Source organism: Colwellia marinimaniae, assembly GCF_002207865.1.
In the GTDB taxonomy this organism is placed as follows: Bacteria; Pseudomonadota; Gammaproteobacteria; order Enterobacterales; family Alteromonadaceae; genus Colwellia; species Colwellia marinimaniae.
In genome coordinates, this window is the sequence record NZ_BDQM01000015.1 from 1 (window position 1) to 57,671 (window position 57,671).

Annotated in this window: 54 protein-coding genes, 1 tRNA gene, 1 rRNA gene, 1 other RNA gene and 1 pseudogene; 21 read left to right on the forward strand and 37 right to left on the reverse strand. The window is 38.9% G+C overall.

Annotated features, from left to right (window positions below):
• Positions 1–34 precede the first annotated feature (34 nt).
• The 4 genes from rrf (at position 35) to adk (ending at position 4,617) form a co-directional block, all read left to right on the forward strand.
• A 5S ribosomal RNA gene (gene rrf / locus MTCD1_RS10335) occupies positions 35–149 on the forward strand.
• 602 nt (positions 150–751) lie between these two features.
• Positions 752–928: a hypothetical protein gene (locus tag MTCD1_RS21215; protein WP_157447812.1), complete on the forward strand. Its 177-nt coding sequence runs from the start codon at positions 752–754 to the stop codon at positions 926–928.
• Positions 929–1,756: 828 nt separating this feature from the next.
• Entirely contained in the window at positions 1,757–3,718 is a 1,962-nt protein-coding gene (gene htpG, locus MTCD1_RS10340) for a molecular chaperone HtpG (RefSeq protein WP_057181828.1), read from the forward strand.
• 254 nt (positions 3,719–3,972) lie between these two features.
• Entirely contained in the window at positions 3,973–4,617 is a 645-nt protein-coding gene (gene adk / locus MTCD1_RS10345) for an adenylate kinase (RefSeq protein WP_057181827.1), read from the forward strand.
• Positions 4,618–4,697: 80 nt separating this feature from the next.
• Here the strand turns inward: adk and MTCD1_RS10350 are convergent, their stop codons facing one another.
• From MTCD1_RS10350 to hisG, 12 genes are all read right to left on the reverse strand, one after another.
• A complete protein-coding gene (locus MTCD1_RS10350) occupies positions 4,698–5,174 on the reverse strand; it encodes a GNAT family N-acetyltransferase (protein WP_057181826.1) in 477 nt (158 codons plus the stop codon).
• 15 nt (positions 5,175–5,189) lie between these two features.
• Positions 5,190–5,486: a DUF6559 family protein gene (locus MTCD1_RS10355; RefSeq protein ID WP_057181825.1), complete on the reverse strand. Its 297-nt coding sequence runs from the start codon at positions 5,484–5,486 to the stop codon at positions 5,190–5,192.
• Between the two features lie 211 nt (positions 5,487–5,697).
• A complete protein-coding gene (locus MTCD1_RS10360; protein WP_088568942.1) occupies positions 5,698–5,931 on the reverse strand; it encodes a hypothetical protein in 234 nt (77 codons plus the stop codon).
• Between the two features lie 73 nt (positions 5,932–6,004).
• Positions 6,005–6,202, reverse strand: a complete 198-nt coding sequence (locus MTCD1_RS10365) for a hypothetical protein (protein ID WP_088568943.1) — start codon at positions 6,200–6,202, stop codon at positions 6,005–6,007.
• Between the two features lie 436 nt (positions 6,203–6,638).
• Positions 6,639–7,259: a bifunctional phosphoribosyl-AMP cyclohydrolase/phosphoribosyl-ATP diphosphatase HisIE gene (gene hisIE, locus MTCD1_RS10370; RefSeq protein ID WP_057181824.1), complete on the reverse strand. Its 621-nt coding sequence runs from the start codon at positions 7,257–7,259 to the stop codon at positions 6,639–6,641.
• A complete protein-coding gene (gene hisF / locus MTCD1_RS10375) occupies positions 7,253–8,041 on the reverse strand; it encodes an imidazole glycerol phosphate synthase subunit HisF (RefSeq protein WP_057181823.1) in 789 nt (262 codons plus the stop codon). Before hisF ends, hisIE begins: the two co-directional genes overlap by 7 nt.
• Positions 8,035–8,799: a 1-(5-phosphoribosyl)-5-[(5-phosphoribosylamino)methylideneamino]imidazole-4-carboxamide isomerase gene (gene hisA / locus MTCD1_RS10380; RefSeq protein WP_057181822.1), complete on the reverse strand. Its 765-nt coding sequence runs from the start codon at positions 8,797–8,799 to the stop codon at positions 8,035–8,037. The genes hisF and hisA overlap by 7 nt, the downstream gene beginning before the upstream one ends.
• Positions 8,796–9,461, reverse strand: coding sequence for an imidazole glycerol phosphate synthase subunit HisH (gene hisH, locus MTCD1_RS10385; protein ID WP_057181821.1), 666 nt, complete (start codon positions 9,459–9,461; stop codon positions 8,796–8,798). Before hisH ends, hisA begins: the two co-directional genes overlap by 4 nt.
• Positions 9,461–10,546: a bifunctional histidinol-phosphatase/imidazoleglycerol-phosphate dehydratase HisB gene (hisB, locus tag MTCD1_RS10390; protein WP_057181820.1), complete on the reverse strand. Its 1,086-nt coding sequence runs from the start codon at positions 10,544–10,546 to the stop codon at positions 9,461–9,463. Before hisB ends, hisH begins: the two co-directional genes overlap by 1 nt.
• Before the next feature lie 54 nt (positions 10,547–10,600).
• Complete coding sequence (hisC, locus tag MTCD1_RS10395; protein WP_057181819.1) at positions 10,601–11,713, reverse strand: histidinol-phosphate transaminase; 1,113 nt, start codon at positions 11,711–11,713, stop codon at positions 10,601–10,603.
• A gap of 2 nt (positions 11,714–11,715) precedes the next feature.
• Positions 11,716–13,020 carry a histidinol dehydrogenase gene (gene hisD, locus MTCD1_RS10400; RefSeq protein ID WP_057181818.1) on the reverse strand — a complete coding sequence of 435 codons (1,305 nt, stop codon included), beginning with the start codon at positions 13,018–13,020 and terminating at the stop codon, positions 11,716–11,718.
• A 172-nt stretch (positions 13,021–13,192) separates the two neighbouring features.
• Positions 13,193–14,095, reverse strand: a complete 903-nt coding sequence (gene hisG, locus MTCD1_RS10405; protein ID WP_057181817.1) for an ATP phosphoribosyltransferase — start codon at positions 14,093–14,095, stop codon at positions 13,193–13,195.
• Between the two features lie 568 nt (positions 14,096–14,663).
• On the opposite strand from hisG, the gene MTCD1_RS10410 reads away from it, so the two are divergent.
• Positions 14,664–14,984, forward strand: coding sequence for a hypothetical protein (locus MTCD1_RS10410; protein ID WP_057181816.1), 321 nt, complete (start codon positions 14,664–14,666; stop codon positions 14,982–14,984).
• 53 nt (positions 14,985–15,037) lie between these two features.
• Positions 15,038–16,972 carry a DNA repair helicase YoaA gene (gene yoaA / locus MTCD1_RS10415; RefSeq protein WP_057181815.1) on the forward strand — a complete coding sequence of 645 codons (1,935 nt, stop codon included), beginning with the start codon at positions 15,038–15,040 and terminating at the stop codon, positions 16,970–16,972.
• Positions 16,973–17,125: 153 nt separating this feature from the next.
• On the opposite strand, the gene MTCD1_RS10420 is transcribed toward yoaA, so the two are convergent.
• From MTCD1_RS10420 to tkt, 8 genes are all read right to left on the reverse strand, one after another.
• Positions 17,126–17,623, reverse strand: coding sequence for a glycine cleavage system transcriptional repressor (locus tag MTCD1_RS10420; protein WP_057181814.1), 498 nt, complete (start codon positions 17,621–17,623; stop codon positions 17,126–17,128).
• Between the two features lie 64 nt (positions 17,624–17,687).
• The gene (locus tag MTCD1_RS10425) at positions 17,688–18,044 is read right to left on the reverse strand and encodes a PilZ domain-containing protein (protein ID WP_057181813.1); all 357 of its coding nucleotides are present in this window, start codon (positions 18,042–18,044) and stop codon (positions 17,688–17,690) included.
• Between the two features lie 182 nt (positions 18,045–18,226).
• Positions 18,227–19,906 carry an energy-dependent translational throttle protein EttA gene (gene ettA / locus MTCD1_RS10430; RefSeq protein WP_057181812.1) on the reverse strand — a complete coding sequence of 560 codons (1,680 nt, stop codon included), beginning with the start codon at positions 19,904–19,906 and terminating at the stop codon, positions 18,227–18,229.
• A 222-nt stretch (positions 19,907–20,128) separates the two neighbouring features.
• A complete protein-coding gene (locus tag MTCD1_RS10435) occupies positions 20,129–21,013 on the reverse strand; it encodes a DUF481 domain-containing protein (protein WP_057181811.1) in 885 nt (294 codons plus the stop codon).
• A gap of 129 nt (positions 21,014–21,142) precedes the next feature.
• Positions 21,143–22,207 (reverse strand): class II fructose-bisphosphate aldolase, encoded by a 1,065-nt coding sequence (gene fba, locus MTCD1_RS10440; protein ID WP_057181810.1) that lies wholly within the window; start codon positions 22,205–22,207, stop codon positions 21,143–21,145.
• A gap of 430 nt (positions 22,208–22,637) precedes the next feature.
• Entirely contained in the window at positions 22,638–23,825 is a 1,188-nt protein-coding gene (locus tag MTCD1_RS10445; RefSeq protein WP_057181809.1) for a phosphoglycerate kinase, read from the reverse strand.
• A gap of 83 nt (positions 23,826–23,908) precedes the next feature.
• On the reverse strand, positions 23,909–24,928 hold the full coding sequence (epd, locus tag MTCD1_RS10450; protein WP_057181808.1) for an erythrose-4-phosphate dehydrogenase: 1,020 nt from the start codon (positions 24,926–24,928) through the stop codon (positions 23,909–23,911).
• Between the two features lie 135 nt (positions 24,929–25,063).
• Entirely contained in the window at positions 25,064–27,052 is a 1,989-nt protein-coding gene (tkt, locus tag MTCD1_RS10455; protein ID WP_057181807.1) for a transketolase, read from the reverse strand.
• 212 nt (positions 27,053–27,264) lie between these two features.
• On the opposite strand from tkt, the gene MTCD1_RS10460 reads away from it, so the two are divergent.
• Together MTCD1_RS10460 and MTCD1_RS21220 are read left to right on the forward strand one after the other, a co-directional pair.
• Complete coding sequence (locus tag MTCD1_RS10460; RefSeq protein WP_057181806.1) at positions 27,265–29,613, forward strand: CHASE domain-containing protein; 2,349 nt, start codon at positions 27,265–27,267, stop codon at positions 29,611–29,613.
• Positions 29,614–29,749: 136 nt separating this feature from the next.
• A complete protein-coding gene (locus MTCD1_RS21220) occupies positions 29,750–29,887 on the forward strand; it encodes a hypothetical protein (RefSeq protein WP_157447811.1) in 138 nt (45 codons plus the stop codon).
• Positions 29,888–30,179: 292 nt separating this feature from the next.
• Here MTCD1_RS21220 and MTCD1_RS10465 read toward each other — a convergent pair whose 3' ends face one another.
• Both MTCD1_RS10465 and MTCD1_RS21225 read right to left on the reverse strand, forming a co-directional pair.
• Positions 30,180–30,779, reverse strand: coding sequence for a hypothetical protein (locus MTCD1_RS10465; protein WP_057181805.1), 600 nt, complete (start codon positions 30,777–30,779; stop codon positions 30,180–30,182).
• Between the two features lie 327 nt (positions 30,780–31,106).
• Positions 31,107–31,274 (reverse strand): hypothetical protein, encoded by a 168-nt coding sequence (locus tag MTCD1_RS21225; protein WP_157447810.1) that lies wholly within the window; start codon positions 31,272–31,274, stop codon positions 31,107–31,109.
• Positions 31,275–31,714: 440 nt separating this feature from the next.
• Between MTCD1_RS21225 and MTCD1_RS21480 the strand changes: the two genes are divergently transcribed.
• Positions 31,715–32,293 (forward strand): DVUA0089 family protein, encoded by a 579-nt coding sequence (locus MTCD1_RS21480; protein ID WP_057181804.1) that lies wholly within the window; start codon positions 31,715–31,717, stop codon positions 32,291–32,293.
• A 125-nt stretch (positions 32,294–32,418) separates the two neighbouring features.
• Here MTCD1_RS21480 and MTCD1_RS10475 read toward each other — a convergent pair whose 3' ends face one another.
• From MTCD1_RS10475 to MTCD1_RS10490, 4 genes are all read right to left on the reverse strand, one after another.
• Positions 32,419–32,766 carry a PH domain-containing protein gene (locus tag MTCD1_RS10475; protein WP_057181803.1) on the reverse strand — a complete coding sequence of 116 codons (348 nt, stop codon included), beginning with the start codon at positions 32,764–32,766 and terminating at the stop codon, positions 32,419–32,421.
• Positions 32,767–32,891: 125 nt separating this feature from the next.
• Complete coding sequence (locus MTCD1_RS10480) at positions 32,892–33,149, reverse strand: hypothetical protein (RefSeq protein ID WP_143760108.1); 258 nt, start codon at positions 33,147–33,149, stop codon at positions 32,892–32,894.
• A gap of 28 nt (positions 33,150–33,177) precedes the next feature.
• On the reverse strand, positions 33,178–33,417 hold the full coding sequence (locus MTCD1_RS22690; RefSeq protein WP_369007707.1) for an integrase arm-type DNA-binding domain-containing protein: 240 nt from the start codon (positions 33,415–33,417) through the stop codon (positions 33,178–33,180).
• A gap of 189 nt (positions 33,418–33,606) precedes the next feature.
• A tRNA-Arg gene (locus MTCD1_RS10490) sits at positions 33,607–33,682 on the reverse strand.
• A gap of 268 nt (positions 33,683–33,950) precedes the next feature.
• Between MTCD1_RS10490 and adhP the strand changes: the two genes are divergently transcribed.
• From adhP to bamJ, 5 genes and pseudogenes are all read left to right on the forward strand, one after another.
• Entirely contained in the window at positions 33,951–34,961 is a 1,011-nt protein-coding gene (gene adhP, locus MTCD1_RS10495; protein WP_057181800.1) for an alcohol dehydrogenase AdhP, read from the forward strand.
• 342 nt (positions 34,962–35,303) lie between these two features.
• Positions 35,304–35,870 (forward strand): annotated as a pseudogene (locus tag MTCD1_RS10500) (RNA polymerase sigma factor).
• A gap of 322 nt (positions 35,871–36,192) precedes the next feature.
• On the forward strand, positions 36,193–36,606 hold the full coding sequence (locus tag MTCD1_RS10505) for a LexA family protein (RefSeq protein WP_057181799.1): 414 nt from the start codon (positions 36,193–36,195) through the stop codon (positions 36,604–36,606).
• Positions 36,594–37,850, forward strand: coding sequence for a Y-family DNA polymerase (locus MTCD1_RS10510; protein ID WP_057181798.1), 1,257 nt, complete (start codon positions 36,594–36,596; stop codon positions 37,848–37,850). Before MTCD1_RS10505 ends, MTCD1_RS10510 begins: the two co-directional genes overlap by 13 nt.
• A gap of 228 nt (positions 37,851–38,078) precedes the next feature.
• On the forward strand, positions 38,079–38,498 hold the full coding sequence (bamJ, locus tag MTCD1_RS10515) for a BamJ family beta-barrel-assembly machinery protein (protein WP_438819283.1): 420 nt from the start codon (positions 38,079–38,081) through the stop codon (positions 38,496–38,498).
• Positions 38,499–38,672: 174 nt separating this feature from the next.
• On the opposite strand, the gene cydB is transcribed toward bamJ, so the two are convergent.
• The 4 genes from cydB to MTCD1_RS10535 all read right to left on the reverse strand — a co-directional run bounded on the left by cydB (position 38,673) and on the right by MTCD1_RS10535 (position 42,663).
• Complete coding sequence (cydB, locus tag MTCD1_RS10520) at positions 38,673–39,671, reverse strand: cytochrome d ubiquinol oxidase subunit II (RefSeq protein ID WP_057181796.1); 999 nt, start codon at positions 39,669–39,671, stop codon at positions 38,673–38,675.
• Positions 39,664–41,064, reverse strand: a complete 1,401-nt coding sequence (locus MTCD1_RS10525; protein WP_057181795.1) for a cytochrome ubiquinol oxidase subunit I — start codon at positions 41,062–41,064, stop codon at positions 39,664–39,666. Before MTCD1_RS10525 ends, cydB begins: the two co-directional genes overlap by 8 nt.
• A gap of 112 nt (positions 41,065–41,176) precedes the next feature.
• Positions 41,177–41,728, reverse strand: coding sequence for a GbsR/MarR family transcriptional regulator (locus tag MTCD1_RS10530; RefSeq protein WP_057181794.1), 552 nt, complete (start codon positions 41,726–41,728; stop codon positions 41,177–41,179).
• A 377-nt stretch (positions 41,729–42,105) separates the two neighbouring features.
• Positions 42,106–42,663: a phosphoribosyltransferase gene (locus tag MTCD1_RS10535; protein WP_057181793.1), complete on the reverse strand. Its 558-nt coding sequence runs from the start codon at positions 42,661–42,663 to the stop codon at positions 42,106–42,108.
• A 432-nt stretch (positions 42,664–43,095) separates the two neighbouring features.
• Between MTCD1_RS10535 and zntR the strand changes: the two genes are divergently transcribed.
• Positions 43,096–43,515: a Zn(2+)-responsive transcriptional regulator gene (gene zntR / locus MTCD1_RS10540; protein WP_057181792.1), complete on the forward strand. Its 420-nt coding sequence runs from the start codon at positions 43,096–43,098 to the stop codon at positions 43,513–43,515.
• Complete coding sequence (locus MTCD1_RS10545; RefSeq protein ID WP_057181791.1) at positions 43,496–44,758, forward strand: SO_0444 family Cu/Zn efflux transporter; 1,263 nt, start codon at positions 43,496–43,498, stop codon at positions 44,756–44,758. The genes zntR and MTCD1_RS10545 overlap by 20 nt, the downstream gene beginning before the upstream one ends.
• A 93-nt stretch (positions 44,759–44,851) precedes the next feature.
• Here the strand turns inward: MTCD1_RS10545 and MTCD1_RS10550 are convergent, their stop codons facing one another.
• Both MTCD1_RS10550 and MTCD1_RS10555 read right to left on the reverse strand, forming a co-directional pair.
• Positions 44,852–46,951, reverse strand: coding sequence for a spermidine synthase (locus tag MTCD1_RS10550; RefSeq protein WP_057181790.1), 2,100 nt, complete (start codon positions 46,949–46,951; stop codon positions 44,852–44,854).
• Between the two features lie 598 nt (positions 46,952–47,549).
• On the reverse strand, positions 47,550–48,242 hold the full coding sequence (locus tag MTCD1_RS10555; RefSeq protein ID WP_057181789.1) for a VC0807 family protein: 693 nt from the start codon (positions 48,240–48,242) through the stop codon (positions 47,550–47,552).
• Positions 48,243–48,687: 445 nt separating this feature from the next.
• On the opposite strand from MTCD1_RS10555, the gene MTCD1_RS10560 reads away from it, so the two are divergent.
• The 3 genes from MTCD1_RS10560 to MTCD1_RS10570 all read left to right on the forward strand — a co-directional run bounded on the left by MTCD1_RS10560 (position 48,688) and on the right by MTCD1_RS10570 (position 51,727).
• Positions 48,688–49,692, forward strand: coding sequence for an SEL1-like repeat protein (locus MTCD1_RS10560; RefSeq protein WP_057181788.1), 1,005 nt, complete (start codon positions 48,688–48,690; stop codon positions 49,690–49,692).
• Positions 49,693–50,039: 347 nt separating this feature from the next.
• Positions 50,040–50,381, forward strand: coding sequence for a hypothetical protein (locus MTCD1_RS10565; protein ID WP_231733070.1), 342 nt, complete (start codon positions 50,040–50,042; stop codon positions 50,379–50,381).
• Between the two features lie 146 nt (positions 50,382–50,527).
• A complete protein-coding gene (locus MTCD1_RS10570) occupies positions 50,528–51,727 on the forward strand; it encodes an IS4 family transposase (protein ID WP_057181786.1) in 1,200 nt (399 codons plus the stop codon).
• 315 nt (positions 51,728–52,042) lie between these two features.
• Here MTCD1_RS10570 and ssrA read toward each other — a convergent pair.
• Positions 52,043–52,392: a transfer-messenger RNA gene (gene ssrA, locus MTCD1_RS10575) on the reverse strand.
• A gap of 118 nt (positions 52,393–52,510) precedes the next feature.
• Entirely contained in the window at positions 52,511–53,002 is a 492-nt protein-coding gene (gene smpB / locus MTCD1_RS10580; protein ID WP_057181831.1) for an SsrA-binding protein SmpB, read from the reverse strand.
• Between the two features lie 184 nt (positions 53,003–53,186).
• Between smpB and MTCD1_RS10585 the strand changes: the two genes are divergently transcribed.
• Positions 53,187–53,627 carry a type II toxin-antitoxin system RatA family toxin gene (locus MTCD1_RS10585; RefSeq protein ID WP_057181785.1) on the forward strand — a complete coding sequence of 147 codons (441 nt, stop codon included), beginning with the start codon at positions 53,187–53,189 and terminating at the stop codon, positions 53,625–53,627.
• A 2-nt stretch (positions 53,628–53,629) separates the two neighbouring features.
• Positions 53,630–54,025 (forward strand): RnfH family protein, encoded by a 396-nt coding sequence (locus tag MTCD1_RS10590; protein ID WP_057181784.1) that lies wholly within the window; start codon positions 53,630–53,632, stop codon positions 54,023–54,025.
• A gap of 161 nt (positions 54,026–54,186) precedes the next feature.
• Here the strand turns inward: MTCD1_RS10590 and MTCD1_RS10595 are convergent, their stop codons facing one another.
• The 3 genes from MTCD1_RS10595 to nadK form a co-directional block, all read right to left on the reverse strand.
• Entirely contained in the window at positions 54,187–54,660 is a 474-nt protein-coding gene (locus MTCD1_RS10595; RefSeq protein WP_057181783.1) for an outer membrane protein assembly factor BamE, read from the reverse strand.
• Positions 54,661–54,855: 195 nt separating this feature from the next.
• Positions 54,856–56,541, reverse strand: coding sequence for a DNA repair protein RecN (gene recN, locus MTCD1_RS10600; RefSeq protein WP_057181782.1), 1,686 nt, complete (start codon positions 56,539–56,541; stop codon positions 54,856–54,858).
• 136 nt (positions 56,542–56,677) lie between these two features.
• The gene (gene nadK, locus MTCD1_RS10605) at positions 56,678–57,559 is read right to left on the reverse strand and encodes an NAD(+) kinase (protein ID WP_057181781.1); all 882 of its coding nucleotides are present in this window, start codon (positions 57,557–57,559) and stop codon (positions 56,678–56,680) included.
• Positions 57,560–57,671: the final 112 nt, after the last annotated feature.

Here is a 57,671-nt window from a genome sequence, read left to right on the forward strand (position 1 = left end):
TTTATATCAAATTTCTAGATTGTACCCTTTTTTGTTTAGCGACCATAGCGCTGTGGCCCCACCTGATCCCATTCCGAACTCAGAAGTGAAACGCAGTTGCGCCGATGGTAGTGTGGGAGTTCCCATGTGAGAGTAGGACATTGCTAAACTTCTATTAAGAAAAGCCCGATTCATAAGAGTCGGGCTTTTTGCTGTCTGTGATTTGAAACAATTACTAATAAGCGCGAATAAATTCCCGCCTACATATTTTGGACCCACCTGATGCCATCCATGTACGTCACGCAGTTGCGCCGAAGGTAGTAAGCGTGTGGGTGTATTTCTCTTTATGTGAGGTCACTCCTTTGCATCAGGATAATTGCTCAGGATAATATGCTCCTGCATTATCCTAATAAGTGGCATCCATGTACGTCAAGTAGTTGTGTCGAAGCTAGTAAGTGTGTGGGTGTTCTTATTTTATGTGAGGTCACTCCTGTGAATCCATTCACGTCAGTAGGACATTCTCGATTTCTATTAAGAAAAGCCCGATTCGAAAGAGTCGGGTTTTTTGCTGTCGGAGATTTGAAACAATTACTAATAAGCGCGAATAAATTCCCGCCTACATATTTTGGACCCACCTGATCCCATTCACTATTCTCTTACGGAAGTGCCGCGGCGCTGCAGAAGTTGAGCCTGCTCCTTGCCATCCATGGCAACGCGGCAACATTATTATATCCATGTATGTCAGCGCAGTTGCGCTGGAGGTAGTAAGCGGGTGGACTGCTCTTTATGTGGTAAAAATGTCTGGAGAATTTTTGTCTGCACTCAGTCTTACCCTAAGGGTGTAAGGCCGGATGCTTGGAATAATGTAGGACATTGCCAAGTTATTTCTGGGGTAAAGTGTCGTTATGTTGATATTAAATTTTCTAGTCAGTACCCGGTCAATATTTAAAACTGAAAGTAAAAAATGTAGCTAAAAATATAATTATTCAGCTTAATATTGCGTAATCCCTATTTTTACTTTAGTCATATTATATTACAAACTAACGGTATATTTTATACAATATACCCAGTAAGATGAAGTTGTTACTATTTTGTAAATTACTCCCTGCATTACAAATTAGTAGCAACATACTTTGTGGTTTGAGCTGATCTGTCAATCGTTCTTCACAGGTATATAAGCCCGGAGTAGGGTTTCTACTCCGGCATCAATCACTTGCAAGTATGTTATAGATATTTACTTTAAAGTTAAAGTGAATATTTATGTAGCATTTGTGAATTATTATATCAATGTATTGAAGTGATTTATCTATGCCCAATGGTAATACTATAGTAGTAATTGGCTGTATGTTTTATACACATCATAAGGTATTGTTATGCTGTTATTAATTGTAACTTACTCCCTTGGTGGTTCCTTAATAACAACATACTTGGTGTTTAGATCTGATCTGTCAATCGTATCGCACGAGTATACTTTTCCGGAGTAGGGAAACCTACTCCGGCACTCTATTTATAGCCGTTGAATTTCTTTCTGATTGTTCAACGTTAAATTCTAATCATCCCCAAGCTACGTAGGCATCTTACTTGCCTTATATACAAAATATGCAGTTATAGTTTGTCAGCGTTCGTTAAGAGAAAAATTTTTAACTTATTTACTTGATTTTAATGTTGTTGCCCTCAGATATGTATCAACTAAACAAACCCGCTCTGTACCTAGTACATGCAATGGTTTGGCGTCCAAGTAGGCGTCCAAATAGGTATTTAACAAAAGGTCGATAAAATGACAGTAGAAAATAAGCCAGTAAAACATGAATTTGCGTCAGATAACGCCAAGATACTTCACTTAATGATCCACTCACTTTATTCTAATAAAGAGATATTCCTACGTGAGTTAGTGTCAAATGCTGCCGATGCTGCGGATAAGCTGCGTTTTAAAGCATTATCTGATAATGCTTTATATGAAAATGATGGTGATTTACGCGTACGTGTTAGCTGTGATAAAGAAAATAACACCATCACTATTTCTGATAATGGTATTGGTATGAACCATGATGAAGTAATCGAACATCTAGGTACGATTGCAAAATCAGGCACTGCTGAATTTTTCTCAACATTATCAGGTGATCAAGCCTCTGACTCACAACTTATTGGTCAATTTGGTGTTGGTTTTTACTCATCTTTTATTGTTGCAGATAAAGTAATTGTTCGTACTCGTAAAGCGGGTGATGATGCCTCTGAAGGTGTCGAATGGATAAGTGCCGGTGAAGGTGAGTTTACTACCGCTAAGATTGAAAAAACTAATCGTGGTACCGATATCATTCTTCACTTAAAAGAAGGTGAGTCAGAATTTGCCGATGATTGGCGCTTAAAGTCAATTGTTACTAAATACTCTGATCATATCTCAGTATCAGTAGAAATGTTAACCACTGAAATACCAGCGGTTGAAGCCGTTGCTGAAGTGAAAGATGATGAAGGCAAGGTAACTACGCTAGCTATTGATGCTATAGATGCCGTACCTGCACTATGGGAAGCTGTTAATAAAGCAACTGCTTTATGGACACGCGAAAAGGCAGATATTACCGACGAAGAATATAAAGAGTTTTATAAACACGTCTCTCATGATTTTAGTGACCCACTTTTATGGGAACATAATAAAGTTGAAGGTAAGACTGAATACACGTCTCTACTCTATATACCTAGCAAAGCACCATTTGATATGTATAACCGTGAAAAACAACATGGTCTTAAACTGTTTGTTCAGCGTGTATATATTATGGATGATGCTGAGCAGTTTATGCCAACGTACTTACGTTTCGTTAAAGGCTCATTAGATTCAAATGATTTACCATTAAACGTTTCTCGTGAAATATTACAAGATAACAAGATTACTCAAGCTATTCGTAAGGGTTGTACTAAGCGCGTATTAAAAATGCTGGAGAAGTTAGCTAAAAAAGATGCGGATAAATATCAAGGCTTTTGGGATGAGTTTGGTCAGGTATTAAAAGAAGGTCCTTCTGAAGACCACAGCAATAAAGAACAAGTCGCTGGATTATTACGCTTTGCTTCCACCAAGGAAGATGTAGCAGCGCAAAATGTATCACTTGCTACTTACATTGAACGTATGAAAGAAGGCCAAGATAAGATTTATTATGTTGTTGCCGATAGCTTCGAAGCGGCTAAAAGTAGCCCGCATTTAGAAGTATTCCGTAAAAAAGGCATTGAAGTATTGTTAATGTCTGATCGCATAGATGAATGGTTAGTAAGCCATTTAACAGCGTTTGATTCTAAGCAATTACAGTCTGTTACTCATGGTGGTTTAGATCTGGGTGACATGGATGACGATGAAACTAAAGAAGCACAAGAGAAGCTTGAGAAAGAGTATGACTCTGTCGTTAAGCGCATTAAAGTTTGCTTAGAAGGAAAAGTTAAAGATGTTAAACTTTCTCAACGTCTTACCGACTCTCCTGCTTGTATCGTCGCTGATGATAATGACATGACTAGCCAAATGGCTAAGTTAATGGCTTCGGTTGGTCAAGACGTGCCAGATACATTACCTATCTTTGAAATCAATGGTGAGCATGATCTTATTAAACATATTGCCGATGAACAAGATGATGATAAATTCGGCCAGTGGGTTGAAGTGTTGTTTGACCAAGCTATGTTAGCTGAACGTGGTAGCTTAAAAGATCCTGCTAGCTTCGTTTCTCGCTTGAATAAATTAATGTTAAGCCTAACTAAGTAATTATTTAATGCTAAGTTAAATTATTAGATAATACTTTAGTCTTAAAAAGGAGGGTTTCATGCATGAAACACCTCCTTTTTTGATCAATCTGAGCTATCACTACTTGTTTGCAAATAGGCTAGCTTGTATAGTGTCTGCCGGCTTTATGGAAAAGCTAAGAAATATTACCTTTGCTCGATCAATGAGAATTTATAGTATTGAATAAAGGTAATATTTACTTTAACACTTCAACCATCAATTTAAGGTTACATAATATGCGCATTGTTTTATTAGGTGCTCCAGGCGCTGGTAAAGGCACACAAGCACAATTTTTAATGGCTAAATTTGGTATTCCACAAATTTCAACGGGCGATATGCTTCGTACTGCAATTAAAGCCGGCACTGAACTAGGCAATAAAGCTAAAGTCGTTATGGATGCAGGACAATTAGTTTCAGATGATTTGATCATCGGCTTAGTCAAAGAGCGAGTAGCTCAAGATGATTGTAAAGCAGGATTTTTACTTGACGGTTTCCCTCGTACTATTCCACAAGCGGATGCTATGAAAGAAAGTGGCATATCTGTGGACCATGTACTTGAATTTGATGTGCCTGATGAAGTGATTGTTGAGCGTATGGCTGGTCGTCGTGTTCATTCCGGCTCAGGACGTGTTTATCACCTTGTTTTCAATCCGCCAAAAGTTGCCGGCAAAGATGATGTTACCGGTGATGATTTATCTATTCGTCCTGATGATGAAGAAGCGACTGTACGTAAGCGCTTATCGATTTATCATGATCAAACTAAGCCATTAGTTGATTTTTATCAAGCGGAAGCTAAAGCGGGTAATTGTACCTACCTAACTATTGATGGCACACAAGCTGTTGAGGAAGTTAACGCATTATTATTAAAGCAACTTTCTTAGTAACCAGTAATTGTCTAGCTATTTAAGTTAAAAAACTCGCCTTGGCGAGTTTTTTTGTTTCTAGGGTATATAATTTATTGCTAACTTTCTCTGAGCATAGCAATGTGTGGTATGCCATCTTCTAAATACATAGCCGATACCTGAGCGAAACCATGTCTTTGGTAGTATGACTTTAAATGTTGTTGAGCAGAGATTTTAATCTCTTCGTTAGGGTGATATTGCTGGCAAAGTGATAATGCTTCTTTCATTAATTCATGGCCCAAGCCTCCACCTCTAGCTTTATTGGCAATGACTACTCTACCTATACTGATATGGCTGGTATAGCTTTGACCTTTAGGTAAAATTCGCAGGTAAGCGACCAGTTGCTCTGCTTGATAACCTAAAAGATGTAGGGTTTGAGGGTGTCGGTCAAGCAGGTTTTTTTCGCTGTCTAGATCTGGGTAATAACACGTTTGTTCAACGACAAAAACATCAATGCGCAATTTCAGTACATCATATAATTGATTAAGTGATAGTTCGGAGAATGCTTTACTTTGCCAGGTGGTTTTTATGGTCATATTGAGTATGAACCGTTAAATAGTTAACTGCTTTAAGTAACCATAATACTTACGATCATTCAGGTAATCTTTAATTTCTTGTTTATATTTTCTTATGCACAATTCTGGGAACTCAGTAGTGACTATTTTATTTAGTGCACAAGGCTCAAGAAAGAGTAAGTAGCCCAGTGGTAGGTAGCTAGGATTGAAGTTGCATTGGTATACGGTTGCTCGAACTTGGCTAGCATTATAAAAAGTCTGCTCACCATAACGTTTTTGTAGTCTTGGTAACAGTTGGTTGCCGTATTTCTTTATTGCTCTACGTTTAAACATAGCTGTTCCTTAGCAGGTATTACTTATGGTCTTTTAGACAAATTAGCAGCTTATTATAATAAATAAGGTCAATAATTAGTCTACTCATTTTATTGCTCAGCATATTACTACATGTAGGGATAAAATGTAGCTAATAAAATCTATAATAACTCAAAGATTAATAGTTTTTATTTTATTGCTATCAACAAAAAATCCAGCTTATTGATAGGCTTTAACAATAGCGCCACGCTGGCGAAGTATTTAAGCCTTTATTCATCGCTTTAAAGGCTTCCTGCCCCTCAGAATGAGCCTTACTGATGACAAAATGGCGGGAGTCTTTAAGTACCAGGCCAATGTTTTTAACGGGTACTAGGTGAATTTTAGCCATAATAAAGCTTTGCTCTGGGCTTGAATTAAAGGGCATCAAAATAAAGTCTATCCATTGAATATCTACCATGCGTGCCATGGATAACCAAGAGTCTTATTGAATAAGCTTTTTAAGGTGAAGCTGCTGCAGTGTCTGCCAGTCAGTGCGCCATTTAGGTGTTGATACCGCCAAGGTCACTTAACACCTTAACCGCTAAGGTCTTAGTATTTTGGGGACTAGTATAGATACCAGCGATGTACTCGCCATTTCTTATGACTTCGTCAGAGATATAAACTTTACTGGCAATAGCTAGCGCATCTTGTTGCCAATAAGAATCAAAACTTATAAGCAGCTGACCATTTTCTAACATTTAAGTATTACGAAAGTTAACTTTACCTGGGGCGTAACTGAAACTGTGATTAAAACCACCAAGTTTGAGTGTCTGCTGGGCAATAATCATGTTAACCACGTCACGGCGGATGTTTTTACCTGAGAAATTATCTATTAAGCTGATATCTCTATCAGCAACAAAGTGCTGGTAATCAAGGTAGACATCATCACGAATATAAATACACTATGCTGCTGGCCGAGAACATTTCAGCTGAGACTTATGAGAGTAGCGATAAGTAGTGCTTTAGTGAATAACCTAGTGCCTATTTCATTAAAGAGTATTACCATAAAAGAACGCCATCTTTTTATAAACTAGTTCGCTGAAGTTAACTACTTGCATCCTTGTCTTATTAACATAACAAGGAGGCAAGCATGTAGCAAAATAGCATGAATACCTTCAATAATGGCAGGTGAAGTTATTTGTTATGACGCTGTTGTAATACCGCCATAACCTCATTGAGGTCGATATCTTGGTCGGCTAGGAGTACTAGGGTGTGGTAAAATAAGTCTGCACATTCACCTAGTAAGTCTTCTTTCGTTTCTGCTACTGCAGCCAGTGCAACTTCAACGCCTTCTTCACCGACTTTCTGCGCAATTTTGATGGTGCCGCGAGAAAATAAGTGTGCGGTATAACTGTCTTCTGGCTTATCATTTTTTCGGCTTGCAATCACTTGTTCAAGTTCACTGAGAAAGTTTTGCTGGGTTAATTTTTGCTCCGGAAAACATGACTCAGTGCCTAAGTGACAACTTGGCCCCATAGGCAAACAAGCAATAAGTAAACTGTCATTATCGCAATCAGTTAAGACTTGCTGAACGTTTAAAAAGTTACCTGAGGTTTCGCCCTTAACCCACAAAGCTTGTTTTGAACGACTATAGAAGGTTGCTTTACCTGTGGCTAATGTGGCAGCTAAGGATGCTTGGTTCATATAACCTTGCATTAGTATGGCTCCCGTTGCCGCATGCTGAATAATGGCAGGAATGAGGTTATTCATTTTCTGCCATGCTAAGTCATTAATATTGTCTTTGTTTACTAACATGGTCTTACCTCAATACGTTGTGTTTTTAAATAATTTTTTAACTCTTTAATGGCAATAACACCCTTATGAAAAACAGAAGCAGCGAGTGCGCCATCAACATCGGCTTGTTGGTAGACATCACTAAAGTGCGCCATGGTACCCGCACCACCTGAGGCGATTAAAGGCACATTACATACCGCTCTTGCTTGTTTTAATTGCACAATATCATAACCTTGACGTACACCATCTTGGTTCATGCAATTGAGGACGATTTCGCCGGCACCTAGGCTAACTACTTTTTCAATCCAGTCAAATGTGGTCCAGCCGGTTTGCTTAGTACGCTTTTCATCACCAGTAAACTGGTAAACCTGATATTCCCCTTTGCCAGCATTAGCCTCTTTGTTATAAAAGCTATCAACGCCAACAACAATACATTGCTGACCAAAAATATCGGCTAAGCGAGTAATTAGCTCAGGGTCTCGCAATGCTGGGGAATTAATGGATATTTTGTCAGCGCCCATCATCAAGATTTCTTTAGCATCGGCAGCGCTTTTTATCCCACCAGCAACACAAAAAGGAATATCAATGACCTCAGCAATACGACTTACCCAGCTCTTATCAACCACGCGACCATCAGAGCTGGCAGTGATATCATAAAAAACGAGTTCATCAGCACCTGCTTCGGCATATTTTTGTGCTAACGGCACTATATCACCGATGATTTCGTGGTTTCTAAACTGTATACCTTTTACTACTTTTCCGTCCTTAACGTCGAGGCAGGGAATAATTCTTCTGGCTAACATGGGGTTTTCTCCGCTACAGCTTCAGCTGGAGGCCAACAGGCAATCGCCTCTTCAAGGGTAAACTTACCCTCAAGCAATGAACGACCTAAAATAACAGCGCTAACACCGGTTGGAATTAACGCTTTAATATCGTCTAAGCTGCCAATACCGCCCGACGCTTGCCAGTGAATATCTGGATACTTAGCACAAACTTCGCTATATAAATCAACATTAGTCCCCGTTAAAGTGCCGTCTTTACTAATGTCAGTACATAATACGTGCTTAATACCGGCATCTTGATATTGGGCAAGTAAATCTTCTAAGTTGACCCCGCTATCTTCAATCCAGCCATGAGTGGGCAGGGTTTTATTGCCTTGGGCATCAATTTTTATATCAAGTGCTAGGACAATTTTTTCACAGCCGTAGGTTTTAAGCCATTGAGTAACTAGTTCTGGTTGTTTGATGGCTAAGCTGCCAATAACAACGCGATCTGCGCCTAGTGCTAATAGCTGTTTTACATCATCTTCACAACGTACGCCACCACCTACTTGTATGATCATTGAGGGGTGATTGACTACGGTCTTTAATGTTGCTAATTGACGTTTTGTGCTGTCTTTTGCGCCATCTAAATCAACAAAGTGCATGACAGTAGCGCCGGATTTTGCATAAGCCTGTTGACGCTCTTGCACCGTATATTCATAGTTGGTTTTTTGGTTATAGTCGCCTTGATATAAACGCACCACTTGGCCATTAATCAAATCAATTGCGGGAATCATCATAAGTTCACAAGCTCCTGTGGCCCTAGTTCTAAAAAGTTTTGAATGATCTTACTGCCCAAAGCACTGGAACGCTCAGGGTGAAATTGACAACCAATAAAGTTGTCTTTGGCAATAGCTGCTGAAAACTTACTACCATATTCACAGCTGGCAATGGTGTACTCACTTATAGGGGCGGCAAAACTGTGGACAAAATAAAAGTAATCACCCTCGGAAATACCTTTGAGCACGGGGTGGTCTGATATTTGGCTGAGGGTATTCCAGCCCATATGTGGTAACCTATTCCCTTGTGCTTTTAATGGCTCTACCTTGGTTGGAATTAAGTTTAAGCAAGGCACTAGGCCATCACTTTTTCCTTCAGTTGAGGACTTATTACCTTCGGTTGATGACTCAGTCATTAACTGCATACCTAAACAAAAACCAAGTACCGGCTGAGTCAGTTTTTGTAAGACACTCACTAAGTTTTTAGCGTTGATATTAGCCATGGCATGCTTAGCACTACCAACCCCTGGGAGTATTACTTTATCTGCTTGTTGGATGAGCTCAATATTATCAGTGATGGTCACTTGATAACCTAAACGCTCAACGGCAAACTTAACTGAGGCTAAATTCGCACAGCCAGTATCAACAATGACATTCATTCCTGCGGATACTTCCTTAGTCATTATAAAATACCTTTGGAGCTAGGCATCTCATCACCGTCTACTTTAATGGCTTGACCTAACGCTCGGCCAAACACCTTAAATAGACTCTCAACCTGGTGGTGGCAATTCCCTTTACTGGTTGATAAATGTAAAGTTATTAACATTGAATCTGCTAATGAGCGGAAAAAATGGCCAACCATCTGTGTTGACATGCTTCCGACATTATCTGCGGTGAAATCGGCATCAAATTCAAGCCATGGACGACCAGAAAGGTCGATGGCACACTCGGCGCGACATTCATCCATAGGTAAGACAAAACCAAAACGACCAATGCCACGTTTGTCGCCCAGAGCTTGTCTTAAGGCCTGACCAAGTGCAAGGGCGGTATCTTCAACACTGTGGTGCTCATCAATGTGATAATCACCACTGACGCTACATTGCAAACTAAAACCGCCATGAGTGGCTATTTGATCTAGCATGTGATCAAAAAAGCCTAAGCCCGTTGCTATATTATTGTCGCCTTTTTTATCTAAATTAACGGTGACCTTGATATCGGTTTCTTTGGTGGTCCGGGTAATACTCGCTATACGAGCTTGTGAGAATTTGGCTAAAACCTGTTCGCTCACTTGTGACCAATTGAAAGTTTTTCGATCATATTTGATGCCGACAATGCCCATATTCGCAGCAAGGCCCATATCGGTTGCTCTATCACCAATAACATAAGAATTAGTAAAATCAACTCTGCCTTGCTGTAAGTAATCGCTCACTAAGCCTAGTTTTGGTTTACGACAACTACAATTGTCTTCCTCAAAGTGTGGGCAAAGTAATACGTCTTGAAAATTCACCCCTTGAGAACTGAATAGCGCCATCATTTTATTATGAGGCAAATCAAAATCAGCTTGTGGAAAACTACTGGTGCCTAAGCCATCTTGGTTGGAAACCATCACTAGCTTAAAGCCTTTGGCTTGCAGTTTTAGTAATTCAGCAATGACATTCGGCTCAAACACTAGTTTTTCTAAGCTATCAAGTTGTTTATCGATGGCAGGCTCTTCAACCAAGGTGCCGTCACGGTCGATAAATAATATTTTTTCTTGGTTCTTACTCATAAAATACTCTTCATTATGTTCGTTTATTAGCCTTGTTACAGTGCTAATTTTTACTTATAAGGCGGTTAATAATTGCTTTAGCTGTGCTAGTTCGTCCTCACTGCCAATGCTAATGCGAAGACAGTTTTCAAGCTGCTGCTGTTTAGACTGATCGCGAATTAATATGTTGTTTTCAAGTAACAAATTAAATACTCGGGCTTTATCCTCTGCGCTAGTACAACGAAATAGGACAAAATTTGCATCGCTGGTAAAGACATGGCAACACCAGTTTTGCTCAGTAAGCCAGTTACTTAACTGTTCACGTAATACTTTGGTTTGCTTTACCCTAGTTTGCATTATGGCTAAATCGTTCGTTAAGACTTGGCTAGCGATTTCAGCTACAGGTGCCGCAATAGGGTAGGGGGCAATAATCTTACTTAGCAAGGTAATGACGTCATTATTTGCTAAGGTAAAACCACAACGAAGACCAGCAAGCGCAAACGCTTTTGATAAAGTTCTAAGCACAATGACATTATCAAAGTCATGCAATAATTTGGTGCATGAATACTCAGGTGAAAACTCAATATAAGCTTCATCAATCACCACCATAGCACTGCCTTTAAACAACTCAATAGCGGCGAGTATTTGTGCTTTTGGTAGTAAATTACCCGTTGGATTACCCGGTGAACATAAAAACACCACTTTCACTTTACCCACTTGCTGCTGCAAACCGTCTAAATCTAGCGTTAAATCAGCAGAGTTTAGCGCTACTTTAATAACCGCAGCACCGTGATTCTTGGCACTAATAGCGTACATGCCGTAAGTGGGTGGACATATTAAAATGGTGTCTTGGTATGCTTTACAAAAACTGCGAATGATAAGCTCTATGCCTTCATCGGCACCTCGTGTTGCTAGGATTTTATCTTTTGCTAAGCCTGAATATTCGCTATAGGCTGAAATTAAACAATCGGGCTGAAAATCCGGGTAGCGATTGATATTTATCGCGGATAACTGATATTGACCTTTGCCTGGTGCTTCATTTGCGTTTAGCCATACTTTATCTTCTTGAGCATCAGCGTTAGAAAATAGACGTCGTGCCGATTGATAAGGCACCATAGCAATTAATTCTTCGCGTGCTAATTGCTCAGCGGTCGTTAAAGCGTGTTTACTCATGCTTAACTTAGCCATGCTTAAACCCCTTCCTCTAAGCGAATGGTCACCGCGCGCTGATGGGCATCTAGCCCTTCGGCATCGGTTAATTCAATAATACACTCAGCTAAACTCGCCAAACCTGATTTAGTTATCTCTTGCACGGTATAGCGACGAGAAAAGTCAGCCAGTGATAAACTTGAGATAACCTTTGAATAACCATACGTTGGCAATACGTGGTTAGTGCCGCTGGCGTAATCACCCGCCGATTCAGGGGTATAAGCGCCGACAAAAATTGAACCGGCATTACGCAAACTGTTAAGCAAGCTTGGTGCATCTTCAGTTTGAATAATTAAGTGCTCTGGCGCGTATTGATTCGACACTTGCACCGCTTGCGCTAAGTCCTTGGTTAAAATTAACCTAGACTGGGTTAACGCTTGCTCAGCAATGTCACGTCGAGACAATACGGTAACTTGTTTTTCTAGTTGTGCAGATACCTGTGCTATTAATGACTCGCTATCACTGAGTAGTATTACTTGGCTATCAACACCGTGCTCTGCTTGCGATAATAAATCTGCGGCAATAAATGCCGGGTTTGCTTGCTCATCGGCAATAACTAATACTTCAGAAGGGCCGGCGGGCATATCAATAGTAAAACCGGGAACTTGCTGTGATAACTGAGTTTTAGCTTCGGTAACATAGCGATTTCCTGGGCCAAAAACTTTATTTACCGCGGCTATTGTTTGTGTGCCGTAAGCTAAGGCGGCAATCGCTTGTGCACCACCTACTGTGTATATTTCACTGATACCACAAAGATCAGCCGCCACTAATATTTCATTAGCCAGTTGGCCATTTTTATCAGGTGGACAAACCAAGACCGTACGTTGACAACCGGTAAGTTGTGCCGGTATGCCTAACATCAATACCGTTGAGGGCAATGGCGCCGAGCCAGCAGGAATATATAAACCAACACTTTCAATGGCTTCAGTTTTTAAGGTGCACTTAACGCCTGGGATCGTTTCAACCGTTATATCTGTTGGCTGTTGTGCGCTATGAAAGGCTCTGATTTGCTGATAAGCGGTGTTAATTGCTTTTAAACGTTTAGCCGATAGGGCTAACTTGGCTTGCGCAATTTGCTCTGCACCCACTGATAAGGTGCTAAGCGCGATACCATCAAATTGTTCTGTTAAGGCAAATAGTGCCTTATCACCTTGATTTTTAACTTGCGCCAAGATGTTAGCAACTTGGGTGGATAATAAGGCACTATCCACTATTGCTGGTCGTGCTAGCGCACCTGTTTTTTGCTGCTCTGACAGCTCTTGCCACTTGATTAGTTGATTAATCATAATTACTTGTTCCTAATACTTCGAGGATGTGTTTCTTTATAAGTAAAAAATATAATTTACTTTAGCTCGAAGCTAGTTGGTGCAAGTGCAAAGAGGGAGCACGCAGCTGACGTTAGTCAGTGAGTACTGCCGATGCTGAGCTTGCATCTACTAGCAATGAGGTAAGGTTAATTTAGCCCATCATCTTTTCAATCGGCATTACCAGGATAGAGTTACAACCTAATGCCTTTAGGCTTTCCATGGTTTCCCAGAAAAAAGTCTCAGTAGCAACAACGTGTACGGCTACTAAATCATCACGACCAGCAAGCGGTAAAATAGTCGGCGTCTCACTACCTGGCATTAAAGCACTCACTTCATTGATCTTATCTTTAGGCGCATGCAGCATGATGTACTTGCTTTCTTTGGCTTTCATTACCCCTTGAATGCGTGGCAATAAGGTATCAAGAATTTTTTGCTTGGCTGGCGCTAAGACTGCAGGGTTTTGGATCAGTGATGCGGTTGATTTGAAAATCACGGCAACTTCTTTTAAACCGTTAGCTTCAAGTGTCGCACCAGTGGAAACTAGATCACAAATACCGTCGGATAAACCAACACGTGGCGCCACTTCTACCGAGCCTTTGAGTAAACAAAAATCTACGTTAATGCCATTATTACGGGCAAAGCGGTTAAGCAGTTGTGGGTAAGTAGTGGCAAAGCGCAAACCATCTAAGCTTTTAATACCTTGATAATCAAACTCTTCCGGCATGGCTAGTGATAAACGGCAGCCGCCAAAATTAAGTGCTGTGGTTTTTATATAAGCAAATTTTTGCTCCATTAATTCACGCTCTAGTGCCGCTTCCTCTAGAGTGTTATCACCGACAATGCCCAAGTCACATACGCCATCCATAACTAGCCCTGGAATATCACTACTACGTACGCGCATAACATCTATCGGCATATTGCTAACGTGGGCGAGTAAACGACGGTCGCTAAGGTTAAGTTTCAATCCGCAGCGCTTTAATAATTTTTGTGTGTCTTCACTCAGGCGTCCTGACTTTTGCATGGCAATGCGTAAACGTGGCTCTGATGTGCTCATATTGGTAATTCCTATGGTGTCTTAATCTTTAAATTCGTCATGTATATACAATTTCTAAAGCGCTAAAATGCGAAAAACCCCCGAGAGAGAAAAGACTCTTTCGGGGGTTTAGTAATGACATTTTATTGTTATAAAAGCTTGTGCTATTACTTGTATAAATGTTTACTTAATTCCACTGAAAGGCCTTTGCCCTGCAGTGTTTTTGTTACTAACGCTGAATGGGCTAATTGCTATGATGATGGTGATGTCGGCTATTCAGGTTAATAATCATGGTTAAATTCTCTGTTAGTAGTCAGTAATTTACTGTGCTGTTGTATAATTAATTGAACAGTATTGAGTAAGTAATTTATTTTGATGAACTTTACATTACTGCTTAATTAAGATAGCTGCAAGTAATAAATAGAAGTTTTTTATTACTTTTTGTTATATGAAAAACGGTTAAATTTATTAGTCGAGTCTTTGTAATAGCATTAGTCCCTAAGTGAAAAGCTAAAGCTAATGTGCTTTTGGTCGATAATAGCATTAATGGTTACCAAATTTGTAACATGAAGCAGTGTAGGAACTAAAGATGGATATTTTCACGACTCAACTAACACGTGTAATCCAGATACCTATTAAGCCGGCAAGCTTAAAGGTAAAAGCACTGTTGAAAGAGGCTGCTAACAGTAAGCTAAGCGATGATGCTAATCATCTTGAAAATCATGAGTATTATTTTACTAGTGAAGAAGACAAATACCATAGTTCACAGCAAGAAACGGATGATAAAGAGGAAAGTGAGAATAGTTCTGAGACAAATAATGACGCAAGCGTAGTGTTGGATGAGAACGATGTAGATGCAAAAAAAACTACCGGTAAGAGTAACGGTAAACACTTAGACCTTTATGCCTAAGCGGTAGTTAAGTATACTCTCAGGCATAAATTTTTCTTCGTGCCTTTTTTCAAATGATAGCATCCCAAGTTAGCCAAGCCTTTGCTAAAGAAGGCGCTTTAGCTAAAGCCATTAAAGGCTTCTCTCCTCGCCAAGCGCAAATAGATATGGCCCTTGATGTTGCTGAAGCCATTGACCAGCAATCATCGCTCATTGTGGAAGCAGGCACTGGCACAGGCAAAACCTTTGCTTATTTGATCCCCGCCTTTTTAGCGTTAAATTCGAAAAACCCTAAAAAAATCGTGGTCTCAACCGGGACTAAAAACCTGCAAGAGCAACTATTCCATAAAGATATTCCTTTAATAAAAAAGGTGCTAGGCAGTAATGCACAAGTCGCTTTATTAAAGGGGCGTGCCAACTATTTATGCATTTATCGTTTAGCACAGTACCAAGATAGTCGCGGTCAACTTGATGCACAAATGTTACAGGATCTGGTGAAAATTAAAACCTGGTCTAATGGTACACAAAGTGGTGATATTGGCGAATTGGTTAATGTTAGTGAAGACTCCAGTATCTTTCCGTTTGTTACCAGTACCTTAGATAATTGTTTGGCCAGAGACTGTCCAGACTATGACGCTTGTTACCTAGTTAAAGCCCGTCAAAAAGCCAGTGATGCCGATATTATCGTGGTCAATCATCATTTATTTTTTGCCGATATGGCTTTAAAAGATACCGGTTTTGGTGAGCTTATTCCTAAGGCACAGGTGATGATTTTTGATGAAGCTCATCAAATTGGCGATATCGCCAGTGAATATTTTGGTGAGGCATTCTCAACTAAACAGCTCGTTGATTTATGCACCGACGTATTACAAGTACACCGTAGTAGTTTAACCGATGTTAAGCAATTAGGGCTAGCAGCGGAAAAATTACAGAAAAGCTGTCAAGAATTCCGACTGTTATTTAATTACGATCCCGAACGGGGAAATTGGCGAGAAAAGCATAAAAAAGTTCAATTTCAGCAAAAATTTGCTAACTTAAAAATAGATTTAGATTTTTTATACCAAGTGATAAAGCTTTGTGTCTCCAGAAATGAAGCCATCGATAATTGTTTTGATCGGGCGGTAAACTTATTGGCCCAATATGAAGTGATGGCCAATGTTGAAGCTTATGGCATGAGTTTTTGGTATGAAACTACGCCGCGCAGTGTGGTCTTACATCAAACACCACTGACGGTGAGTGATAAATTTAGTGCTGTGGTGAAAGAGTCGGGTGCCGGTTGGATTTTTACTTCGGCAACCTTGGCGGTAGATAATAATTTTGATCACTTTGCCCAGCATTTAGGTTTACAAGGGGCAAAAAAGCTCTTACTTGATAGCCCGTTTGATTATCAAGCGCAATCTCAACTGGTTGTGCCACGTTATTTGCCCCAGGCAAATGATAAAAATCGTGCTTTGGCGTTAGCAAAATTAGCGGAGCCGCTGATTGCAGCGAGTGGTGGTGCTTGCTTTATGCTCTTTACTAGTTATCGGGTAATGCATCAGGTCGCTGAAATTCTAGCTGACAGTATTGATAATCCCTTATTAGTGCAAGGGCAGATGGCCAAGCGCAAGTTACTTGAGCAATTTGTTGAACAAGATAAAGCGATATTACTAGCAACCGCCAGTTTTTGGGAAGGCATTGATGTTCGTGGTGATAAGCTTACTTGTGTCATCATTGATAAATTACCTTTTGCTTCACCGGACGATCCGCTGTTACAGGCACGCTGTGAAGATGTCAGGCGACAAGGCGGCGAGCCTTTTAGCCAAATTCAACTTCCACAGGCGGTAATAGCGTTAAAGCAAGGAGTAGGGCGACTTATTCGAGATGTTAGTGACCGTGGTGTTTTAGTGATTTGTGATGATAGGTTAGTCAATAAACCTTATGGTGAAACTTTCTTAAAAAGTTTGCCTGATATGAAACGTAGCCGAGATATTAATAAAGCGGCGCAGTTCTTAGCCTCCTTGTCTTAAGGTAAAAAGCAAGGCCAGAGTTTGTCAATTGCACGACTAAAGCCTAAAAAACGACTGCAGCTAGCAGTCGTTTTTTATTTGTATACTTTAGCGTTAAAATTAAAGTACTGGTTTATAGCGCGCTATTTTACGGGTGATTTTTGCCAATGAACATTAGCGTGAAATATCTACCATCAAGTCATCCGCTATTTGCTCTAAGGCACTGATAAGTTCATCAATAGAGTTTTCATCGATGGCAATTTTCACTTTCGCTTTGAAAATACTTTGGCCACTATAGGCTGCACTCTCTTGCGAACTTACCAATTTGATTAAGTTACCATTTTGATGATGAATGACGGATGAAACTTCTTGCACTATACCCGCTCGGTCATTGGCGGTGATCTCAAGGACTAGGTTACTAGTCACCTTAGGTAAATTAGGCTCAGCTATTTCAATTTGGCAGCTTAAGCCATTAATGGCTTTTAATTCACTGATGAGCTGGTCAGTATTTTCACTTACTACGGCTACTTCAATAACGCCGGCAAAAAAACCGGATAAATGATGCAAGCTACTGACTTGCCAATTACCTTGATGTTGGGCAATAATTTTAGATAAGGTGTCTACTAGGCCGGTTTGATCTGGGCCAATACAAGAAATAACTAGATGATTCATTAAAACTCCTAAAAGGTAGGGGGAATAGCTGAAAATCTTAACTTAACTTAACTTAACTTAACTTTTAACGTGATAACTGACTTAACTCTTTATTGAGTTGTTCACTGTCACCTATATTGAGCTCAACCAAGCGGCGTAAATGGGTGACGCTGTCTATATCAATAGCATTACATTGCAAGCCAGTCTCATTTTTTTCTACGTGAACAACCGCAATGTTCATTGTTACTTCTGACTCATTGTCTGACAGTAAGAAATGTAAGGTGCCAAGTTTACCTTTCAATGATTTTTTACTGTCTATGGCGGTAACTAAGGCGCCATTAAGTGAGATATCATGGATAGATACTGGATAAATACTACCTTCAATGGCTAATTCAGCTTTAATTGAAAATAAAATGCGGGTGAATTGTCGTCTGTTTTCCATTTTTGACCATTACATTTTAGTATTGTGTATCTTTAGCATAGCCCGATTTTATTGAAAAGTAAAAAGTTACTGGGCAGTAAAAAGCCAGTTAAAATCAAAATTTTAACTGACTTTTAATCGGCTATTTCAGCTCATTAGCGCAAAGTTACTCGGGTATGACTAAGGGCTACTTTATTTAGCGACTAACCTATTTTTTTATACTTGATTCTGTGAGGCTCTGTTGCTGCCGGACCTAAAGTTTTCTTCAACCAAGCTTCGTAATCAGTGAAGTTACCTTCGTAGAAGTTGATTTTACCTTCGTCACGGTAATCTAAGATATGCGTGGCAATTCTGTCAAGGAACCAGCGGTCATGGGAAATAACCATGGCACAACCTGGGAATTCTAATAAGGCTTCTTCTAGCGCACGTAATGTTTCAATATCTAAATCATTGGTCGGTTCATCGAGTAACAATACGTTACCACCTGTTTGCACAAGCTTGGCTAAATGAACGCGGTTACGTTCACCACCGGATAATTGACCAATAATTTTTTGTTGATCATTGCCTTTAAAGTTAAAACGGCTGACATAAGCACGACTCGGAATTTCATAATTACCAATTTTTAAAATTTCATGGCCTTGGGATATTTCTTGGTAAACGGTTTTGCTGTTGTCCATATCATCACGGAACTGATCAACACTGGCCAGTTTTACCGTATCACCCAAGATTATTTCACCTGAGTCGGGCTGTTCAGCGCCAGTCATCATTTTGAATAAGGTTGATTTACCCGCGCCGTTTGGCCCGATAATACCAACGATAGCACCTTTAGGTACGCTAAAACTTAAGTTATCAATGAGCACTCTATCGCCAAAAGACTTGGTTAAGTTGATAACATCTAATACTTTGTCACCAAGGCGTGGTCCAGGTGGAATGTAAAGTTCGTTGGTTTCACTACGCTTTTGATGCTCTCGAGAATTAAGTTCTTCAAAGCGAGCCATACGGGCTTTGCTTTTTGATTGACGTGCTTTTGGATTTGAACGCACCCATTCAAGCTCTTGTTTGATGGTTTTTTGTAAAGCACTTTCACTTTTACTTTCTCGTTCAAGGCGATCGTTTTTTTGCTCTAACCAGGCAGTGTAGTTACCTTCATAAGGAATGCCGTGGCCTCTATCAAGCTCTAATATCCAACCGGCTACATTATCTAAGAAGTATCTATCATGGGTGATTGCTACCACAGTGCCTGGGTAGTCATGCAAGAAACGCTCTAACCAAGCTACAGATTCAGCATCTAAATGGTTGGTTGGTTCATCCAGTAATAACATGTCTGGTTTTTCTAGTAATAAACGACACAGGGCGACACGACGGAGTTCACCACCACTTAGCTCGGCAATTTTTTGCTCCCAAGGTGGTAAACGTAAGGCATCCGCGGCACGTTCAAGTACGTTATCAATATTATGGCCATCTTGTGTATTGATGATATCTTCTAATTCGCCTTGCTCTTTTGCTAGCTTATCAAAATCTGCGCCTTCTTCAGCGTACTCGTTATAGACTTGGTCTAAACGTGCTAAAGCATTTTTAACGGTAGCAACGCCTTCTTCAACGATCTCTCTAACCGTCTTTGTTTCGTCAAGGATTGGTTCTTGCGGTAAGTAACCAATTTTAGTGCCAGCTAATGCGGTAGCTTCACCTTCAAATTCTTTATCAACACCCGCCATAATGCGCAGCAAGGTTGATTTACCTGAACCGTTTAAACCTAAAACACCTATTTTAACGCCAGGGAAAAATGAAAGAGAAATGTCTTTTAAAATAGTGCGTTTCGGTGCGACTATCTTTGAAACGCGGTTCATCGACATGATGAATTTATCTGGTAGTGGCTGAGCCATGTGAATACCTTTTTTGAAGGGAATTTATAATTGCGGTTATTTTAGGGCAATCAGGTGAAGATAAGCAAAATAAACTTTTTATTTATTTTATTGAAATGAATTGAGCAAGTAAAAAGGAGCTTATTGCTGATAAAGCTCCTTTGAGCTTTATAGTTGGAGTCAGACTTTTATCGCGTGAGTGCTAATAATAAATGGTTAAACCATTCACGCTATTCACTCACGTTAAAAACTATAAATAAGTACCACTGATGTTTCAGTATTTAAATTAGCTTTATCATCATCTATCTTTGAATTGTAATCGATGACAAAATTGACTTTAAGTTGTAAAGAGTCAATCAACTTACTGGTGATTGAGCTTTCGGCTTTGTAAATGCTGTTTTGTCCCACTTCGATGGCATGTTTAATGGTGAAGGATTGTTTAAACTCAATGTGTTCATTTATTTTTTTTCTATAAAGCGCTTGAACTTGCAAAATGAAGGTGTCTTGTGTGTGACTTCTCATGCCATTAGACACGTCTTCAGTAGTCACATGGGTAACATCCCTCTTAAAACCTGGGCCAATATCGGCATCAAAACTGCTATATTTACTTTCAAACCAGCGGCGACCCCAACCAGTAGACACGGAAGCTTGCGAGTCAAAACCAGAAAAACGGTTTTCTTCATAAAAGACACTGCCGTAGATGTAGTTTTGATTTATTGAATCAATGGTATAGTTAGTTTGTGAAGCAATACTCCATTTTTGATCTGTGGTTTCAAAGTTTTTACGAATATCATTGTTGTCAATTTGTGATTCTTTTTCGGTTTTCTTGACCAATAAATCAAAAACAAAAGAGCTGCGCCAAAGACCCCGTTCAAAACGTAGGTCTAAACCGGTTTTAATATCGGCACTGCGAGTATTACCGGTTAAATAGAGGAAACCAAGTTGCGCTGAGGCGGTAAACAAGGTGCCTGACGAGGGCTGTTGTGAATCATTTGCTTTCTCTAAACTAAAGAGTATGTCAGAGGCATCTGCAGAGCTAGTCTCTGCTGTTTGCTCTTGGGCATAAGCAATAATAGGGAAAATGCAATAAATAACTAATAGGGGGAGAAGGATAAAGCGAGAAAACATCTTAATTAATACTACTTTTTAGGGCGAACCGCTGATAATTACCGGAGATTATACCTAAGTCGCCTATTATTTTCGAGCATAAAAAAAGGACCGAAGCCCTTTTTATCTAATTAGTTTGTATCAGTAGTGTTACTTAATGATAGCCTTTAACTCACCGCTTTGATAACGGTCAAACATGCTATCAAGGCTTATAGGTTTGATTTTACTGGCATGACCAGCAGTGTTAAATGCTTCATAACGTGCTTTACAAATGTCATACATGGCATTGGTTGATACTTGTAAAAATTTACGCGGATCAAATTCACTTGGGTTCTGCGCTAAAAAGCGACGAATAGCACCGGTAGATGCAAGGCGTAAATCCGTATCTATATTGATTTTACGTACACCATGTTTAATGCCTTGTTGAATTTGCTCAACAGGTACACCATAAGTCTCAGGGATTTTTCCGCCAAACTCATTAATAACAGCTAACCACTCTTGTGGTACCGATGAAGAGCCGTGCATAACCAAGTGAGTATCTGGGATACGTTTGTGAATCGCTTTAATAAGATCAATGGCTAAGATATCGTCTGTTGGTGGACGAGAAAACTTATAAGCGCCGTGAGAAGTACCACAGGCAATGGCCAGTGCATCTACTTGGGTTTTATTGACAAAATCAGCAGCTTCTTCAGGGTCTGTTAACATTTGCTCTCTTGTTAAAATACCTTCTGCGCCAACACCGTCTTCTTCACCAGCCATACCTGTTTCAAGAGAACCTAAGCAACCTAATTCACCTTCAACAGAAACACCACAAGCGTGTGCCATTTCAACTGCACGTTGAGTTACTGCAACATTGTATTCATAACTGCTTGGTGTTTTACCGTCTTCCATTAATGAGCCGTCCATCATTACCGATGAAAAACCTAGTTGGATAGAGCGTTGACAAATAGTAGGAGAAGTACCGTGATCTTGATGCATAACGACTGGGATATTTGGGAACTCTTCAATAGCGGCTAGAATTAAATGGCGTAAGAAAGGTGCGCCGGCGTATTTTCTGGCACCTGCAGATGCTTGCATGATGACAGGGCTATCAGTATCACTAGCGGCAAGCATGATGGCGCGTACTTGCTCTAAATTATTGACATTAAATGCTGGAATACCGTATTCAAATTCTGCCGCATGATCGAGCATTTGGCGCATTGAAATTAAAGCCATTTACTTACTCCTAGATAAGTTTTGTTGCTAAGGTTGGATGTTTTTATTTCGACAACATAATTATAGCAAAGAGCCCGCTTATCTTACAGAATAAATTTATTAAAGTTGTCTTTAAAGCGGGAATAGTTATAAAATCTGTATTTTGTGCGAATATTACCAGATTAGTTTGTGCTATAGGTTGTTGTAGACCATTTTTAAGTTTTGGATAGTAAGTTTACTACACTAGTGTAACACTAAGTTTCGTTTTGTTTCGTTCTTATTTCGTTTTAATTTTGATTTGATTTCGTTTTGCTTTCTATTTATGTTTGTTTTACTTTTTATTTAGCGGCTTGCTCGTATCTGCGCATAAAAAACGAGCAGCTTAGAGAATATAAGCTACTCGTTATTTTTACTCTAAACAATCGTTAAATTATGGCTTGAAAATTAAGCACTAGCCATGTTGTGATTTTGCGCGCTGCTCTAAAATTTCAACGGCGGGAAGTTTTTTACCTTCTAAGAACTCTAAGAAAGCACCACCACCGGTAGAAATATAAGATATTTTATCGGCTATACCATATTTATCTACTGCCGCTAAGGTATCACCACCCCCTGCAATGGAGAAGGCTGAACTATCGGCAATGGCTTGTGCAATCATCTTGGTGCCTTGAGAAAACTGATCAAATTCAAATACGCCAACAGGTCCGTTCCAAACAATGGTGCCAGCTTTAGCTATGATATCAGTTAATGCTTTTATCGAATCTGGGCCAATGTCAAAAATCATTTCGTCAGCATTGACATCCTTAACATTTTTTAATGTTGCTGACGCTGATGCTGAAAATTCAGTGGCGACAACCACATCCGTTGGAATTGGAATATCACCCTTATTGGCTTTCGCTTGTTTAGTTAAACGAGTCGCTTCTTCTACTAAATCGGCTTCAAATAATGATTTGCCGACATTGTGCCCTTCTGCTGCAATAAAGGTATTGGCGATGCCACCACCGACGATAAGCTGATCAACAATGCCCGCTAAAGAGTCAAGTACAGTCAATTTAGTGGACACTTTAGAGCCACCAACAATTGCAATAAATGGTCTAGCTGGGTTGTCTAACGCTTTACCTAATGCTTCTAGTTCACCAGAAAGTAATGGACCAGCACAGGCTGTTTCAGCAAATTTTGCTATGCCATGGGTACTTGCTTGTGCTCGATGAGCTGTACCAAAAGCATCCATGACAAAAATGTCACATAAGGCAGCTAATTTTTTTGCTAGAGCATCGTCATTTTTCTTTTCGCCAATATTAAAGCGGACATTTTCAAAAACAACCAATTCACCCGTTGCCACCTCAACACCGTCTAAATAGTCGGTGACTAGTCGAACCGGGTAGTTTAATGCAGCACTTAGGTATTCAGTTATAGGCTTAAGTGAAAATTTCTCTTCAGGCTCGCCTTCTGTAGGGCGACCTAAGTGAGACATAACCATTACTTTTGCGCCAGCTTCTAAAGCAAGTTTTAAGGTAGGTAAGGCCGCACGTAAACGGGCATCCGAAGTGATTTTTCCATCGGCAATAGGTACATTTAAATCTTCACGAATCAACACGCGCTTGTTCGTTAGTGTTAGCTCAGCCATTTTGATAATAGTCATTGTTGTCTCCTATTTTTATTGTCGGTAAATTATGTGCAATGCCTTGATAAAAAGTTATTTTACAAGGTACTTTTCTTTTTTTGTTAATTTCGCGCTAGGTGCATTGCCATGGCAGTATCTAACATGCGATTAGCAAAGCCCCATTCGTTGTCACACCAGATAAGCATTTTAACTAGACGTTTGTGGCTAACCCGCGTTTGGTTACCATCAACGATACAAGAGTGTGGGTCATGGTTAAAATCGATCGACACCAAAGGCTCTTCGGTATAGGTTAAAATGCCAGATAAATCTTGCTCCTGGCTAGCGGACACTATTGCTTGGTTGATGTCGTCAATGCTGACATCGGCATTGACCGTGATACTTAAGTCCATGGCGGTAACATTGAGTGTAGGGACCCGTACGGCGATGGCTTCAAAGCGGCCCTTAAATTTTGGTAATATTCGCTCAATACCCGCAGCCAATTTAGTATCTACGGGAATAATGGATTGACTGGCCGCACGCGAACGACGTAAATCTTTATGGTAAGCATCAATGACTTGCTGATCATGCATTGATGAATGAATGGTGGTGATGGTGCCACTTTCTACGCCAAAAGCTTCATCAATCACCTTAATCACTGGCACTATGCAGTTAGTAGTACAAGAGCCATTGGAGACAATACGATCATCTGAACTTAAGGTTTTATGATTAATACCATAGATAATGGTTGCATCAACGTCTGCGCTACCTGGGTGAGAGAATAATACTTTCTTCGCGCCGCGGTTAATATGACTTAAACCGTCGGCTTGGCTGCCATATTTACCGGTACAATCAAAAACAATATCAATATCTTGTTGTTGCCAAGGTAGACTATTCAAGCTATCGATATGAGTTAAGATTACTTCATCGCCATCGATAATCAATTGATCATCGTTTTGGCTGACCTTGAAAGGAAAGCGACCATGGGTACTATCGTATTTCAACAGGTGGGCTATGCCAGAAGAAGGAGCTAATTCATTAATTGACACTAGGGTAAATAACTCTGTTTTGCCATTTTCATATAGCGCTCTAACTACGCTGCGACCGATACGGCCAAAGCCATTAATGGCAATTCTTATTGTCATAATTTTACTGCATTTCTAAGTGATAATTCTAAGTGATGATGTTAAGCGATAAGCAAATTGATAATCTAAGCGGTAATTGTACCAGAGCTTACCACAAGTGCGATAGAGCGTTTGTGGTAAGCGTTATCTACTGAGTTATAACTGGTTTACTGTCTTAACAACATTGTCGACCGTGAAGCCAAAGTGCTCAAGTAATACCTTACCTGGAGCTGACTCACCAAAGGTGGTCATGCCAACAACTGCGCCATTTAGACCGACATATTTAGCCCAAAAATCAACATGTGCCGCTTCAATGGCAACACGTTTGGTTACGCTAATAGGTAAGATAGCTTCTTTATAGTCAGAGCTTTGCTTATCAAAAACATTCGTGGATGGCATAGAAACGACACGTACAAGTTTACCTTGCTCGGTTAATACTTTTGCGGCATCTACGGCCAGCGAAACTTCAGAGCCGGTAGACATTAATATAACATCAGGTGTACCAGCACAATCAACCAGTATATAAGCACCTTTTTCAATGGCACTTACTTGCTCTTGAGTACGACTCATAGCCGGTAGACCTTGGCGTGAAAATATCAATGCCGTTGGTGCTTTTTGGCTTTGCACCGCAGCTTTCCAAGCAACAGCAGCTTCAGTGGCATCACATGGGCGCCATGTTGTTAAGTTTGGCGTGGTTCTTAAGTTAGTTAATTGTTCAATAGGTTGATGTGTTGGACCATCTTCACCTTGACCAATAGAGTCATGGGTATAAACAAAAATATTTTGAATACCCATCAATGCCGACATACGTATGGCATTACGCGCGTATTCCATAAACATCATGAAAGTAGCACCGTAATTGATAAAACCGCCGTGCAGAGAGATACCATTCATAATACTACTCATGCCAAATTCACGCACGCCGTAGTAAATATAGTTACCAGCAGGGTCAGTCTTGATACCTTTAGAACCAGACCATAAGGTTAAGTTAGAGCCGGCTAAATCAGCTGAGCCACCTAACATTTCAGGTAATATACTCGCAAAGGCTTCAATGGCATTTTGTGACGCTTTACGGGTTGCAATGTTTTCACCGCTTTCATGACATTGTTGAATAAAAGCATTGGCTTTTTCTTCAAAATCGCTCGGTAATTCACCTTTAATGACACGACGCTCATATTCGCTGGCCAGTGCCGGGTGTGCTACTTTATATGCAGCAAATTTTTCATTCCAGCTCACTTGACTGAGTTGACCTTTTTCTTTGCTATCCCACTGAGCGTAAATGTCTGTTGGAATTTCAAAAGCTGGGTGTGGCCAATTTAAGAATTCACGTGTTGCAACAATTTCGTCATCACCTAAAGGCGCACCATGACACTCATGAGTACCTGATTTATTTGGCGAGCCAAAACCAATGATTGTTTTACAACAAATCATACTTGGTTTATCAGTGACTAGTTTCGCTGCTTCAATGGCGTGTGCAATTGCTTGCGGGTCGTGACCATCAACAGAAACAACATGCCAACCGTAAGACTCAAACCGGGCCGGAGTATCGTCGGTAAACCAACCTTCAACTTTACCATCAATTGAAATACCGTTGTCATCCCAAAAAACGATTAACTTACCTAAACCTAAGGTGCCGGCAAGTGAACATGACTCATGTGATAGACCTTCCATTAAACAACCATCGCCCAAGAAGCAATAGGTGAAATGGTCAACAATGGCGTGATCTTCGCGGTTAAATTGCGCGGCTAAGGTTTTTTCAGCAATAGCCATACCGACAGCATTGGCAATACCTGCACCTAATGGACCTGTGGTTGTTTCAACACCAGGGGTATAACCGTATTCTGGGTGACCAGGGGTTTTTGAGTGCAATTGACGGAAGTTTTTTAAATCATCAATAGATAAATCGTAACCCGATAAATGTAATAAAGAATAAATAAGCATAGAGCCATGGCCATTTGATAAAATAAAGCGATCACGGTCAACCCAGTTAGGATCGGCAGGATTGTGCTTTAAAAAGTCACGCCATAATACTTCGGCAATATCTGCCATGCCCATTGGGGCTCCAGGGTGCCCTGATTTTGCTTTTTGTACGGCATCCATACTTAATACACGGATAGCATTTGCTAGCTCTTGACGTGATGACATAATAGCTCCAGATCTTATAGTCTTGAAAGAATAAAAATTCTGCGTATTTTCGCTCACCAAAGCACGTAGCGCAAATTAAATTATGGAATTTTAACTATTATTTTGTCTCGCGATAAATTATTGCGATAATATAATGCTAGTATCGGGTAAAACTTGTGTCATTATTTACAAAATATTAACGGAATTACTCTGCCACTCTTGAATAATACTCTATGATGCAACTTCACTTACCGCGATTTTTTATTTCGGCCCTTTTGTACCTTGCTAGTTGTTTTGGTGCGATATGGCTTATCAATCCACAATCCCTGGTAAACTTTGTTGGTCCTGCCGCGGCAGTTGTCAGTGGCTTACTGATTATCTGGGGTCTCACGCCCATTGTTGCCATCTTATTGGTAACACCAATATTGGCTTTTAGTCTGAAGTATTTTTTTTACTTTGATGCCAATTTAGCGGTGATGAGTATTGCCGTACTTGCTATTGTTTTGCAGGCTTTCTGGACTAAACAGCTTGTTTTTCGCTTTATTCATTATAAAAAATGGTTACTATCCAGAAAGCACTTATTCTTTTTTCTGCTTCGTATTGGCCCTATTGCCAGCATAGTCTCAGCTAGCTCGGTTTTAGTTATTGCCATGCTAGATAACCAAGTTATACAAGGCACCTTTTTCTATACCTTTATTAATACCTGGTCCGCTAGCATGTTGGTGGCGGTATTTTTTATACCTTTATTATTACTGGCTAAAAATGCAGAACAGCTCAAGTTAACTAAACGAATTTTTGTCGGTTTTACTTCTGTTTTAGGTGCTTTGGCTATTTTGATATTGTTTAAAACCTCTCAGTATGAACAACAAAGTTATCGACAAGCGCTATTTAAGCAATCAAAAGTGGCAATCGAGCGCTTGATAGAAGCAGAAGTTGCTGGCGTAGTAAACCAAATCAATAGCCTTTCGGCATTTTTTAAAGCCAGTGATTATGTTTCATTAACTGAGTTTACTGTGTTTAGTGAAAGTATTTTTAAGCAAGGTTCTAGTATTAGGGCGTTAGAGTGGGCACCAATTGTACCTTTTAGCCATCGACAATGGTTTGAGCAACAAAGTTCAGTAACCTTGCAGCAAGACTTTCACATTAGAGAGCGTCTTGCCAATGGCAAAGTTGTACTTGCTAAACCTCGTAGCCAATATGCTCCTTTGTATTATATATACCCACAATACGGTAATCAGGCTGCTTTTGGCCTAGATGTTTATAGCACCCCCCAGCAGGTATTGTCTATGCAGCAGGTTGTTGATAGTAAACAGGTGATTGCCAGCGCACCAATGTCCTTGGTACAAGACGACATGGCTAAGCCAGGCATGTTGTTTAGTAAGGCTGTTTTTTTACCACCAGAGGATAACTACGCGACTAAGCCATCAGGGCAAAATAAGCTGTCGATAATCAAAGCAGATAAGTTAATAGGCTTTGTTGTGGCAGTCGTACAATTTGATCGCTTTTTTCAGCAGCTAGCGAAACAACAAGACCAAGACGTTAGCTTTTTTATTCAAGATGTCTCAAGTCACCAGCCCTTTACTCTCTTTGGTCAGGCGTTACCTAGCGCGAATAGATATATGGAAACCATTAACATGGAGGTCTTTTCTCGACTCTGGCAAATTAATATCGCCGAAAAGCAACCTTGGTTTAGTCAAGTGAAGACTTGGCAAGCATGGGCTGTGCTTATTGGTGGTACGCTTGGCGCTTTACTATTTCAAATGTTGGTATTGATGATGGCTGCCTACTCAAGTGAACTAGGTCAGCAAGTCGATATTAAAACCAGAGCGCTTATTTTAGCGAAAGAAAGTTCCGAGCAAAAAAGCTTAGCTAAAAGTAATTTTTTACAGAATTTAAATAAAGAGTTACGTTTGCCATTGCTAGCCATGAAGGTATTTGTTGAGCAATTAAAGAAAAAAGGCATAAATAACAAACAGGTGACAGGTATAAGCCATGCAGGCAGCAATATTGCTCTCTTGTTAGATACCATGATGGATTTATCTGATATCGAGTCAGGTAAGATCATTGCCAAAGAAGACTGTTTTGATTTTCATGGCTTTTTACAGCGCACTGAAGCGGTATTTAAAGCAAGTAATACTTATGAAGGTAAGCCAATTTCTTTCCTTATTGATGACAGCGTGCCGCATTATATCAATAGCGATGAACTCTACATTCAAAAATTATTACAGGCACTGATTGAAAGTGCTCATAAGCTACTAGGGGCTGACGCCTTACGTTTATCTATTAAGCTGCATAAACACAAACGTGCAGACGCTAGTTTGTTTTTTATTATATCTTCTCAAAATGAGGCAGTGAGCAAGGCAAACGAGCAAGATCTCACTCAACAAAACTATGACGAGCTATCAGTTAACAGTACGGCAATGGCTATGGCCATTAAATATAGCCATTTATTACGAGGTGATACCAAATTAGCGACGTTAAGCTCGGGTGCTGGCGTGTTAAGCGCTTCAATTAGAGTGATTATCTCATCTATTGAGCAACAAGAAGCTCAGCAAGGCTTAACATTTGATATAATTGATTAAGTTGTTTTTTTTTAATTGTTTATTTAACTAAAGAAAACGCTTGAAAATAAAAAAGTAATCGTTTAATGTCTTTGCACCTGCTCATAAATAGTACAAATTAATAATAAATCAAGCAGGCAGTGATATAGGTAAAACAATGAATAATTCATCCTCGCGAGGGTTTAAATTAACAACCGTGATATTTGCAGTATTAATCATGGCTGTTAGTGCAATGCTGAGTGGTAACTCAGTCGCAGATGACATGGATGTAGAAATAACGCAAGCAGATGAGTAGCTAAGTCGCTGGTTATTTACTTGCTATGGAAAATTGAAGCTCCACCACTGGTTTAAGTACAGTGCTGGGGCTTTTTCATTTTCAGAACTCAATGATTTTGAAGGTGCATTTTAGAGAAAAATAAAGTGTTCATGGGGGGATTAATTACTAGTAGTGGCGTCTCCACCGGAAACCGTTGATTGATATTATCTATTTGTTAAATAATAGTTTTCTTGTTGCTTGTTTTGCGTAGTGTTACCTCTGGTGTAACCAAGGTAAAAAGTCACTCACTAGTTTTTCAGCGAGTGACCTTTTAAAGTAAATAACTTAACTTTTCTATTTGAGAATCTACAAACGGCCAGTATATCTTTTCTAACTCGGTTATTTTATCTCGCTTCATGTAAAAGGTTTTCCAGCGCATCCCTTTTGGTTTAGGCCAGTAATGAATGTTTTCAAACATGTTATTTACGTCAGGCCAATCAAAGCCCCACAACTCTTTTCTTAGTTTTCTAATACGCCTAATTAGTCTGTCTTGTGGTCTTTCACTTTGGCTAGCGTAATGTAAGCCGATACATTGGCGGCAAGCATAGGCATGTTTGATAGCGTAAAGGTGCTGGCGTTGTTTTTGGCAGTATGGGCAAGTTATGTATAGTTTGTTGCTGGCGCTTCGATTATCGAGCTTTAAGGCTATTTTATGGGGCTTATCGTTTATTGTGAATGTTACATAACGAACACCATTTTTATTTTCTTTTAAGACTAGCTTACGGTGATTAGCACTCAGGTATTCAGAGTCGATTGAGTAACTACCTAGTGGTGTAGTGAGTAGTGACTTAAATGCGTTGGCGTTTATGCGGTGATACTCACCAGTGTAAGCCCTTGTTTGTGTTCTACCGTAATGATGACCTTTAGGCATTGTCATTTACTCTGAAAACTAAAGTTAAGATATATTGTCTTCGCCTATTTCCCTACGTGCTGTCAAAACCCCGACTTGTTTAATAGGAGCGCAAACAAAAGGCATAAGTTTAGTTAACCTGAACTCTGGATAATGAGTGCTTGATGTATAAGTAAAAACAACGACTTACGGTTGTTAAGAACAAAATATACAAGATTAAGTAGTAATATACACTATCAATGTTTCAATTTATTCGATTATCAAGGCAACACGTTTATGAATAACGGGTTATTTATCGACGTGTTAACGCTGAGAATCGGATAAAGGGGAATATTGAGCAAGTGCTGCTTATCCAGAGTTCAGGTTAGTTAAGAAGTTTAACCTTTGAACCGGGTCTTTAATTTCAGCTAATGTGTTTGGTAAGTTGGTTAATTCATCTTGAATGGCTTTGTTGATTAAATGCCTGATATCGCCAGCCATGTATTTACTGGTAGGTGTTTTGTTAGTTGCTGTCATATTAAAGTCTTTATTGTAAGGATATGTTTACATTGCATCATGTTTATCTTGTGCGAAAAACAGGGTTAACTTACTACTTTTCTTAGGTTCTTATGGGGCGAGCTGTTCTATGTTTATGCTTTTCCTATACAGTATTACTGCTGGTTTAACTGCCTTTATAAATATTCAATGTCATTGATAGGTTGTTGTTAATGCGCGGGGCTATACTTGATAGGCCGTGAACGCGATAGTGATGATGTTTGTTAAGCCAAGGTAGATAACAACTTATGATTGGATAAGTGTCTACTAACTTTACACTTTTTAATTTACCATTGTTAATTTACCGGTAAAGTGATGAAAAATAGTAATTTATTATAAGTGGTATGATTTTTGCTTTAAGCTGAAAAGCATTAACTAAAATGCCTTTCTATTTCAAGGAATGTATTACAAAGGAAAATACGATGAATATAAAAATGATAAAAGCGGCTGTTGCTGGATTAGTTTTATCTGTTAGTGGTTTTGCTAATGCAGGTTTGATTACTCTTGATGGACGTATCGACTCAGGCGCAGAAGTAGACCATTGGATATTAAATGTTACAAGTAGCGGCCTGTTCACTTTTGATGTATTAGCTTACGAAGGGGACTATGATGATTTTTTTGATAATGGAACAAATAACGATCATTTAGATAGTTATATTTATTTATTTTCTAACGATATTAATGGTTCGCTAGTTGACTCAAATGATGACGGTGAACTTGGAAACGATGGTTCAACTGAAGACTACGATAGTTTTATGTCTGTCAATCTTAATGTTGGAACATATGTTTTTGCAATTGGTGATTATCACCTAAATGAAGCTGGTGCTAGAGATGGAATTAATGAAAGCAATGCTAATGAAATTAGCGTGGGTAATTACAGGGTATCTATTTCATCTCAAGCTGGTGTGTTAAGTACTAACTCAGTACCTGAACCAACAACCCTTGCCATCTTCGCCTTAGGTATTATGGGTTTAGCAGCACGTAGATTCAAAAAACAGTAATCTAGTCTGTTTCATACTCTAACCATTCAAGTAATGAGTAAAACATTAAGCACCATTGATTGGTGCTTTTTTATTGCCTGAAGAAAGTTACCGCCATTTATAGCAAGCTAATATATGTGGAAAATTCACTTACCTCTTACGTTTTCTAAATTACTTTCTATTTGCGCTTTTATCTCTTCAAGGTGAACTACATAAAGCAATTCAACCCATGAACCATGAGCATATAAATATATTGTGCTGTAGTTAAATTCCTTACCTAACAAGGTACTTACTATTTCAATATTCTCTACTGTTTTAAGCTGAAGCTTATCTAGTCTATAGGTAAAAATTCCTGTTCTAGATTGAACCTCATTGTCGGATATTTTAACAACGACAAAATAGGGTGAAATTATAATATGTGCGCCTTTTAAAACGTACAACGTTGGCAGTAACAATAAACTGTAAACAGTTTCAGGTTGGTATTTATCGCCCAATAAAAACTCACCAAGCAAATTAAATAATAGGTATTAAATATAAACCCTCATTATTTTAAATATGATTTCCAAGAATACTTCGAATATTATTTTCCATTTACAAGTGGGAATGGTAATTCCATTTTTCATGCTTGCTCCCACTCACTTAGCCATTCATCGGTAGTTTGTTGATGTGTTTTGTCTGGCTGTTGTATGTCACTTGTTCGGTTGTTGTTTGGATTAAGCTGTGAAAACCTAGCCCATACCTCACCATGGAAAAGGTTAAGCAAAGGTATGATTTTATCTTTTACTTTAGCGCCATGAGCAAAAGTAGGTATGAAAAAACATTGTTTTAGGTTGCCCATATAATCATGAAAGCTAGATAATCTTGGCGGTAAACTCAAATCTGTTGAAAGCCAAAATTGGTAGAGCTTATATTCTTTGGTCTGTTTCAGCCGTCACTTTCTTAGCTTTTAATTTATACCGGTTAGCGGCAACGAGTTCAAAGGTGTTAGACAGTAATTTTTTTTGCTCTGCTGCCTTATCATTTCTATGTTCTTTGGGAGCAATAGCACTGGTTAATAACTTTCTAGCTTCAGCTCGTTTTTCTCTAGCCTCTGCCAGTGCTGTTTCAGGGTAAGTGCCAAAGCTAACATTGGCTCTTTTATTGATAAAAGGGCGTAGTAGTTAAATAGCCATAGTAACACTCAGAAAGTAAGGGGTAAGCGATGTTACTGTAGATGTTACTATAAAACTTGAGTGTTACAAACTCTTATTAATCGCTATTGATAGCTAAGAGTCTTGTTTTTAATGGGATTTGGTAAGTTTTTGAATGGTGTTAATAGTCTTAAATAGTGCTAATGGCGTCTCCACCGGGACTCGAACCCAGAGCAGCAGCTTAGGAGGCCGCAGTTTTATCCAGTTAAACTATGGAGACATAGCATTAAGGTCGCTATTTTAACCATATTTCTTATGCTTTGTTAATGTTTTTATTAAATTTTTATGCACTTTAGCTTAGCTTCTTCTTATTCGAAGATAGTCACCTAGTCGTTAGTATGATTTTTATGCTTATTGCTTGATCTGTATCGTCTCTTTCTCACGCCCTAGTTATACAATGAGCTGTTTGTCATTCGTCGATAATCATTTCGGCGTTCTCTATTTTAGCAACAACTATTGCAGTAACAGTAAGGTGAAGGAGTTCTATTATGAAAGCAGCCGTTATTCATCAATTTAAAGGTCGTCTTGAAATTCAACAGCGAGATAAACCAAGTATTGCTAGCCAAGAGGTTTTGGTTAAAATTCATGCTTGTGGTGTCTGTCATACTGACTTGCACGCCTGCCAGGGTGACTGGCCGGTTAAACCTAAAATGCCACTTATTCCGGGTCATGAAGGAGTTGGTGAGATCGTTGAAATTGGTGAGCAAGTTAAACATTTTAAACTTGGTGACCGTGTTGGCATCCCCTGGCTTTACAGTGCTTGTGGCTATTGTGACTACTGTTTAACCGGTAATGAAAATTTATGTTTATCACAGCAAAACTGCGGTTATTCGGTTGATGGTAGTTATGCCGAATATTGCAAAGCCCATGGTGATTATGTGGTAAAAATTCCTGATGGTATTGATTATGTTGCAGCAGCCCCCTTGTTTTGTGCCGGCGTTACTACCTATAAAGCACTGAAAGTATCCACCGCAAAACCGGGTGAGTGGGTCGCTATTTTTGGTATCGGTGGTTTAGGGCATTTAGCGGTTCAGTATGCCGTTGCCATGGGCTTAAATGTTATTGCCGTTGATACCGGCACTGATAAATTGAAACTTGCTAAAGAACTGGGGGCCAGCCTTTGTTTAGACTTTAAAAGTGATGATGTTGTTGCGCGTGTACTTGAGGAAACCGGTGGTGTGCACGCCAGTATCTGTACCGCCGTTAGCAAAAGTGCCTTTGAACAGAGCTATAAAGTCATTCGCCGAGGGGGTAAATGTGTGTTAGTCGGCCTACCAGCAGAAGATATGCCGCTGCCTATTTTTGATACGGTATTAAATGGCGTGAGTGTTATCGGCTCTATTGTTGGTACCCGGAAAGATTTAGTTGAGTGTTTAGACTTTGCCGCGAGAGGTAAAGTTAAAGCCATTACCATTGAGAAAAAACTAGAAGATATCAATGAGATTTTTGACGATATGATTAATGGTGAGATTACTGGCCGTGTGGTGATGACGTTTTAGCTTTCTTTGGCAATACTTATTAGCGCTAACAGGCTTAAATTTATCTGTTTGTTCAAAGCCCTCTACTGTGGATAACGGTTAAGGGCTTTTTTTATGTGCGTAGTTGTAGCCCTGTATTTAGGGGACGTTTGTTCTGCCTGCCCACTTAATCAAAACAATTACTGTAAACGTAATAGCTAAAGATTAATTACCGCTAAAATAAATAAACTTTTTCCAAACTATTTTGCTTACCCGCGCTACTTTATAGTTGCATACCAGTAATAATGACGCTTATGTAGCGATAGCGTAACAAATTTTTTTAAGTGATTTTTTTTAAGTAATAGACTAATAATAGGAGCCTTTGTGTTTGAAAAAAGCGATGAAACGCTCATAGCGCAAGCGCTAAAAGGCAAAAAATAAGCTTGGCTAACACTGGTAAAACGTTATGAGAAACCTCTCTATAACTACGCTTTACGTATGGTGAATAATCCGGCTGATACCATGGATTTAATGCAAGATATCTTTATGGCATTATTTCGAAATTTATCCAAGTTTCGAGGTGAATGTCCCTTTAAGAGTTGGCTGTTTAAGATTACTCATTATCGTTGTCTTGAGTTTTATCGACGTAAACGGCCGATGCAATCACTTGATGATGTGCCAGAGCAAGAAGATGAACAATCGTTATGCCTAGAAAAAGACTTATTTTTAAAACAGCAAAGTAGCACGCTATTACAAGCGATGCAGCATTTACCGGTCAAGCAAAAACTGGTAGTGGAGTGAAAGTTTTTCCAGCAGTGTACTTTCGAAGATATTAGTCAGCAACTTGGCATCTCAACCAATACCGCCAAGTCACAATTATATAGCGCACTCGATAAATTAAAACTGCAGTTAGCAGGGTCGTGGCTACAAAGATCAAATATTAGTCTTTAATAAAAAAGACATTAACGCTTGTGCCAACAGTAAGCTGACCGCTAAAAAGCTATTGACCAAAGCAGAGCAGTATCAGTTCTAGTTTCGTTAGTTAAATTTTAAGGCAACTAAGTTTAGCTTTATCTAGCTAGACTTAGTTAAGTTACTGTGAATGTTTGCCGCCATAAATAGCGTAATGAATATTCGCTACTTATGGCTTTTTATCTGGCATAAATTAGTGAGTGAGGATTTAATTCATAACAAGACTTTCTAAAATGATGATAAGATAATATACTGTTTAAATGTACAGTATTTGTTTTGATACTATGAAAAGTTGTCTGTTATGAAAGTTATTCCCATCTATATTGAAGCTGGTATTTCTGGCTTTGAATCGCCCGCTGCCGAATATAAAGAGTTAGGTCTAAGCTTAGATCAACTTATTATTCGCCATCCCAATGCGACTTTTATTGGTCAAGCCATAGGTCATTCTATGCAAGGCATAGGTATTTTTGATGGTGATATACTTATTGTTGATAGGTCGCTTACCGCCAAAAATGGTGATGTCATTGTGGCAAACTATAATGGTTGTTTTGTCTGTAAAATTTTGGATAAGCCACAAGCACGGTTATTGTCTGCTTCTCAGCAATTTGCTCCGGTAAATATTAAACCCGAAGACACCTTCCAGCTAGAAGGCGTCGTTACTCAGTCTATTCGTCTGCACCATCCAGTTCCCGATTTACTTGCATGTTTGCACTAGTTGATGCGGTCTCATTTTACGCCAGTGCTGAGAAAGTCTTTGATCCCAGTATTCGTAATAGACCTGTGGTGGTACTAACCAATAACGATGGCTGTATTTGTGCGGTTTGCCCTATTGCGAGAAGGTTAGGTATTCCAAAGTTTAAGCCTTACTTTCAAGTGAAGTGGTTATTAGACAAGCATGATGTGGTGGTTCGCTCTTCAAATTACGAACTCTATGCTGATTTGAGTGATAAAATGATGGCGGTTATTGCTCGTTATTGCGATAAGCAACATATTTATTCTATTGATGAATCATTTTTAGTTTTTAATAATTATCAAAATATTATTAGTGATTGGCATGCCTATGGCCATGAGATAAGGCGTGCTATATGGAAGGAAACACGCTTACCTGTTGGCGTTGGTTTTGGCTCTACTACTACCTTAGCTAAAGCGGCTAATCATGCTGCAAAAAAATTAACCGGCTTTAACGGCGTCGCGGTTATTGATAGCCCAAGTAGTGCTAAGGCCGTGCTCACCCGCATGGCTGTTAATGAGGTTTGGGGCGTGGGCCGACGCATTGCAAAAAAATTAACAGCCCAGGGCATTAATAATGCCTACCAGTTAGCGCAGCAAAACCCTAAAGCTATGCGTAAAGAGTTTAGCGTTATGATTGAGCGAACCGTGCATGAACTCAATGGCATTACCTGCTTATCTTGGGATGAGGTTAAGCCAGCTAAGCAAGAGATCTTTTCAACGAGAAGTTTTGGTCAACGCATTATGGATATTCATGCATTGCAAGCCGCCTTAACCAGTCATGGCGCTATTGTGGCTAAAAAATTGCGACAACAAGGTAGCTTAGTTAAGAAGCTGATAATCTTTGCTTCGAGCTCACCTCATGATGAAAACTATTATAAGCAGGCCATTAGCTACCGCTTCAGCCAAGCAACAGATAATAATTGCGACATAGCTACCGCAATAACGAGTGCGCTGAGTGATATATTTGTGCCCGGTGTGCGTTTTTATCGCTGCGGTGTCGGTGCGATTGAATTACAAAGTCGTGCTTTTCAACAAGCGGATTTATTTTTACCCGCGCAAACAAACCCAGCTTTGATGGCATGCCTTGATAAAATAAATAAGCGTTATGGTCAAGGTACCTTAAAAGTTGCGGCGCAAGGGCAAAGTGATAACTGGCAGATGAAACGGAATTTTTTGAGCCCACAATACACCACCTGCTGGCGAGATATTCCTAAAATTCAGTGTTAATTTAAAGTGAAATAGTTGGCATTCATGTATTTATTTTAATCAAGGCTCGGTCTTAATCAACAACAGGAAAAATAAGCTATTGATGAAGGCTTAATAGCTTTGCGCTGGCAAGTTAGTAAGGAATTAAGTAATATGCCTTTTTTCAAGTAAGCAAATCTTTAAGGGTGTTATTGAATGGGTAAATTTATATTACTCGCTATTGTTATTGGACTATTTGTCTTCTTCATTATGCGACAAAGTAGCAATAAAGCAGCGGCCGAAATTAATATAAAATTAGGCAGTGAGTTTTTAGCGGCTAATAAAAGTGAGGCTGGGGTAAATACAACCGCTTCAGGTTTACAATATAAAGTGCTAACTCAAGGTAGTGGTACAGAGCACCCAAGTGCATCGTCGAAAGTTAAAGTGCATTACCATGGAACTTTACTTGATGGCAGTGTCTTTGATAGTTCAGTCGATCGAGGCCAGTCAATTAGTTTTGGTTTAAATCAAGTAATTAAAGGCTGGACTGAAGGTGTGCAGTTGATGGTTGTCGGCGAGAAAACGCGTTTTTATATTCCGTCAAGTTTAGGCTATGGTAACAAACCGGCGGGAAAAATAGGCCCTGGAGCATTATTAATTTTTGATATTGAGTTACTGGCGATAAACTAAGCCAAGTTGTTAGACAAAACAGTCTAAATTAAAGCCCATTTAGTATGACTAAATGGGCTTTTTTTTACCAATTTGAGAGTTAATTAAGCAGCCAAGTAGCTAACTATTCGTCATCTCACTAGCTACTTAATTAGCTACCTACCTCATTAGATAAGTCATTAAAGAACATCGTTGTTAATAGTATCTCAACTCTCGTACTTTGCCCCAGAACACCCAGTATGAGAAGACGGTATAGCTGAAGATCACGGGTACTACTATGATCACTCCCCATAATAAAAAGCTTAACGATTCAGGCGCTGCTGCGGTTTCCCAAATGGTTAATTTACCCGGCACTATATAGGGGAAGAAGCTAAAGGCAAAACCAAAAAAGCATAAAGCAAATATAACAACAGCAGCAACAAAAGGTCGCCAACAGCCTTTATCCATTTCAGCAGGTAATGTTTTCAACTGTAATAAGCTGTAAACAAATAAGGCAAAACACAATACCGGTAAAGGCAATATATATAAGGTGGTCGGCCAAGCAAACCATTTAGCAAAAACATCAGGGTTAATTAAGGGGTTTATCGCTGAAACAGCCACTACGCCGATAAAGCAAATAACCCCGGTCTTTTTAGCCCAAGCTACCGCTTGTACTTGTAAGGCGCCTTCTGTTTTCATGATCAGCCAACATGCACCAATATAGGCATAGGCAGCTGCAACACCTAATGCACTGAGTAAGCTAAAGGCATAAGCTGCTAGAGAGTCTTCAAAGCTCATAACATACATGCCCAGCATATAACCTTGGCTCAAGGCTGCGAGTAATGAACCTACTTTAAAGACCTTGTCCCAGGTTGGTTTATGGCTAAATGCTGCTTTGGCTCTGAAATCAAAAGCGACACCGCGTAGTATCAAGCTAATTAATAATACCGCCGTGGGTAAATAGAGCTCTTTAAAAATGTGGCTATGGGCTGATGGAAAAGCAATTAACAACAAGCCAATAGCCAAGACCAGCCAGGTTTCATTGGCATCCCAAAAAGGGCCAATAGAGGCGATCATGGTATCGCTATCATCTTTTTGTGAAAGTGGTAGCAATATACCAACACCTAAATCAAAGCCATCTAATATGGCGTACAACAATATCGACAAGCCCATTAGCGAAACAAATATGACTGCCAGTGAATTAGCTTCAAACATTATCATTCTCCTTGGTATTCGGTGACTGGTTTGTTGAGTGAGCTATTGCTGTGTGAACCACAGGTTTAACTTTCTCATCATCAGTGATTTCTTCAATTTCAACTGCACGATTTGCCATGGTAAATAGTGTGTGTAAATACGCGGTCATTAACACCACATATAAAGTGAGATACAAGACGAGAGATAAAGCGACATTGCCAGGTGCTATAGTAGTTGCGGCATCTTTAACCGTTAAAATTCCGGTAACTAACCAAGGTTGTCGTCCTATTTCAGTAACATACCAGCCAGCTAATGTTGCTACCCAGCCAGAGAAACTCATGGCAACCAATACTTTTAACAGCCATCGCGGCAAAACATTATTACGCATGAGCTGTATTCGGCTAAACCAAGAGATGATTAGCATTAACATGCCAATGCTAATCATAATACGAAAAGCAAAAAATACGGGTGCTACGGGTGGGTGATTACCTTCAAATTCGTTTAAACCCTTTATTTCACCTTCAAGATCATGAGTTAAAATTAAACTGGCCAGTTTTGGTATGGCTATTTCAAAGTGGTTCTTTTTTTGCTCTTCATCAGGTATAGCGAACAGTATTAGCGGCGCGCCTTTTTGGGTCTGCCAAATTCCTTCCATAGCGGCAATTTTTTGTGGCTGATGCTCAAGGGTATTTAAACCATGCAGATCACCCATAAATATTTGTAGTGGTGTTAAAAACATTGCCACAGTTAAGGCTATTTTTAGTGTCAGTTTTGGGGCTTTTTTATCATCACCCTTAAGTAATCGATAAGCACTGATACCCGCGATTAAAAAGGCGGCGGTTAAGCCTGAGGCAATAAGCATATGGGTTAAACGATAGGGAAATGACGGGTTAAAAATAATGGCAAACCAATCTACTGGAAAAGCAACACCATCACGCATTTCATGGCCTTGGGGGGTATGCATCCAAGAGTTAAGGGCTATAATCCAAAAGGCGGACAGGGTAGTACCTATGGCAACAATGAAGGTAGATAAAGTATGTACTCTAGCGGAAACTCTTTTTATGCCAAATAACATAACACCGAGAAAACCCGCTTCGAGAAAAAATGCGGTTAATACTTCGTAGCCCAATAAGGGGCCGGCAATATTACCAACGGTTTCCATAAACTTGGGCCAGTTAGTACCAAACTGAAATGACATGGTAATGCCAGTAACTACACCAATGGCAAAGGTGAGAGCAAATATTTTTACCCAAAATCGATAGGCGCGCATCCAAACAGGATCGCCGGTTTGATCAAAGCGTAATTTGAAAAAAAATAAAAACCAACTTAACGCTATGGTGATTGCTGGAAAAAGAATATGAAAACTTATATTGGCGGCAAACTGAATGCGTGACAGCATTAACGTTTCAAGCACGATGGACTCCGTTAGTTTATCATTTACCCTGCAGGTAATAAGCTGCAGGGTAAATTGATAACGTTAGTAATTTATTATAGAAAGTTAAAAAACACATAAAAAACGGTTAAGATCACACTTTACCGTTGTTAATTAATTTATCTTTAAGGTTGATAATTTTACTTACCCCAGCGCCTAGTTTCATTAGCGTATTAAGCTGCTCTGGGCTCAGGCGTTGCAGTTCACTGGCCCAATGGGTGACGGTTTCGAGTAAGTCATGAATTTCATGCATCTGCTTTTGTGCATACTCTTCTTGTTGATTAGTCGGCTCAGTTAATAAGTTATCGCGCAATAGTGACAGGGTTGGGTCTATTTCGCGTTTACGGCGCTCTTCAAAGACCCGAATTGCCATTTCCCAAATAGAGCCTGCAGGTGAGTAATACTCTTTTCTGTCTTTAGGTTTATGTTGAACCTGTACTAAACGCCAGGATTGCAGCTCCTTAATACCCATGCTGACATTGCCACGAGAGATATTAAGTGCCTCAGAGATTTGTATAGCACTTAACGGCTCTTGATAAATAATTAATAAGCCATACATTTGACCGACAGTGCGATTAAAGCCCCATCGGCTGCCCATTTCGCCACAATGCATAACAAAAGATTCTATTTTTGACGCCAGTATCATAAGTTCGTTCTGAAGTTTCAGTAATTTCTGAAAGTTTAAACTTATATTGATATAGATCAATGATTAATTTGCTCTATTTTGTACGGGTTATTCCTAGCAAGTAATAAAGACATTGACATGAAAATTAAAGGTTTATTTAAGTTACTATCAAATAATTATTAACTTGTTATTTAATTTTTATTAGCTGATAAATGTAACCTAGTAATGGAGTACTGCCGGAGGGGCTTTTAAAAAGAACAGCATATATCCTGCTGGCTAAAACCATGAGCTTTATCAAGCTAAGCGATTAAAACTGGCTTTAATATAGCTAAGGCAAAAAAAAAGCATGTCTTGATGACATGCTTTTCATAGCGATTTAACGCTTAACTAAACAAACGCTAGATTAATAAATCGTGAATATTGACGAGATCTTTTTTACCCGCGATGATTTCATCAGGGGTTAAACCAGATAATTCATGGGGGAACACTAACCATTCATCAGAGGTATGAACAAAGTAATCAGGAGCAAAATCTACTTTTGAATTTTGCGGTTTATACCAAGGACAAGCAACACGAACATCTTGTGGCATATTATTGCGCATATTTTTCTGCAGCTGCTTGATAAGTGCATCTATGCTTCGACCGGAATCAAAGACATCATCAACAATGAGTAAATCATCGCTGGCGTTGGCATTTTCTATAATGTAATGCAGGCCGTGCACTTTAATTTCTTTATTTTGTTTATTGATCCCATAATAAGACGAAGTACGAACGGCAATATGATCAGTTTCCACACCTTTAAAGTCGAAATATTCTTGCACAGCGATACCAATAGGTGCACCACCACGCCATATGCCGACGATAAATTGTGGACGAAAGCCATCTTCAAATACTTTGGCGGCTACACGAAACGAATCTTCTAATAATTCTTGTGCGGTAATAAAATGTTTTTCCATTGCCGAGGAAACCTTTGTTGAAAAAATAATAAGCGTTAATTATAACCTGACTATGGAAAATAGTGTACCGCTAGCAACATTAAAAATGTGACAAAAGTACAGGAACTAACGTGTGCCTTATAAAATAAGCATAAAAATAGCCTTTGTTTTTTGCGCAGGGCAGAGCACAAACGATTAAATTACTTTACCGCTGATCTTGGTGGCAGAGTATTACGCAAGTGGTTACTTTCTGGGTTTATGTGGTTAAAAAGTCACTAGCTGAAAAAGTGCAGGCAGTTTTTCCGGTAAAGGCGGGGGAAAATTTTAACGGCTAAAAAATGATAAAAGGATAAATAGTTAAATAGTTGTTTGACATTGGAGTTAACTCCAAGCTTTATGATGTAAGATATTCATTAAGGCTGGACTTTTACAGAATTTAATACGGGATAGATTATGTATAGGATAGGTGAACTGGCGCAAAAATTATCGGTATCGACAGATACCTTAAGGTATTATGAAAAACATAAATTATTAGCCGCGACCAGTCGTGCCGATAATGGTTACCGTTTATATAATGAGGGAGCACTGAGGATTATGCAGTTTATCATCCGAGCTAAAGCTGTTGGTTTTAGTTTAAAAGAAATCAGTGGCTTACTCTCTATTAAAATTGATAAAGCCAGTCATAGTTGTGCTGAAGTCAAATCATTTACCGAGCAAAAACTTAGCCAAGTAAATAATAAAATAGCCGAGCTGGCATGTTTTAAAGGCTCACTGGAATTATTAGTTGCGGCTTGTTGTGGTGGCGAAGAAGAAGCAACTCACTGTTCAATTTTATCTGCACTGGAGAATGTCGATGCAATTATTAGTAAGTAATTTTTGGCAGTTGTTTGTCCTGTCGGCCCCTTGGTTAATGTTAGGTTTATTGATCGCGGGCTTAATTAATGTTTATCTACCAAAGGATTTCCTCATTAAACACCTAGGCAGTGATGGTCTGCTTACCACGATAAAAGCCGCGCTGATTGGCGCACCTATGCCACTGTGTTCATGTGGCGTTATTCCAGCTGCTTTAGCACTGAGGCGAGCGGGCGCTTCTAAAAGTGCCACCACGGCATTTCTCGTTTCTACCCCAGAAACAGGCATAGACTCGATCTCGGTATCTTATGTGTTACTTGGCCCATTTATGGCCATTATCAGGCCTATTGCTGCGATAACAAGTGCAATTGTCGCGGGGGTTCTGGTTGGTCGTGATAGCAAAGATGAGTTAGTTCAGCATGAAGCTAAAAATAATGATAGCTCTTGTTGTGCGGATAAAGAAGCAAAGCCTGACGTTATAGTCGCTGAGACTAGTGAGCAAACAAGTTGCTGCGCTAAACCAACAGCGGCAACTAAAACCTCATGCTGTGCATCTGAGGCTAAGTTAGCAACAGATGCAGCATTACCACCAGAGTCGCAGCTTGCGCTTCAACAAGAGCCTCAACAAAAGGTAAGCAAAGCATCGGCAGACACTTGTTGCAGTACCAAAGGGGACGAGCATGATTCTGCTCAAGGGTCTGTTTTTAACAAGTTAAAGCAAGCCCTAGCCTTTAGTTGTACTAAGCTGTTAAATGACACGGCAAAATGGTTAATAATTGGTTTGGCATTCGCCGCTCTGGTGCAAACTTATATACCGCTAAGCTTTTTTAGCCAATGGGGTAGCGGTCTATTAGCCATGATTGTAGTGATTTTAATTTCTATCCCTATGTATGTCTGTGCTACCGCATCAACACCTATTGCCGCCGGTTTATTATTGTCGGGTGTTTCACCCGGAGCCGTGTTGGTCTTTATGCTCGCAGGGCCCGCGACAAATATCGCCACCCTTGGCGTGGTAGCAAGTGAGCTGGGTAAGCGGGCGGTAGCCTCTTATTTAACTGGCGTTATTGGTGTTGCTATTGCTTTTGGTTTTTTAACCGATATGTTAGTGGAGCATTTCGACATTGAAGTGGCACCTATGTTAGGGGAACACCATGAAGTGTTGCCCAATTGGTTATCACAATCTTTTGCCTTGATTCTGGTGTTACTGCTAGTGAGATTGTTGGTGTTAAAGTTTGCCCCTAAGAGGCAAGCATTAAAAAGTTAACCAGCAGGGTTACGCAAAAAAAAAGCAGCTAAGTAATAGCTGCTTTTTATTTGTTTTTTTTCATAATTACCTTATGTTAATGTGCTGAGGTAATTATTTCAGCACCGACAATAAATTACTATAATCATCCGTCCAAACTAATGGTTTTTTGGTACTGTGAGGCCAGTTACTAGCGTAACGCCTGACAATAGCATTATTGATGAATGAAGCATTATTCGTTAATAATACCCACTCAGCCTCATTATTATTTTTATCTCTTGTTGTTTTAAAGTATAACGCTTGTTTATTAAATGCGTCGGCAAGTCCAATAGTCAGCCGAGTTAAATCTAAATGACTATTGGATATATGAATAGCTAAAACACCGTCAAATTTTAATTGCTGAAAATAAATAACTAAGGCTTCTACCGTCAGTAAATGGGTCGGTATTGAATCACCAGAAAAAGCATCAACCACTAAAACATCAAAATTGTTATTTTCTTCATTCGCCAATGAAACCCTACCATCACCTAGTATTATTTCAACCTTAGCTTTTGATTTCGACAAATAGCTAAAATGTTTATTTGCCATTAACAGTACATCAGGATTTAATTCATAAAACCTATATTCATCACCAGATTGACCATAAGCGGCCAGAGTTCCCGCACCAAGACCAATAATACCGACCTTTAATGGCAAGGTTGCCCTTATTTGTTCTAACGCAATAGCCACGCCAGTATTTTTACGGTAATAGCTTCTTGGCGTAACATCATAACTAACCTCCTTATTATTAAGGTTAGTAACTAAATATTGAGTGCCATGAGAGGTACTGCCATCAATTAACCTACGCTCTAGAATATTATTAATTTTTACATCTTTCACACTTAAAATACCATAAAAATTCCGACTACTATCGATATTACTTTCGGCAAACAAATTATTAAGGTAGCTAAAAAATACAAATAAAAGCAACGCTGATACTAGGCTTACCCGGGCTAATAATTGGTCACGAAAGAGAACTTTATGGCGATTAACGTCTTGGGCAGAAGTATGTTCCTCAAGGTGATTGTTAACTTGGGAGCAAAAATAAAACAACAAATAAACCGCTAAAATAGCCAAAGGAAACTCTAAAAACTGAGTGAATAAATTTTGAGCGACAAAAGCAACAAAAGCACTACCTAAAAAACCACCTAAAGACATGTTTAAATAAAATAAGGTTAAGTGCTCTATCGATGGTTTAAGTCTTGCTAACTCCCCGTGACAAAGCATGCAAGCAGAAAATAATATCACGCAATAAATAACGACTTGAGAAATAATGTCGAATTGAGAGCCAATAAAAAACATAAAAATAGCAGTAAAAGAGCTAATTACAAATAAAACAAACCAATACCAGCGTACATACCAACGAGGACTATGAAAGCTAATAATAAAAGTAAGCAAATAAATACACAGAGGTAATATCCATAAAAAAGGCATTGGCGGGATATTTTGTGTCATGGCATTAGTCGTTGATACTAATAACACCACCCCAGTGGCGGATAACATCAACCATAAGGCAATCACCGTTTTACTACATTTTTTAACGTCGGTTTTAATATTAGCGGCTAACATATTTGTCGCTAAGTGTGTTTGTTTAAACATGACTAACGCTAAACTGACAAACCCTAAAACAAAAATGGTATAACCAATTGACCAAATGAGTATTTGATTGCTCAGGGTAAATTGTGGCTCAAAAATAAAAGGGTAACTCAACAACGCTAATAAAGAGGCTGTATTGGATAAGGAATAAAGCTTATAAGGTAGCTTGGCACTATCTTTATAGGTCAACCACCTTTGCACTAAGGGCCCGGTTGATGATAATAAAAAATAGGGCAAGCCTATTGAAAGTATTAAAATAAAAACAATTTCAAATAATGGCGAGTCACCCATTATTGTTGATAAATATTGCTTAAAATTGAAATTCAATGCCAGTGGTAAAAACAGCAAACTCATCATCAATAAAGTTACGTGTACTATCACTTGGGTCTTTAACTTATTCAGTTTGGTCAGATAATGTGAATATAAATAGCCTAATAATAAAAAGCCTTGAAAAAACAACAAGCAGGCAGTCCATATTGCCGCCCCACCGCCAAACAAAGGTAAAATCAATTTGGCAATTAATGGTTGAAGTTGAAATAATAAAAACGCTCCAACAAAAATAACAAATAAATACAGCATTTTTCTAATTGTTTTCCTTAGTCAACTGGGGGTAATTAATCTGGGGAGCGAATATTAACTGATAGCTTAGCTTTTTGGTAGTGCTCTAGTTGTCGATTTTCATTCACAATACGTGAGGAAACTATGATCTTGAAGCAAGCACTCAGGGAAATATTTTATAGCAGAATCATATTGAAAAATTACCTTGTTCGCAGCCTATTCACATCTTCAGCCTTACCTGTTCCTGCTGTATTACTTGCTAAAAATAATGAGGTAAAAATAAGCTCTTTCGTTATTTTTCAAGGTAATTGTATAATTCATGCGGGTTAACGATGGACGCCTGACCGCGTATTATTAAACGGAGTAGCGCATGTTTAGTCAGTACAACATAATAGGTTTTATAATTAAAGGCATCTGGCACTTGCAATGATATATCTAATGCTCTTTTATCATGATTTTCCAATGGGTCTGCTGTTGAATGAAAAGCAGCTTTTGAGTTGAACAGAGTCCATTCCCCCCAACATTAGCTGCTATTACTTGTTTTGGCAGATATTTCCGCAATAAAAAAGGCAGTATTTTGGGTTTTACATTTACCTTGTGATTTTTTACTGCCACTGATTTATTGTTCTACCAATAAATCAGTAAATTTATAACCAGTTAAATTATTTATTACCTTTGTAACATAAAACATAAGGCCACCAAGCATTATCATTGATGGTATTGCAATGATTGGATAACTCATTAAGGTCATATGACCAAGTTCTTCATTAAAAGAGACGGTACCTGCTGGACTCGTTACAAGCCAGGTTGCTAATAGATAATTCATTACGGCTGAAAAGATAAACGTTAATGCCAATAACTTATTAGCAAAGCCTATTTTAGCTTTAAATGCCTCGGTCTGCCCTAATTCATGAAGTTTTTCATATATCAGTTCGACCTTAAACATCGATTTATTCAATAATAATTTTGCGATTAAAGGTTTACCATACACACCAGAGAACAGGACAAACACCGCGATTAACGCCGGTATAGAGGCTTCTTTTATTGCGAGCCAATGGACACTTAACTCAAACAACGCAATCCCACCGGTTAATAGGGTACTTAAAAAGCCAAATATAGATATTAGGTTCATTTTTTTAGTTCGAAGGTAATCATAAACGGCATACCCAAGAGGGAATGCTAAGGCTATGATTAATCCTGCTACTACACCGAAATACTCAGGACTGGAAAACTTCATTAGAACCCAAGAAGGTAAGGCTACATTAAATATTATTTCCACGAATGGCTTGTTTTTCGGTTTTTCAGTTGTCATCTTTATTCCGTTCTAAAAATTAAACCTTAATTAGGTTTAAATGCAGTTATCATTGTTTGAGCTGTGGCATCTATATGAGTGTGATCTTCTTGAATAGGAAATAGCTTCTAGCAAATCCCCTCAATTATTTCATAGCTCAGTATTAGATTTTACTTACGTAATAGAGAATATAGCAGAAAGAGGATATAGCAGACACCAGATTATAGCAGGAAGAGGATATAGCATCCATATATGTCTGGTGTTAAAATTTGTGTTTAACGGCTTCAATCTTTGCTAATAATACCTGCACTTTAATTTTATAATTAGGCTGTTCTAACAAAGGTTCAATTCACCACTTCGTGCGTGGTTTTTTACATCTGGCTCTGTCTCTGATGATACAATCAATTTATATAGATAAAACCTAGCTAATCAATACTATTAGTTGGTAAATTACAAGGTTACTCCAATGGAATATAAACAAATTGAATTTAAAAAGATCACTATTGATCACTTAACATGCCAGTCTTGTAGTTCTAAGCAGCATAAAGTTATTGGAAAACTGACTTATGCGTATTTTTATATAGAAAGTATACCCTTTTTCCCAGTTAAAAAATCCATCAATATCGTCTGTAACCAGTGTGATAGCTCTTTTGATGTCGACTCACTTTCATCGTCTGCTTATAAAACACTTAGGAAAAAACTATTCAAATCATATGCCTTGATCCCCATGTATTCTGGCATTATTATGGTTTTACTGGCGTTGTCTTATTGGCAGTATGATAAATATCAGGCCAGTTTTCTCAGTAAAGAATATATTGAAAGCCCTAAAATTAATGATTTTTATTATATTAATCAAACGAGTATTAACGATAAAATAATACCCAATAAAAAGTATGTCTTGGGCAAGGTGGTCAGCCTTACTCCTAACACAGTTTCTTTGGTGTTTTCACGCTTTCTTTTTGAAAACGAGTCCTCTTTAGCAAGTGACATTCGAGGTGCCAAGGTCTTAAATGACAAGTATTTCAATAAAAAGCATCATGTATTTACCCGCGAGAAACTTATTAACCTTTATCAAAACGAGACGGTATTGTTGGTGCTACGTCCGAAAAACTCAAAGTTGTTTGGCACCATAGTACTGACACCAAACCTCGGTGTTAATAGGAAGGTAGAAGGTTATCGTGAAAATAGAATCGGTTTATCTTTTATGTTACGTACTGATATTCAAGCAAATTTAGAAGACGCCGAGAGATTTTTCTTGGAATCGGCCAATAAAGGTTATGTTCAAGGCCAACTTAATTTAGCTCGTTTGTATCTTGACAGCAATAAAATAGACCAAGCATTAGAGTGGTCAAAAATAGCAGCATTAAAAGGCTATGATTTGGCAATAGAATTTTATACTAAACACTGTAGTGTTAGTGAAGATTGCGATGTAGCCGCCTTTAATGCAGAACTCATCGAAGTAGGATTTTAATGAACTGGCTAATAAAAAGTAACTTATTAGGCCAGCCATAATAACTGTTGTCTATTTAAATCAATAAACTAAGCTTAATTTACCTTGGTTAAGTTTAGTGGTTATTATGCCTAAGTCTGAAATTAACTAGGACACTCACTGTTAATAGTTATTCTAACATCAGCTTCTCGGACTTTGATGACTAACTCTTTATTAACAGCAGTATCTGACTTTAGGTGTGTTCATATCAATAATAGTTTGTTATTTTAAGGTAATATGTCATCAGATTGGCTTACTAGGTTATGGTCGAGCAAAGCCTCTAAGTCACCAACAAATAAATTAAATTTGGAGAATAAACAATGGTAAACATGTTAATTACCTATCAACTTAATGACGGTGAGGTTATTGAAATTAATCATCCAGAAGAGTTTGAGTTTAGAGATTTAGATGGAAACAGTTTAGGGAATGCTGAGGTTATCAAACGTCATAATAATGATCTCATATTGGCTGAAGCCGCATTTGTAATCTCAGCCGAACATGAGAAAATTATTATACCAAGCGATGCTGCATTCATGGAATCAAAAGCAGGAGCAAAACAACCGTTTGACTTTAATGGTCTTGTAAAAGTCTGTGGTTTTTCTTCGGTTAAATATAAATTTGATAAACAAGGTGATGAGAGCTCTGATTGGGTTGTCGCTTTTCCTCTGTAATAATTGGGGGCAGAGGCTGAGGTATCCCCACGAATAATTATTAAAATTCAAATGATTAGCATTTATTTTAAAAGTAAATGGAACATTCATGGCATTGGATGATCAGATCTATCGCCAAACAAAACTAACCAAAACCAAGAGTTACCATGAATGCGTCTACTATATTGAATAATTTATTGTCTAATGTCACCCAAAATATGCATAAGGTACGCCGTGATGCGGTTTCTTCTTGTGTACAAAGCTTACTTGCAGGCTCTCACTGCTCAGTGACAAATATCGGCCGAGGAATTAACTCTTCCGCTAAAGAAAAACACAATATTAAACGCTCAGATAGGCTTTGCTCTAACCCTCACTTACAATCAGAATTGCTTAATATTTATCGTGATATTTCATCCCGTTTTATTGCCACAAATAGGCCTGTGATCCATGTTGACTGGTCAGATTTAGATGTATCTAAACGAAACTTTTTAATTAGAGCTTCTGTTGCTTTAGATGGTCGCCCCATCACTGTTTATCAAGAAGTGCACCCGCTTAAAACCAAAGAAAAACCAGCGACACATTTATCATTTTTAGCAAGGCTAAAGTCCATTCTACCTATCGATTGTAAGCCCATTGTTGTTACCGATGCGGGCTTTAAGGCGCCTTGGTTTAGACAAGTGCTAAGTTTAGGGTGGGACTTTTTAGGTCGCACTCGCAAGCCTAACTTTTATATCATTGATGAGCGTGATGATTGGCAATGTATTACAAAAATGTATAAAAAAGCGACTCAAGTACCTAAGTCATTCAACGGCAGTATAACTCGCTATAAACCCTTAAAATGTCGGTTGGTGCTTTACAATAGTCCGGCTAAAGGGCGTCACCACATGAACCGACAGGGAATACCACATGCGTCTTCGCAATCAAAGCAGCATGCTAAGGGAGGCAAGGATCCTTGGCTTATTAGTACATCGTTAAAACAAAAACCTGGATTAGCGAGAAGAGTAGTGGCCATCTATCGAACTAGAATGCAGATTGAAGAAGGCTTTAGAGACATGAAAAGCTCAACTTTCGGGCTAGGTTATAACGCAAGTCAAAGTTACAAACCAGCACGTCTTGCGATATTACTTTTTTTAAATGTTATTGCAAGCTTAGTGCTTATTCTTATTGGTATCGCGGTGGTTTTGATGAAGCAACAGTATCAATATCAGGCGAATACAGTTAAAAATCGTCGCGTTTTGTCGTTTCACTTTATTGGACTAAGAGCGATAGCAGATAAAAAGCTAAAGCTCACGCTGATACATATTCATTACGCACTAGAAAAAATTCATCTTTTAATTAAAGGATGTAGCTATGAATTGTACCTATAAATTCGTGGGGATCCCTCAGGGGCAGAGGTAACGTTAAATAATTTGTCGTCGCCATCGCGACACGTTCAAGCAAGGAAACAAACTCAAGCTAAATAGTAATGAAAAGCTTATCAGACCACTTATATAAATTGTGGTGATTACTAATTATCATGGGTATCTATAAAAATAAGTACCTTGGCGTTTATAACAAATTTCAGGCATAAAAAAACCGCAACTTGTAAAAAAAGTAGCGGTTTCTTATCATAAACAATAGTCTGTCTATGGCCAAATCTAAAAGTTACTAGGTATAACTAATGGATTAAAAAGGTCTTTATTTGGTGGAGCGGGGGGGAATCGAACCCCCGTCCAAAAAGCCTACATCCTCGGTACTACATGTTTAGTCGCTCATTTATTTAACCAATTGGACGCCAAGCGACAGGCTTCGTCATGGTGAGCTCGATACTATTTCGCGGTTCAGTCTCAAGCAAACTTCCCTCGCTAACCTATTTGGGGTGACCATCAATCCTCTAACCAATAGGTGAGATTTCGAGGTGATGGCTAGCCTAAGCGGCTAGTGCGAACGTTTCGTCGTTAGCAATTATAGTTTTACGGCTTTTTACCAGGCCAACCGCCCCTGGACATGCACCTTGGGTTTCGTGAATCTTGTCGAATCCTAGATCCGCCCCAAAGTTTTACAGTTTTCTATTTCTTTTCTAAGTCTAGGCTCGAAATGCCTATAAACACAGTATACAGCGCTTAACTTAAATAGACAACGTGGTATTTTTTAACCACTTGTCGAACAAGTTAACGATCCAAGTTTTTGTTTTTCATTAAACGACCTTTATCAACAGCCCACTCTCGGTCTTTAATATCAGCACGTTTATCGTGATCTTTCTTACCTTTACCTAAATAGAACTCTAGTTTTACCCAACATTGCTTCCAATACATGGCGGTGGCAATCAAAGAATAACCGTCACGTTCAACAGCACCAATAAGTTTATCTAGTTCTCGTTGATTAAGTAATAATTTTCTATCGCGGTTCGGATCACATACAACATGACTAGAGGCCGCATTAAGGGGCATTATTTCAGCACCTAGTAAATAGGCTTCTCGATTTTTTATATGGACGTAACAATCAGAAATGTTAACTTTACCACTTCTTATGCTTTTAACTTCCCAACCTTGCAAACTCATACCCGCTTCAAACTTATCGGTTAGGCTATAGTTGTGCCTAGCCTTTTTATTTAAAGCGATGGTATTGCTATTGGATTTATTTTTAGATTTCTTTTTAGCCATTTTTTGTTCCATTTTTCGTTGCCATAACAAGCAGCAAGCGCGGTGATTATACCGACATAAAGGCTTTTTTACATGGCAAATCAGTGTTTTTTAGAAAAATGACTAGATTAATGCGATTTTAGCTGTGTTTTGTTATGATGGTGCCATTATTTTGTGAGCAATAGGTGAAAAAGGTGAAGAGAGAATGCCAACCATAAGTCGTAGTGCGTTAGTTATGCACAGTGTTGAACAAATGTATCAGTTAATAAATGATATTGTCGCTTACCCTACTTTTTTACCGGATTGTAATGACAGTAAAATTATTTCTCAAGATGATAACACGGTAACTGCAGCCTTACTTGTCTCCAAGGGGGGGTTAAGTAAATGGTTCACTACTAAAAATACTATGATCTCTAATGAAAAAATAAAGCTATCTCTGGTTGATGGACCCTTTAAAAGTCTTGAAGGCTATTGGTTACTAACGCCCTTGTCTGATGACGCTTGCAAAATAAGCTTAGAGTTAGAATATGAGTTTTCAAATAAACTCGTTTCATTAGCCTTTGGTAAAGTTTTTAGCCATTTTAGTAACAGCTTGGTACAAGTGTTTACGCAACGAGCCAAAGAAATATACGGAGTTAATGGTTAATTATGACCGTTGATAGTACGGCGTTAAAACATATTAATGACGTAATAGTCGTGGATAAAGTCAGCATTGAAGTTGTTTATGGTGTTCCGCACAAGCAAAAAATATTAACTTTAGTACTTGCCAAGGGAACTACAGTAGAACAAGCCATTATCGAGTCAGGAATAATTGATTTATTCCCTGAAATAGATTTAAAGGTTAATAAAGTAGGGGTGTGGAATAGGGCGGTAAAACTAGCAGATTTTATCAATGATCTCGATAGAATTGAAGTGTATCGTCCCCTTCTTGCTGACCCTAAAGACGTAAGGAAACGTCGGGCAGAAAAAGCCAAGCGAGAAGGTCGAGCAGATAAAACAACCGGTGGTCGGGTTAACCCACTACGAGTTAAGGCAAAGACCTAGTGACTCAATTTCTGGCTATGTTCAGGCATAGCTTAAGGCAATAAAAAACGGCATAAAGGCCGTTTTTTTATAAGCTTTATTCATTGCTAAATAAGCTAAATGAAGAAAAATTAAGAAAATGGGTTCAACCATCAAGTTAAAGCCAGTTAACTAAAGTGCTATTAATTTTTAATAGCTGCTTTGTTTTCACCCGGCTTATCTTCATCTTGCTTACCCTCAGTGACAACGTCACCTTGTTTAGCATTGAACTTGTTATTAGTGTGTGATTCTTCTTCTTCTTCTCCAGCAGGAGCATTGAACGGGGTATTAAACTTATCAGAAAGTTTAAAATCTCCAGAGGCAGAAACTAACTTGTCGTCGGAAAATTTAATGATAAACTGTTTTCTGACATCGAATTTTTTACCACGGCCCGACTTTAACTTGTAGATATAGCTCCAGGTATCATTATCGAACGCGTCAACGACAACTGGGCTACCTAGAATAAATCTAACTTGTTCCTTAGTCATATCGACTTGTAATTTATCAATACTCTTTTGTTCAAGGTAATTTCCTTGTGGAACATCATAGCGATATACCCAACTAGAGCAGGAAGATAACGTGAGGGCTGTGATAATAATGGCAACACGAAAATACATAAAATTTATTTACCTTTAAGTAGCTCAAAAAAAACAGGCTAAAAGTGTGAGCAGGGATAATACCCAAGCCCAGCATGGATGCAAAGCTATTTATTACATCCGTTAAAAAAACACTAGCTAGATTTCTTGCTGGTTACTAGAAAATAGTTGTTAGTAGGGTTCAATGGTTGCTATGTCGATAGTATGCAAGAGCTATTAGCCTGCTAATAGCTCTTGAGCATTTGCTAAACTGTGCTGAGATATTTTATCACCCGCTAACAAACGGGCAATTTCTTTGACCCGATTTTCTTTACTTAGTTCACTTACCCGAGTTTCTGTCAACTCACCATCGGTTATTTTACTAACAAAAAGTTGTTGGTGGCCTTTACAGGCAACCTGTGGCAAGTGGGTAACACAAATTACTTGGGTGTTTTTAGAGAGTTGTTGTAGTTTTTTACCGACCATAGCGGCGGTCGGCCCGCTAATACCAACATCTACTTCATCAAATATGAGTGTTGGGGTAATAACTTTATCGGCTAAAATCACCTGCATGGCTAGGCTGATACGTGACAATTCTCCCCCTGAAGCAACTTTGTGCATAGCCTCAAGTACTTGACCTGGGTTAATACTGACTTTAAAACTGATAATATCAGCGCCATTGCTATTGATGACTTCTTTACCACTGCCAGCTTGCTTATTGCTTTCGATAGCAATATAGAATTGTCCATGGGGCATATTCAATTCTTGCATGCTTTTGCTGATGCGCTTACTGAGACTTTTAGCTGATTTTATTCTTGAACTTGATAATACCTCTGCGCTGTCATAATAATGCTGCTTAGTCTGTTCTAACTCTTCAATAATAGTATTAATTCGCGTCTCATCACCAGATATTGATGCCAGTTGTTGTTTTAATTCGCTATGAAAAGTAACTAAATTTTCTGGTGAAAGTTGATGTTTCTTGGCTAATTGCAAAGCCGTGGAGTATCGTTCCTCTATGATGGCGTAACTTTGTGGATCTAATTCTAATTGTTGGTAATAGTGTGTTAAATCGTTATTTGCTTCATCTAATTGAATGAGGGTATTGCTTAGTATCGTGGCGACATCGTTTAATTGCTTATCAACCCGCGCTATTGAGTTGATGTTTTCACTGCATTCTCTTAGCGCGTCCAAAATATTAAAATTATCATTTTCAGAGAGCAGTTGTAATGAGCTTAGGGTTGTATCAAGTAAGTCTTGGGCATTACTGTGTCTTTTATAGTCTTGCTCTAAGGTTGTAAACTCATCGGGTTGTAAAGAGAACTCATCGAGTTCAGTCACTTGATATTGAATGAGTTGCTGCTCAGCTTCCCGTTGCTGTTTACTTTGTTGCAGTGTTTCTAATTCTTTATTGAGTTTATGCCATTGCTGTGAATAATGTTTTACTTCACTAAGTAGTGTTGGATGATTAGCATAATTATCGAGTAAGCGGCACTGTTGGCTAGCTTTAACAATGAGTTGATGATCGTGTTGACCATGGATATTAATTAATAGTTGCCCAATTTCTTTTAACTGAACTAACGGCACTTGGCTGCCATTAATATAAGACCTTGACCGCCCTTCAGCCGATATAACACGACGAAGTATGCACTCACTGTCATGTTCTGACACCAGCTCATGCAGTTTTAACCAGGCTTTTGCCATTTTATTTTTCTTGATATCAAACGTTGCCGCTAAATCGGCTTTTTTGCAATTTGGCCTAACAATATTTGTTGTTGCTCTGTCGCCTAGACATAAACCCAGCGCACCAATGGCAATTGATTTACCCGCACCCGTTTCACCGGTAATTGTCGTCATACCCGCTTGCCAATCAATATCTAATGAACGGACAATGGCAAAATTTTGAATGTTAAGTTGCAGCAGCATAGTTAACCTTATTAAGCATGAATAAAAAACCAGTACCTGTTAATTTATACAGTTATTGGTTTTTATTCAAGCTTATTTGTAACTATTTGCTTGTTTTTTGATAAGGTTATTCTTTTCTACCAGTGCATGATGCTGATTAATATAGCTTATTACCCCAGCTTAATTTATTTCGTAAAACGTTAAAATAGTTGTGATCAAGGGGGTGAATTAAACGAATACTGCATTCACTCTTTTTAATAATAACTTCATCGCCGGGCATTACCGATAAAATGACATGGCCATCGCAACTTACTTGTAAATTTTCATGGTTATCATTGGCAAGTATCAATTTGATTTCACTATTACCATCGACAACAATAGGGCGACTTGTTAGGGTATGAGGAAACATAGGCACCAGTGACAGTGCATTTAAATTAGGCGTTAAAATCGGTCCACCAGCAGACATAGAATAAGCGGTTGAGCCGGTAGGTGTTGAAACAATGAGGCCGTCAGAGCGCTGACTAAACATAAAAACGTCATCAATATAGACTTCAAATTCGATCATGCTAGCAACTTTCCCGGCATGAAGTACCGCTTCATTAACGGCACTATTAGAGCTTTTCAGTTTTCCATGGCGATACACTTCAGCTTCAATGATAAAGCGCTGTTCACTGCGAGACTTACCCGCTAATATTTGTGCTAAAGGTTCGATAAGTTCATTCGGTGAAAGATCGGTTAGAAAGCCTAAATTACCGCGGTTCACGCCAATAACACCAATGTCATAACAAGCCAGTACCCGTGCTGCGCCAAGCATATAACCATCACCACCGATAACAATTGCCAGATCAGCTTGCTCGCCAATGTCAGTCAGTTTACCCGTTGTCATGTTTTTTATATCGAGTGATTGTGCCACCGAATGCTCAACAAGCACTTGATAGTTATTCGCTAATAAATAGTCATGCAAAGTTTTTATTGTGGCACTTGCGCCATCATGATTTGGTTTGCCAATAAGGCCAATAGTTGTATAGAGTTGAGCCATAACGATAATTTACTTAGTTTGCTAGGTATAGGAGCAGTTTCGCTGGATTTTATCCACTTGTAAAGTTCACTTTTTTATAAAATGTCTTAAATCACGCTTGAATCCTTTTTTA

Excerpts from the sequence above, each read along its gene's own strand:
- MTCD1_RS10595 (WP_057181783.1), bottom strand. The coding sequence starts at position 54,660 with ATGTATTTTCGTGTTGCCATTATTATCACAGCCCTCACGTTATCTTCC.
- yoaA (WP_057181815.1), top strand. The coding sequence starts at position 15,038 with ATGATAGCATCCCAAGTTAGCCAAGCCTTTGCTAAAGAAGGCGCTTTA.
- MTCD1_RS10365 (WP_088568943.1), bottom strand. The coding sequence starts at position 6,202 with ATGTTAGAAAATGGTCAGCTGCTTATAAGTTTTGATTCTTATTGGCAA.
- MTCD1_RS10435 (WP_057181811.1), bottom strand. The coding sequence starts at position 21,013 with ATGTTTTCTCGCTTTATCCTTCTCCCCCTATTAGTTATTTATTGCATT.
- smpB (WP_057181831.1), bottom strand. The coding sequence starts at position 53,002 with ATGGCTAAAAAGAAATCTAAAAATAAATCCAATAGCAATACCATCGCT.
- MTCD1_RS10420 (WP_057181814.1), bottom strand. The coding sequence starts at position 17,623 with ATGAATCATCTAGTTATTTCTTGTATTGGCCCAGATCAAACCGGCCTA.
- MTCD1_RS10560 (WP_057181788.1), top strand. The coding sequence starts at position 48,688 with ATGGAATATAAACAAATTGAATTTAAAAAGATCACTATTGATCACTTA.
- adhP (WP_057181800.1), top strand. The coding sequence starts at position 33,951 with ATGAAAGCAGCCGTTATTCATCAATTTAAAGGTCGTCTTGAAATTCAA.
- MTCD1_RS10590 (WP_057181784.1), top strand. The coding sequence starts at position 53,630 with ATGACCGTTGATAGTACGGCGTTAAAACATATTAATGACGTAATAGTC.
- MTCD1_RS10445 (WP_057181809.1), bottom strand. The coding sequence starts at position 23,825 with ATGACTATTATCAAAATGGCTGAGCTAACACTAACGAACAAGCGCGTG.
- MTCD1_RS10535 (WP_057181793.1), bottom strand. The coding sequence starts at position 42,663 with ATGGAAAAACATTTTATTACCGCACAAGAATTATTAGAAGATTCGTTT.
- MTCD1_RS10505 (WP_057181799.1), top strand. The coding sequence starts at position 36,193 with ATGAAAGTTATTCCCATCTATATTGAAGCTGGTATTTCTGGCTTTGAA.
- ettA (WP_057181812.1), bottom strand. The coding sequence starts at position 19,906 with ATGGCTCAGCCACTACCAGATAAATTCATCATGTCGATGAACCGCGTT.
- htpG (WP_057181828.1), top strand. The coding sequence starts at position 1,757 with ATGACAGTAGAAAATAAGCCAGTAAAACATGAATTTGCGTCAGATAAC.
- fba (WP_057181810.1), bottom strand. The coding sequence starts at position 22,207 with ATGGCTTTAATTTCAATGCGCCAAATGCTCGATCATGCGGCAGAATTT.
- MTCD1_RS10460 (WP_057181806.1), top strand. The coding sequence starts at position 27,265 with ATGATGCAACTTCACTTACCGCGATTTTTTATTTCGGCCCTTTTGTAC.
- adk (WP_057181827.1), top strand. The coding sequence starts at position 3,973 with ATGCGCATTGTTTTATTAGGTGCTCCAGGCGCTGGTAAAGGCACACAA.
- hisB (WP_057181820.1), bottom strand. The coding sequence starts at position 10,546 with ATGAGTAAGAACCAAGAAAAAATATTATTTATCGACCGTGACGGCACC.
- MTCD1_RS10425 (WP_057181813.1), bottom strand. The coding sequence starts at position 18,044 with ATGGAAAACAGACGACAATTCACCCGCATTTTATTTTCAATTAAAGCT.
- MTCD1_RS10550 (WP_057181790.1), bottom strand. The coding sequence starts at position 46,951 with ATGCTGTATTTATTTGTTATTTTTGTTGGAGCGTTTTTATTATTTCAA.
- MTCD1_RS21225 (WP_157447810.1), bottom strand. The coding sequence starts at position 31,274 with ATGACAGCAACTAACAAAACACCTACCAGTAAATACATGGCTGGCGAT.
- MTCD1_RS10530 (WP_057181794.1), bottom strand. The coding sequence starts at position 41,728 with ATGATACTGGCGTCAAAAATAGAATCTTTTGTTATGCATTGTGGCGAA.
- MTCD1_RS10585 (WP_057181785.1), top strand. The coding sequence starts at position 53,187 with ATGCCAACCATAAGTCGTAGTGCGTTAGTTATGCACAGTGTTGAACAA.
- MTCD1_RS10355 (WP_057181825.1), bottom strand. The coding sequence starts at position 5,486 with ATGTTTAAACGTAGAGCAATAAAGAAATACGGCAACCAACTGTTACCA.
- nadK (WP_057181781.1), bottom strand. The coding sequence starts at position 57,559 with ATGGCTCAACTCTATACAACTATTGGCCTTATTGGCAAACCAAATCAT.
- MTCD1_RS10350 (WP_057181826.1), bottom strand. The coding sequence starts at position 5,174 with ATGACCATAAAAACCACCTGGCAAAGTAAAGCATTCTCCGAACTATCA.
- MTCD1_RS10510 (WP_057181798.1), top strand. The coding sequence starts at position 36,594 with ATGTTTGCACTAGTTGATGCGGTCTCATTTTACGCCAGTGCTGAGAAA.
- hisF (WP_057181823.1), bottom strand. The coding sequence starts at position 8,041 with ATGTTAGCCAGAAGAATTATTCCCTGCCTCGACGTTAAGGACGGAAAA.
- hisD (WP_057181818.1), bottom strand. The coding sequence starts at position 13,020 with ATGATTAATCAACTAATCAAGTGGCAAGAGCTGTCAGAGCAGCAAAAA.
- MTCD1_RS10360 (WP_088568942.1), bottom strand. The coding sequence starts at position 5,931 with ATGGCACGCATGGTAGATATTCAATGGATAGACTTTATTTTGATGCCC.
- hisG (WP_057181817.1), bottom strand. The coding sequence starts at position 14,095 with ATGAGCACATCAGAGCCACGTTTACGCATTGCCATGCAAAAGTCAGGA.
- tkt (WP_057181807.1), bottom strand. The coding sequence starts at position 27,052 with ATGTCATCACGTCAAGAGCTAGCAAATGCTATCCGTGTATTAAGTATG.
- MTCD1_RS10570 (WP_057181786.1), top strand. The coding sequence starts at position 50,528 with ATGAATGCGTCTACTATATTGAATAATTTATTGTCTAATGTCACCCAA.
- hisH (WP_057181821.1), bottom strand. The coding sequence starts at position 9,461 with ATGACTAAGGAAGTATCCGCAGGAATGAATGTCATTGTTGATACTGGC.
- MTCD1_RS21480 (WP_057181804.1), top strand. The coding sequence starts at position 31,715 with ATGAATATAAAAATGATAAAAGCGGCTGTTGCTGGATTAGTTTTATCT.
- hisA (WP_057181822.1), bottom strand. The coding sequence starts at position 8,799 with ATGATGATTCCCGCAATTGATTTGATTAATGGCCAAGTGGTGCGTTTA.
- hisIE (WP_057181824.1), bottom strand. The coding sequence starts at position 7,259 with ATGTTAGTAAACAAAGACAATATTAATGACTTAGCATGGCAGAAAATG.
- epd (WP_057181808.1), bottom strand. The coding sequence starts at position 24,928 with ATGACAATAAGAATTGCCATTAATGGCTTTGGCCGTATCGGTCGCAGC.
- recN (WP_057181782.1), bottom strand. The coding sequence starts at position 56,541 with ATGCTGCTGCAACTTAACATTCAAAATTTTGCCATTGTCCGTTCATTA.
- MTCD1_RS10545 (WP_057181791.1), top strand. The coding sequence starts at position 43,496 with ATGCAATTATTAGTAAGTAATTTTTGGCAGTTGTTTGTCCTGTCGGCC.
- MTCD1_RS10555 (WP_057181789.1), bottom strand. The coding sequence starts at position 48,242 with ATGACAACTGAAAAACCGAAAAACAAGCCATTCGTGGAAATAATATTT.
- hisC (WP_057181819.1), bottom strand. The coding sequence starts at position 11,713 with ATGGCTAAGTTAAGCATGAGTAAACACGCTTTAACGACCGCTGAGCAA.
- MTCD1_RS10465 (WP_057181805.1), bottom strand. The coding sequence starts at position 30,779 with ATGCCTAAAGGTCATCATTACGGTAGAACACAAACAAGGGCTTACACT.
- zntR (WP_057181792.1), top strand. The coding sequence starts at position 43,096 with ATGTATAGGATAGGTGAACTGGCGCAAAAATTATCGGTATCGACAGAT.
- MTCD1_RS10565 (WP_231733070.1), top strand. The coding sequence starts at position 50,040 with ATGTTAATTACCTATCAACTTAATGACGGTGAGGTTATTGAAATTAAT.
- MTCD1_RS21220 (WP_157447811.1), top strand. The coding sequence starts at position 29,750 with ATGAATAATTCATCCTCGCGAGGGTTTAAATTAACAACCGTGATATTT.
- cydB (WP_057181796.1), bottom strand. The coding sequence starts at position 39,671 with ATGTTTGAAGCTAATTCACTGGCAGTCATATTTGTTTCGCTAATGGGC.
- bamJ (WP_438819283.1), top strand. The coding sequence starts at position 38,079 with ATGCGACAAAGTAGCAATAAAGCAGCGGCCGAAATTAATATAAAATTA.
- MTCD1_RS10410 (WP_057181816.1), top strand. The coding sequence starts at position 14,664 with ATGGATATTTTCACGACTCAACTAACACGTGTAATCCAGATACCTATT.